The 57,671-nt window shown below is 37.0% G+C and carries 56 protein-coding genes and 2 pseudogenes (1 of these 58 running past the window's edge); 22 read left to right on the top strand and 36 right to left on the bottom strand.

What is annotated here, in order from left to right:
• Positions 1-191 carry the 5' portion of an MGMT family protein gene (locus tag D1094_RS13525; protein WP_118960648.1) on the bottom strand. Its footprint begins 160 nt before the window's first position, so 191 of the gene's 351 nt are visible here — the first part of the coding sequence; the start codon lies at positions 189-191; its stop codon lies off the left edge, out of view.
• Positions 192-223: 32 nt separating this feature from the next.
• Positions 224-1,126: a hypothetical protein gene (locus D1094_RS13520; RefSeq protein ID WP_118960647.1), complete on the bottom strand. Its 903-nt coding sequence runs from the start codon at positions 1,124-1,126 to the stop codon at positions 224-226.
• A gap of 190 nt (positions 1,127-1,316) precedes the next feature.
• Between D1094_RS13520 and D1094_RS13515 the strand changes: the two genes are divergently transcribed.
• Positions 1,317-1,769 carry a YaiI/YqxD family protein gene (locus D1094_RS13515; RefSeq protein ID WP_118960646.1) on the top strand — a complete coding sequence of 151 codons (453 nt, stop codon included), beginning with the start codon at positions 1,317-1,319 and terminating at the stop codon, positions 1,767-1,769.
• A gap of 90 nt (positions 1,770-1,859) precedes the next feature.
• Positions 1,860-2,804 (top strand): prolyl aminopeptidase, encoded by a 945-nt coding sequence (pip, locus tag D1094_RS13510; protein ID WP_118960645.1) that lies wholly within the window; start codon positions 1,860-1,862, stop codon positions 2,802-2,804.
• Between the two features lie 246 nt (positions 2,805-3,050).
• On the opposite strand, the gene D1094_RS13505 is transcribed toward pip, so the two are convergent.
• Together D1094_RS13505 and D1094_RS13500 are read right to left on the bottom strand one after the other, a co-directional pair.
• Positions 3,051-3,878: an ion transporter gene (locus D1094_RS13505; RefSeq protein WP_118960644.1), complete on the bottom strand. Its 828-nt coding sequence runs from the start codon at positions 3,876-3,878 to the stop codon at positions 3,051-3,053.
• Positions 3,878-4,579, bottom strand: a complete 702-nt coding sequence (locus D1094_RS13500; protein WP_259337963.1) for an MBL fold metallo-hydrolase — start codon at positions 4,577-4,579, stop codon at positions 3,878-3,880. Before D1094_RS13500 ends, D1094_RS13505 begins: the two co-directional genes overlap by 1 nt.
• A 167-nt stretch (positions 4,580-4,746) precedes the next feature.
• Between D1094_RS13500 and D1094_RS13495 the strand changes: the two genes are divergently transcribed.
• The 4 genes from D1094_RS13495 (at position 4,747) to D1094_RS13480 (ending at position 9,604) form a co-directional block, all read left to right on the top strand.
• On the top strand, positions 4,747-6,081 hold the full coding sequence (locus tag D1094_RS13495; RefSeq protein ID WP_118960642.1) for a sodium-dependent transporter: 1,335 nt from the start codon (positions 4,747-4,749) through the stop codon (positions 6,079-6,081).
• A 308-nt stretch (positions 6,082-6,389) separates the two neighbouring features.
• Positions 6,390-8,009, top strand: a complete 1,620-nt coding sequence (locus D1094_RS13490) for a methyl-accepting chemotaxis protein (protein ID WP_118960641.1) — start codon at positions 6,390-6,392, stop codon at positions 8,007-8,009.
• Between the two features lie 34 nt (positions 8,010-8,043).
• Positions 8,044-9,183, top strand: coding sequence for a porin (locus D1094_RS13485; RefSeq protein ID WP_118960640.1), 1,140 nt, complete (start codon positions 8,044-8,046; stop codon positions 9,181-9,183).
• 10 nt (positions 9,184-9,193) lie between these two features.
• Positions 9,194-9,604, top strand: a complete 411-nt coding sequence (locus D1094_RS13480) for a substrate-binding domain-containing protein (RefSeq protein WP_118960639.1) — start codon at positions 9,194-9,196, stop codon at positions 9,602-9,604.
• Positions 9,605-9,689: 85 nt separating this feature from the next.
• On the opposite strand, the gene D1094_RS13475 is transcribed toward D1094_RS13480, so the two are convergent.
• Complete coding sequence (locus tag D1094_RS13475) at positions 9,690-11,021, bottom strand: DNA recombination protein RmuC (protein WP_118960638.1); 1,332 nt, start codon at positions 11,019-11,021, stop codon at positions 9,690-9,692.
• A gap of 152 nt (positions 11,022-11,173) precedes the next feature.
• Positions 11,174-11,941 carry an IclR family transcriptional regulator C-terminal domain-containing protein gene (locus D1094_RS13470; protein ID WP_259337962.1) on the bottom strand — a complete coding sequence of 256 codons (768 nt, stop codon included), beginning with the start codon at positions 11,939-11,941 and terminating at the stop codon, positions 11,174-11,176.
• A 222-nt stretch (positions 11,942-12,163) separates the two neighbouring features.
• Here D1094_RS13470 and D1094_RS13465 point away from each other — a divergent pair, with 222 nt between their 5' ends.
• From D1094_RS13465 to pcaF, 4 genes are all read left to right on the top strand, one after another.
• A complete protein-coding gene (locus D1094_RS13465; protein WP_182440191.1) occupies positions 12,164-12,898 on the top strand; it encodes a 3-oxoacid CoA-transferase subunit A in 735 nt (244 codons plus the stop codon).
• A 2-nt stretch (positions 12,899-12,900) separates the two neighbouring features.
• The gene (locus D1094_RS13460) at positions 12,901-13,587 is read left to right on the top strand and encodes a 3-oxoacid CoA-transferase subunit B (protein ID WP_118960636.1); all 687 of its coding nucleotides are present in this window, start codon (positions 12,901-12,903) and stop codon (positions 13,585-13,587) included.
• A gap of 82 nt (positions 13,588-13,669) precedes the next feature.
• Complete coding sequence (locus D1094_RS13455) at positions 13,670-14,989, top strand: aspartate aminotransferase family protein (protein ID WP_182440190.1); 1,320 nt, start codon at positions 13,670-13,672, stop codon at positions 14,987-14,989.
• Between the two features lie 9 nt (positions 14,990-14,998).
• Positions 14,999-16,201 carry a 3-oxoadipyl-CoA thiolase gene (pcaF, locus tag D1094_RS13450; RefSeq protein ID WP_118960634.1) on the top strand — a complete coding sequence of 401 codons (1,203 nt, stop codon included), beginning with the start codon at positions 14,999-15,001 and terminating at the stop codon, positions 16,199-16,201.
• Positions 16,202-16,378: 177 nt separating this feature from the next.
• Here pcaF and D1094_RS13445 read toward each other — a convergent pair whose 3' ends face one another.
• Both D1094_RS13445 and D1094_RS13440 read right to left on the bottom strand, forming a co-directional pair.
• Complete coding sequence (locus D1094_RS13445) at positions 16,379-17,053, bottom strand: triacylglycerol lipase (protein ID WP_118960633.1); 675 nt, start codon at positions 17,051-17,053, stop codon at positions 16,379-16,381.
• A gap of 119 nt (positions 17,054-17,172) precedes the next feature.
• Positions 17,173-18,036, bottom strand: coding sequence for a LysR family transcriptional regulator (locus D1094_RS13440; RefSeq protein ID WP_118960632.1), 864 nt, complete (start codon positions 18,034-18,036; stop codon positions 17,173-17,175).
• Between the two features lie 270 nt (positions 18,037-18,306).
• Here D1094_RS13440 and D1094_RS13435 point away from each other — a divergent pair, with 270 nt between their 5' ends.
• A complete protein-coding gene (locus D1094_RS13435) occupies positions 18,307-18,810 on the top strand; it encodes a GFA family protein (RefSeq protein ID WP_118960631.1) in 504 nt (167 codons plus the stop codon).
• 41 nt (positions 18,811-18,851) lie between these two features.
• On the top strand, positions 18,852-19,289 hold the full coding sequence (locus D1094_RS13430) for a hypothetical protein (RefSeq protein ID WP_118960630.1): 438 nt from the start codon (positions 18,852-18,854) through the stop codon (positions 19,287-19,289).
• A gap of 110 nt (positions 19,290-19,399) precedes the next feature.
• Here the strand turns inward: D1094_RS13430 and D1094_RS13425 are convergent, their stop codons facing one another.
• The 3 genes from D1094_RS13425 to D1094_RS13415 all read right to left on the bottom strand — a co-directional run bounded on the left by D1094_RS13425 (position 19,400) and on the right by D1094_RS13415 (position 21,392).
• Entirely contained in the window at positions 19,400-19,789 is a 390-nt protein-coding gene (locus tag D1094_RS13425) for an STAS/SEC14 domain-containing protein (RefSeq protein ID WP_118960629.1), read from the bottom strand.
• 267 nt (positions 19,790-20,056) lie between these two features.
• Positions 20,057-21,058 (bottom strand): NAD(+) diphosphatase, encoded by a 1,002-nt coding sequence (gene nudC / locus D1094_RS13420; protein WP_182440189.1) that lies wholly within the window; start codon positions 21,056-21,058, stop codon positions 20,057-20,059.
• Complete coding sequence (locus tag D1094_RS13415) at positions 21,045-21,392, bottom strand: helix-turn-helix domain-containing protein (RefSeq protein ID WP_118960628.1); 348 nt, start codon at positions 21,390-21,392, stop codon at positions 21,045-21,047. The genes nudC and D1094_RS13415 overlap by 14 nt, the downstream gene beginning before the upstream one ends.
• A gap of 251 nt (positions 21,393-21,643) precedes the next feature.
• On the opposite strand from D1094_RS13415, the gene D1094_RS13410 reads away from it, so the two are divergent.
• The 3 genes from D1094_RS13410 to D1094_RS13400 all read left to right on the top strand — a co-directional run bounded on the left by D1094_RS13410 (position 21,644) and on the right by D1094_RS13400 (position 23,970).
• Positions 21,644-22,603 (top strand): MBL fold metallo-hydrolase, encoded by a 960-nt coding sequence (locus D1094_RS13410; RefSeq protein ID WP_118960627.1) that lies wholly within the window; start codon positions 21,644-21,646, stop codon positions 22,601-22,603.
• Between the two features lie 158 nt (positions 22,604-22,761).
• A complete protein-coding gene (locus D1094_RS13405; protein ID WP_118960626.1) occupies positions 22,762-23,253 on the top strand; it encodes a hypothetical protein in 492 nt (163 codons plus the stop codon).
• A 75-nt stretch (positions 23,254-23,328) separates the two neighbouring features.
• Positions 23,329-23,970: an HAD family hydrolase gene (locus D1094_RS13400; protein ID WP_118960625.1), complete on the top strand. Its 642-nt coding sequence runs from the start codon at positions 23,329-23,331 to the stop codon at positions 23,968-23,970.
• Positions 23,971-24,064: 94 nt separating this feature from the next.
• Here the strand turns inward: D1094_RS13400 and D1094_RS13395 are convergent, their stop codons facing one another.
• The 3 genes from D1094_RS13395 to D1094_RS13390 form a co-directional block, all read right to left on the bottom strand.
• On the bottom strand, positions 24,065-24,283 hold the full coding sequence (locus D1094_RS13395; protein ID WP_220452559.1) for a hypothetical protein: 219 nt from the start codon (positions 24,281-24,283) through the stop codon (positions 24,065-24,067).
• 174 nt (positions 24,284-24,457) lie between these two features.
• A complete protein-coding gene (locus D1094_RS18545; RefSeq protein WP_147361079.1) occupies positions 24,458-24,715 on the bottom strand; it encodes a hypothetical protein in 258 nt (85 codons plus the stop codon).
• A gap of 151 nt (positions 24,716-24,866) precedes the next feature.
• On the bottom strand, positions 24,867-26,534 hold the full coding sequence (locus D1094_RS13390) for a hypothetical protein (protein WP_118960624.1): 1,668 nt from the start codon (positions 26,532-26,534) through the stop codon (positions 24,867-24,869).
• Positions 26,535-26,809: 275 nt separating this feature from the next.
• Here D1094_RS13390 and D1094_RS13385 point away from each other — a divergent pair, with 275 nt between their 5' ends.
• Both D1094_RS13385 and D1094_RS13380 read left to right on the top strand, forming a co-directional pair.
• Complete coding sequence (locus tag D1094_RS13385) at positions 26,810-27,739, top strand: LysR family transcriptional regulator (RefSeq protein WP_118960623.1); 930 nt, start codon at positions 26,810-26,812, stop codon at positions 27,737-27,739.
• 126 nt (positions 27,740-27,865) lie between these two features.
• Entirely contained in the window at positions 27,866-28,240 is a 375-nt protein-coding gene (locus D1094_RS13380) for a hypothetical protein (protein WP_118960622.1), read from the top strand.
• A 399-nt stretch (positions 28,241-28,639) separates the two neighbouring features.
• On the opposite strand, the gene D1094_RS13375 is transcribed toward D1094_RS13380, so the two are convergent.
• Positions 28,640-30,163 carry a fumarate hydratase gene (locus D1094_RS13375; RefSeq protein WP_118960621.1) on the bottom strand — a complete coding sequence of 508 codons (1,524 nt, stop codon included), beginning with the start codon at positions 30,161-30,163 and terminating at the stop codon, positions 28,640-28,642.
• A 210-nt stretch (positions 30,164-30,373) separates the two neighbouring features.
• Between D1094_RS13375 and pabB the strand changes: the two genes are divergently transcribed.
• From pabB to D1094_RS13360, 3 genes are all read left to right on the top strand, one after another.
• Positions 30,374-31,759, top strand: a complete 1,386-nt coding sequence (gene pabB, locus D1094_RS13370) for an aminodeoxychorismate synthase component I (RefSeq protein WP_404851486.1) — start codon at positions 30,374-30,376, stop codon at positions 31,757-31,759.
• Between the two features lie 43 nt (positions 31,760-31,802).
• Positions 31,803-32,387 carry a CoA pyrophosphatase gene (locus D1094_RS13365; protein ID WP_118960620.1) on the top strand — a complete coding sequence of 195 codons (585 nt, stop codon included), beginning with the start codon at positions 31,803-31,805 and terminating at the stop codon, positions 32,385-32,387.
• A 310-nt stretch (positions 32,388-32,697) separates the two neighbouring features.
• Positions 32,698-34,074, top strand: coding sequence for an L-serine ammonia-lyase (locus D1094_RS13360; RefSeq protein ID WP_118960619.1), 1,377 nt, complete (start codon positions 32,698-32,700; stop codon positions 34,072-34,074).
• A 114-nt stretch (positions 34,075-34,188) separates the two neighbouring features.
• Here the strand turns inward: D1094_RS13360 and D1094_RS13355 are convergent, their stop codons facing one another.
• From D1094_RS13355 to D1094_RS18975, 4 genes and pseudogenes are all read right to left on the bottom strand, one after another.
• A complete protein-coding gene (locus D1094_RS13355) occupies positions 34,189-34,698 on the bottom strand; it encodes a hypothetical protein (protein ID WP_118960618.1) in 510 nt (169 codons plus the stop codon).
• Between the two features lie 153 nt (positions 34,699-34,851).
• On the bottom strand, positions 34,852-35,091 hold the full coding sequence (locus D1094_RS13350; protein WP_118960617.1) for a hypothetical protein: 240 nt from the start codon (positions 35,089-35,091) through the stop codon (positions 34,852-34,854).
• Complete coding sequence (locus tag D1094_RS13345) at positions 35,076-35,402, bottom strand: cobaltochelatase subunit CobN (RefSeq protein ID WP_118960616.1); 327 nt, start codon at positions 35,400-35,402, stop codon at positions 35,076-35,078. The genes D1094_RS13350 and D1094_RS13345 overlap by 16 nt, the downstream gene beginning before the upstream one ends.
• A pseudogene (locus D1094_RS18975) lies at positions 35,392-36,591 on the bottom strand (cobaltochelatase subunit CobN). The gene D1094_RS13345 and the pseudogene D1094_RS18975 overlap by 11 nt, the downstream one beginning before the upstream one ends.
• Before the next feature lie 25 nt (positions 36,592-36,616).
• On the opposite strand from D1094_RS18975, the gene D1094_RS13330 reads away from it, so the two are divergent.
• A complete protein-coding gene (locus tag D1094_RS13330; protein ID WP_182440187.1) occupies positions 36,617-37,075 on the top strand; it encodes a TonB-dependent receptor domain-containing protein in 459 nt (152 codons plus the stop codon).
• Between the two features lie 112 nt (positions 37,076-37,187).
• Here D1094_RS13330 and D1094_RS13325 read toward each other — a convergent pair whose 3' ends face one another.
• The 8 genes and pseudogenes from D1094_RS13325 to rppH form a co-directional block, all read right to left on the bottom strand.
• Positions 37,188-37,991 (bottom strand): hypothetical protein, encoded by an 804-nt coding sequence (locus D1094_RS13325; protein WP_118960612.1) that lies wholly within the window; start codon positions 37,989-37,991, stop codon positions 37,188-37,190.
• Between the two features lie 144 nt (positions 37,992-38,135).
• Positions 38,136-38,480 carry a CZB domain-containing protein gene (locus tag D1094_RS19095; protein WP_259337967.1) on the bottom strand — a complete coding sequence of 115 codons (345 nt, stop codon included), beginning with the start codon at positions 38,478-38,480 and terminating at the stop codon, positions 38,136-38,138.
• Positions 38,481-38,567: 87 nt separating this feature from the next.
• A pseudogene (locus D1094_RS19090) lies at positions 38,568-38,822 on the bottom strand (methyl-accepting chemotaxis protein); the annotation flags it as partial.
• A gap of 604 nt (positions 38,823-39,426) precedes the next feature.
• Positions 39,427-40,278, bottom strand: coding sequence for a thymidylate synthase (locus tag D1094_RS13315; RefSeq protein ID WP_118960610.1), 852 nt, complete (start codon positions 40,276-40,278; stop codon positions 39,427-39,429).
• Positions 40,279-41,124, bottom strand: coding sequence for a prolipoprotein diacylglyceryl transferase (gene lgt / locus D1094_RS13310; RefSeq protein WP_118960609.1), 846 nt, complete (start codon positions 41,122-41,124; stop codon positions 40,279-40,281).
• Between the two features lie 139 nt (positions 41,125-41,263).
• Positions 41,264-42,055, bottom strand: coding sequence for a sulfite exporter TauE/SafE family protein (locus tag D1094_RS13305; RefSeq protein WP_118960608.1), 792 nt, complete (start codon positions 42,053-42,055; stop codon positions 41,264-41,266).
• 35 nt (positions 42,056-42,090) lie between these two features.
• Positions 42,091-44,439 carry a phosphoenolpyruvate--protein phosphotransferase gene (gene ptsP, locus D1094_RS13300; RefSeq protein WP_118960607.1) on the bottom strand — a complete coding sequence of 783 codons (2,349 nt, stop codon included), beginning with the start codon at positions 44,437-44,439 and terminating at the stop codon, positions 42,091-42,093.
• A 117-nt stretch (positions 44,440-44,556) separates the two neighbouring features.
• Positions 44,557-45,084, bottom strand: a complete 528-nt coding sequence (gene rppH, locus D1094_RS13295; RefSeq protein WP_118960606.1) for an RNA pyrophosphohydrolase — start codon at positions 45,082-45,084, stop codon at positions 44,557-44,559.
• A gap of 146 nt (positions 45,085-45,230) precedes the next feature.
• Here rppH and mutH point away from each other — a divergent pair, with 146 nt between their 5' ends.
• Positions 45,231-45,899: a DNA mismatch repair endonuclease MutH gene (gene mutH / locus D1094_RS13290; RefSeq protein WP_118960605.1), complete on the top strand. Its 669-nt coding sequence runs from the start codon at positions 45,231-45,233 to the stop codon at positions 45,897-45,899.
• 28 nt (positions 45,900-45,927) lie between these two features.
• Here the strand turns inward: mutH and D1094_RS13285 are convergent, their stop codons facing one another.
• The 9 genes from D1094_RS13285 to D1094_RS13245 form a co-directional block, all read right to left on the bottom strand.
• A complete protein-coding gene (locus D1094_RS13285) occupies positions 45,928-46,836 on the bottom strand; it encodes a D-hexose-6-phosphate mutarotase (protein ID WP_118960604.1) in 909 nt (302 codons plus the stop codon).
• Between the two features lie 145 nt (positions 46,837-46,981).
• Positions 46,982-49,201, bottom strand: coding sequence for a patatin-like phospholipase family protein (locus D1094_RS13280; RefSeq protein WP_118960603.1), 2,220 nt, complete (start codon positions 49,199-49,201; stop codon positions 46,982-46,984).
• 101 nt (positions 49,202-49,302) lie between these two features.
• The gene (locus D1094_RS13275; RefSeq protein WP_118960602.1) at positions 49,303-50,601 is read right to left on the bottom strand and encodes an amidohydrolase family protein; all 1,299 of its coding nucleotides are present in this window, start codon (positions 50,599-50,601) and stop codon (positions 49,303-49,305) included.
• Between the two features lie 8 nt (positions 50,602-50,609).
• Entirely contained in the window at positions 50,610-52,025 is a 1,416-nt protein-coding gene (locus D1094_RS13270; protein WP_118960601.1) for an amidohydrolase, read from the bottom strand.
• Positions 52,026-52,195: 170 nt separating this feature from the next.
• On the bottom strand, positions 52,196-54,379 hold the full coding sequence (locus tag D1094_RS13265) for a bacteriohemerythrin (RefSeq protein WP_118960600.1): 2,184 nt from the start codon (positions 54,377-54,379) through the stop codon (positions 52,196-52,198).
• Positions 54,380-54,512: 133 nt separating this feature from the next.
• Positions 54,513-55,196 (bottom strand): protein-methionine-sulfoxide reductase heme-binding subunit MsrQ, encoded by a 684-nt coding sequence (gene msrQ, locus D1094_RS13260; RefSeq protein WP_118960599.1) that lies wholly within the window; start codon positions 55,194-55,196, stop codon positions 54,513-54,515.
• A gap of 25 nt (positions 55,197-55,221) precedes the next feature.
• The gene (msrP, locus tag D1094_RS13255) at positions 55,222-56,229 is read right to left on the bottom strand and encodes a protein-methionine-sulfoxide reductase catalytic subunit MsrP (RefSeq protein ID WP_118960598.1); all 1,008 of its coding nucleotides are present in this window, start codon (positions 56,227-56,229) and stop codon (positions 55,222-55,224) included.
• 153 nt (positions 56,230-56,382) lie between these two features.
• Positions 56,383-56,751 carry a glutaredoxin gene (locus D1094_RS13250; protein WP_118960734.1) on the bottom strand — a complete coding sequence of 123 codons (369 nt, stop codon included), beginning with the start codon at positions 56,749-56,751 and terminating at the stop codon, positions 56,383-56,385.
• 82 nt (positions 56,752-56,833) lie between these two features.
• Positions 56,834-57,385, bottom strand: a complete 552-nt coding sequence (locus D1094_RS13245; RefSeq protein ID WP_118960597.1) for a DUF2058 domain-containing protein — start codon at positions 57,383-57,385, stop codon at positions 56,834-56,836.
• Positions 57,386-57,671: the final 286 nt, after the last annotated feature.

Raw genomic sequence — 57,671 nt, 5'->3', positions numbered from 1 at the left:
GAATTAATAACTCGATACCAAGGCACAGTTTTACCTTGCCATCCTTCTTTAGGTACCATGCCTAACGCTTTACCAACTAACCTTGCTCTACCCGGTAGACCTGCTAAATCAGCCACTTGGCCATAATTAGCAACTTTACCTGTAGGTATGCATTGCACCGTTTGCCAGACTTGTTGGTAATTTTTATTCATTATCGTCACTGTTTTTATGTCCTTTAAAATATCTAATCGTTGTTTGGCGGAGCTACTTTAAAGACTTCTAGATAATATCGGTCAAAATTAATTAAATCACTTTGTAGTATGTAACGAGTATGTGCCTGATAAAATTTATTGTTTCGATATAACTTAGTTAAAGCGTTATTTACTTTCTTAATCACTTCATGGCCGATTAAACTATCGCTACAAGCGATATGACCAACAATATACTCTGGAATGTTTGCGATAGGTACGTTTGATAAGTTATGTTCCTTTGTATCTCCTGTTAACTCTCTTTTAATTTCAACAGGAAAATCAATCAAAAAATCTATACGACCTTTAATTAACATTTGAATCAACGCATAGTATCGGCCATCACCCGCTCTGGTTAATTTGTTGTGATTAGAGACTTGCTGTAACTGTTTATCAACAGCTTCGCCAAATGATCGACCTTTGGTTATGGCAATAACACTGTCTGGGTAGATATTGAAGAGTACACTTAATGAGCGAAGCTCACCTTGTTCATTAAAAATCCGCGTATCCTTTCCTTCTGCTAATAAACGCTTTTGATCTTTTAAATAATACAAGCGTAACCCTGGAAAAATATTAACAGGAAAGCTGAATACATTGTCTACTTGACGTTCTTCGGTTTTAATTCTATTGGAAATACATACATTTCCCATCCCTTTCATTAACTTACCTGCTCTTGGAATTTGTACCAGTTGGAAATCAATATTGTAATCAGATAACTCCTTTAACACTAAGTTTGTAGTATCTGTACCAATAGAAATATCTTTATCAAACATTTTTAAGTCAGTTAAATCTTTGCCATCGTCAGTCAACCAAATCAAGTCTTTCTTTTCAATACTGGCTTGACACAGAAAGCTGAAGATAATGATAAAAAACAATAAAGTATATTTAACAATACTCAAAAATAACCTCTTAGTATTTTTATTTTCAATGGATACCCTTAAGCATAGCTTTTATCGCTTTAATTTCCTACTTTATAACCTTAAAAGGCACATATTAAGGGCTTGTGAATTACTATCTAAGTAGTTACACATCAGATACTATATGTAATCGTTATTTTATTAACTAACGCATACAACAAGGTACATTATAATGAAAATATGGGTTGATGCTGATGCATGTCCTGTTGTGATTAAAGACATACTCTTTAAAGCAGCAGATAAACGCGCAATTTCTACAACATTTCTAGCTAATCACTCAATTAGGGTGCCACCATCACGTTTTATTAACTTTATGCAGGTCTCTAGTGGTTTTGATGTTGCTGATGATGAAATAGTCAAACGTGTTTCCCAAGGCGACTTGGTGATAACTAGTGATATTCCATTAGCGAGTGACGCTATCAGCAAAGGTGCACTCGCATTAAGCCCTAGAGGCGAGCTTTTTACCATAGAAAATATTAAATCCCGATTAAATATACGCGATTTTATGGATACCATGCGCGCTAGTGGTGTTCAAACGGGAGGGCCAGCAGCACTTAATCAACAAGACCGACAAAACTTTGCAAATCATTTAGATAAAATAATCACTAAGCACCAACAGTCCTGATATCGAATCATTTCTATTTTGCGAAGTATTTGACAAGCCTCAAACTCTCCAAGCATTATATATTCCCCAAATATACGGAATAATAACCTTATGAATGACTTTTATCCTGACATTGAACCTTACAATCATTTTTTATTGCCTGTAGATGACCAACACGAAATTTATATTGAAGAGTGTGGTAATCCAAATGGCCAAACCATCCTCTTTATCCATGGAGGTCCAGGCGGCGGTTGTTCCGCAAAAGACAGACGTTTTTTTAATCCTGAAAAATTTCGTATTATCTTGTTTGATCAGCGCGGGTGTGGTCGCTCGCTGCCACATGGTTGTTTAAAAAATAATACAACTACAGCTTTAGTTGAAGACATTGAAAAAATAAGAAACAAACTAGCGATTAATAGTTGGCATGTTTTTGGTGGTTCGTGGGGCTCAACTTTATCACTTGTCTATGCCCAAGCATACCCTGAGAAAGTGAAAAGCCTTACGCTAAGAGGGATTTATTTAGGTAGAGAGCAAGATACAAATTGGACTTTTGCCGGTGGTGGTGCAACTCGTATTTACCCTGACTATTGGCAAGAATATTTGAACTGTCTTCCAGAAGGTGCAGCACAAGGTACTGTGCAAGCAGCTTATAAAGTCATGATTGGTGAAGACAAAGCGCTTGCGATGAAAGTTGCAAAAGCATGGAGTATCTGGGAAATTCGATGCTGTACTTTAATTCCCGATCAAAAGTTTGTTGATGAAGCAACGGCTGATGAAAGAGCGTGGACACTAGCTCGTCATGAAGCGCACTTTATGTTTAATAAGTGCTTTTTATCTGAAAATCAAATATTGAATCATTGTGGCAAAATCAAAGACATACCTACAACGATCGTTCATGGACGTTATGATATTGTTTGCCCTTACGATAATGCCTGGCAACTACACCTTAAATTACCTAATTCAAGGTTAATTACGAGTGAAGGTGCGGGTCACTCTTCTTCTGAGCCAAATACTAGACACCACTTAATTAATGCAACTAATGCGTTAGTTGACTAAGGCATTAATTGACTAAAGCGTGATTAGTATGAACACAGTTTGGTTGTTCCAAATAAATACCAGTCCCGCTAGCGTTAAAGATAACCATGGCCATAGAACTGAGGTTCCCTCCCCCCTTTTGCTTTGCGTTAAAAACTGCTGATTTAGCGAGTAAACTAGGCAACTTTTTCTTGATTTAAAGGGGGATTAAAGGGGGGTTTTCTCATCGCTGAATTATTCAACAAAGATAAACACGCCCTAGAGCCGTTATTTACTTTTTTCTAACAGAAGCGCTTTAATTTGTGCAAGTTCAGCTTCAAGTTTATCAATTTGTGCTCTACTAGCGGGTTCTCCTCCTTCGCCCGTTTCACCATGTTGTTCAGCACGAAATTTTTCATGCTCTTGCCCCATTACTTCTAAGACGGTACCGACCATCATATTCAAAAAGACAAAAGCAGTTAAAAAGATAAAAGATAAGTAATAAATCCAACTAATAGGAAAAACAGCCATAGTCTCATACATTACATCAGTCCAATCTTCAAACGTTGCCACTCTGAAAAGCGTTAACATCGAAATAGAAACATCACCCCATAGCACTTCATTAATGGTATGAAATAACATACTGCCGATGGCTGCATAGATGTAAAAAATCACAAACATTAATAAAGCGATATACCCCATTCTTGGGATCGCTTTTAATAACGCATTAATGAGTAATCTTAATTCAGGTACCATCGACACTAAACGCAGTACTCTAAAGACACGTAATAATCTTGCTAACAGAACACCTGCACCACCAGCTGGAATTAGGCTACCTATAACAATAACGGTATCGAATATATTCCACCCATTTTTAAAGAACTGCTTTTTCTTTGGATAAGCTAGATAGCGAATCACGATTTCTATCACGAAAAATACTGTTACCCCTAAATCTAAAATACCTAAAATAACAATAGCATTATCAGAGAGGTTGTGAGTTTTAGCACCAATAAGTAAAGCCGATAGAATAATAACCGCAATAATAATCCCTTGAAAAACTTTGCTGTTATCAATTTTCTTAAGCCGTCGTTGTGCTTTAAATACCAAACTATTCATTAACGTTGACCTAATGCTGCATCGCTAACAAATGGGTTTGATTTGCGTTCTTGACCAAATGTACTCATTGGTCCGTGTCCTGGAATAAAACGAACACTATCTCCAAGAGGGAATAAATTATTACGAATAGAATTGATTAAAGTGGAATGGTCTCCTCGAGGGAAATCAGTTCGACCAATTGAACCAGAAAACAATACATCGCCTACTTGTGCCAATTGAGAAGGCCGATGGAAAAAAACGATATGACCAGGCGTATGTCCTGGGCAAAAGTAAACTTCCATAGTGATATGGCCAAAACTTACCGTATCACCTTGTTGTAAAAAGCGTGTCGGTTTAAACTTTTTAGCATAGGAAAAGGCACCACCAAATCGTTGTTTTTGATCTTCTAGCATATCAATCCAAAATTGATCTTCTTTATGTGGGCCTTCAATTTCGACATCATAAAAATTCGATAAATCATGTGTTGCGCCGGCATGATCAATATGTGCATGAGTAATTAAAACTTTTTCTAGCGTTAAGCTGTGCTTTGAAAGTGCCTTTTTAATTTTTTCAATGTCACCTCCAGGATCAACGACGGCTGCTTTTTTAGTTTCTGTGCACCAAAACAACGTACAGTTTTGCTCAAAAGGTGTTACAGGGATAATCTCAAACTGTAATGGGTTAGCTGTTTGCTCTAATGACATAGGATAACTACTTTTCATGGAATAATTTTAAGATTATATCAAAAGACATTTATCAAGATAAATGACATTTTGTCAGTAATTGTGTGTAAATTGCTTAAAATACCACCTGATGGGCTTAATTAACCTTTCACTTGTTCTATTAAATCGTTAAGCTTTGCCTAACTAATTCTCATAACACTTTATTTATGACTGCTTCTTCTCGTGATTCTTTTAAATCTCGCCTCGGATTCGTACTCGCTGCTGCAGGCGCAGCCATTGGTTTAGGCAATATATGGGGGTTCCCAACACAAGCTGCTAACAATGGCGGAGGTGCTTTCTTATTAGTTTACCTTATCGTTACCGTACTGCTTGCTTTACCGGCACTTTATGCTGAAATATATATAGGCAATCAAATCCAGCGAAACCCAGTTGAATCATTAAAACAAGCTTGTGGCGAAAGGTTTGCTAAAACGGGAAAAAATGCTGGTTTAATAGGGCTTGCTGGTGCCTTAATGATGCTTAGTTTTTATACCATTGTCGCTGGTTGGATGTTGGCACATTCACTTTCAGCCCTTGCTCAGTTAGTAAATGCTCATGAATTATCACAATGGCTAGCCTCATCAAGCACGTTACGTAACCTCATTTTCACCCCTATTTTTATTTTACTTACCGCAGGAATAATTCATCAAGGTGTACACGGCGGAATTGAGCGTTGGTCTACTCGTTTAATGCCTTTGTTACTGCTTATGCTCATTGCTTTAATTGTGTTCATTTTACAACAAGAAGGTGCTTTGGCTGGCGTTAGATCATATTTAGTACCTGATTTTAGTCAAGTGACAAACCCAAAATTAATTATTTCGGCCATGGGGCAAGCCTTCTTCTCACTAGCTATTGGTGTAGGTTCAATGATGGTTTATGGCTCTTACATGAAAAAAGATCAGCAGATTGGAAAGCTTGTTGTCTCCATTGCAGCATTAGATACATTAATTGCCTTTATCGCAGGTTTATTGATCATCCCTGCTCTTTTCGTTGCTCAACATGCGGGACAACAGGTTTTTGCTGACGGTAAACTTATCGGCGAAGGACAACTCATTTTTCAAATTCTTCCAGAGCTATTTTCTTCAATGGGCACTATAGGAGTTTTAGTGTCATTCGCTTTCTTTGCTTTACTGTCTATTGCTGCATTAACTTCAACTATTTCATCAACCGAAGTACCTGTCTCTTATTTTGTAGAAACGAAACACATCTCAAGAAAAAGGGCGACTTGGTTAATGTCAGGTGCGGTATTCATTGCAAGTTTGATATTAATTGCCTTCTTTGAAGTCCTCTTTGGTTTGGTTATTCAGTTACTTACAACGATATTACAACCATTAATGTCATTGTTTTACTTTATTGTTGTCGGTTGGTTATGGAAAAGAGGCAATAAATTAACTGACATGGCAAAGTTACAACAAAGTAATCACTTAAAATTACTTGGCTTTTATCTTCGCTTTATATGCCCTGTACTATTGCTTATTGTTTTCGTAAACATTGCTTTTTAAAAGCAGTTTTTAAACATCGCTCTTTAAATAAGCGACAAGGATAAAATTAGCCTGAAGCCTGAAGCCTGAAGCCTGAAGAAAGTATTCCCCCTTTTCTTCAGGTGCCTACCAAAAAACAGCTTTTTTGTCATTCAAAACACCTCTGCATAGAACATTTCTAGCAATTTAATTGTACTATCGTTTAATTTTAAATTAAAAATCTAATTAAAGTGACTTTTTTTGTTATCTATCAGTTACTTTTTAATTTTTTGTCTATACTCTACAAAGTAACTTTATCAATTAAAAAGAATAACGGGGTTATACACCTTATGGTTTCATTTAAGACATTACCTATTCGTTTCAAAATTTTACTCATTCCTATTGTAGGTACCATCGGGTTTGCTATCTACTTGATCACTAGTTTAGTTGCGATGTCACAAATAGTGACTCAACTCGATAAAGCCTATGCGGTTGAGTACAAGTACTTAAAAACATCTGAATTTGGGTTGCTATATTTAGATAAAATTAAAGAAACATTAAGTAGTGCCGTCACTATGGGTGAAGCAGAACTACTTGACAATTCAGACACTTATGCTGATGAATTTAGAAGTAAAATAAAAGCTTCATACGGAATAAACCAAAGTAATACACCTTTTCTTAAACAGTTATTAACCGATTTTGATGACTATTACCAACAAGCGCATTCGCTCTCTAAAGAAATGGTTGATGGCACTATGGATTTCAACACATTGGAAAGCAGAAGTACTTCCATGGTTGATAAGCTCAACAAATTACAAAGTACATTAACAACGTTTCAAAATGAGAAAAACAAATCCTTCAATGATGCTTTTGAATCTGTTAGTAGTCGTGTTGAGTCAACATCTTCTATCGGTATTGGCATAGGCATAATCACAATCATTATTCTTTTTAGCGCTTCATACCCTATTGCAAATTCAATTAATAATAGCTTACAAAGTATCATCTCTTCTTTAAAAAATATTGCCCAAGATAACGGGGATTTAACAGTTCGCTTGTCTACATCAAGTAAAGACGAAATTGGTGATTTAGTCTTCTGGTTCAATAGCTTTATTGAAAAATTACAAAGTGTCATTAAAAATGTAGTCGATACTGCGGTGCCTTTAGCGCAAACAGCAAATAACATTCAAAACCTATCTAATAAAACAATTAGCTCTTTCGAGCGACAAACAGAGAGTATTAATGCCTCTAAACATTCTGTAGAAGAAATGAGTCATAGTGTACAAGCTATAACCTCAAACGCTGCTGATGCTGTTTCGTCTGCTCGCAATGCAAACGATGAAGCAACTAATGGTAAAGGTGTTGTAGACAAAACAGTCTTGGAAATAAGACAGTTATCTGAAGTCATTCAAGAGTCTTCAGAAATCATCAATCAACTTAATGATGACACCAACAAAGTTAACGTAGTGTTAGAAGTTATTCGTGGTATTGCAGAACAAACGAACTTATTAGCATTAAATGCCGCCATAGAAGCTGCTCGCGCAGGAGAACAAGGTCGAGGCTTTGCTGTGGTCGCAGATGAAGTTCGTAACCTTGCTTCAAGAACCCAAGAGTCAACTCAGCAAATTAATCAAATGTTAGATCAACTACAAAGTGCAGCGAGTAAAGCAGTACACACAATGGAGAGTTCAATAACAGGTGTTGAAAATAGCGTAAAAAGTGCAAACCAAGCGGGTGATAGCTTGCTTGAGATCACTGGTGCTATAGGTGCTATATCAACAATGAACGATGAAATAGCTAACTCAACCCAACAACAAGCGGAGGTTTCCACATTAATGGTAAGACATGTTGATGATATACAGCAATCCGCTGAAGATGCGTCAAACGCTTCTTCAGAAATAGCACAAGTCAGTGATGAACTGACAAATCTAGCCTCTGAACTAGAGAAAATTGCGCTACAATTTAAAGTTTAACTAATTAATCACATTGAAACTTAGGTATTTAAACATGAAGAAAAAACTAATCTATACGTCTTTAATGGCAGCTTTGATTTCGTTACCATCTCAAGCTGAAATAACGTTTAATGGCTTTGCCTCTATTGTTGCAGGAACAACAACCTCAAGTAGCGATAGTTTATATGGTTATAACGATAATATTGATTTTAAAGAAGGCTCACTGTTTGCTTTACAAGCTAGCAGTGATCTAGGCGAAGGCCTAGGAGTAACAGTTCAAATTGCGTCAAAAGGCGCTGATGATTGGGAGCCTGAGTTTAAGTGGGCATTTCTCAGTTATGATGCTACTGATGAATTACGTATCCTTGCAGGTAGACAACGTGCGCCTTTTTATATGTATTCTGACTTTTTAGATGTTTCATACGCCTATCCTTGGATAACACCACCAACAGGTGTTTATGATTTGGCCTTTGATACTTATGATGGATTAAGTGCTATTTATACCACCTCATTCAATGAGGTGGATGCATCTTTCCATGCTATTTACGGAAGAACCACCGACAAAATAAATGCTTTTGGTAATGAAATCACACCTGATGTTGGTAATTTAACGGGCCTTTCTTCGACTTTTACTTATAATTGGCTAACGTTAAGAGCAAGTTATTTTATTGCTGATACTACATTACCATTTTCAGACTTAGAAGCATTAGCGCAGGGTTGGCAGCAAGCAGGGTTTGAAGATGTTGCCAACAATACGAGAATTAGTGAAGATTCATCATCGTTTCTTGAGTTAGGTTTTCAAGTAAATTATGACGCGATCATTATTGTAGGTGAATATACTAACCTTGAGATAGACAATTCTCCTTTGCCTGAAGAAGACTCTTATTATGTAATGGCAGGTTATCAATTTGATAATATTTTGGTTCATGTCACCTATGGCGTAGACGATAATGTGAGTGACATTTACACCTCCGATATTCCTTATGGTTTGCATCCAGATATTGATTATTTGAAAGGTACAACAGAAGGTTTCTTATACAGTCAAGAAACCGAAGAAGAGTATGTTACAGTTGGTTTAAGGTACGATTTTCATGATTCTGCCGCTTTCAAATTAGAATATACTGATTTTAGCAACAAAAATAATAGTAACAATGATGCTGGTTTAGTTCGTGCAGCACTAGTTACCGTTTTTTAAGGAGTATAAAATGAAATTTTTTTTAAAAACCGCTCCTTTACTTGCTGGTTTACTAAGTTTCTCTGTGTTTGCTGATGTTGCTGTAATCGTTAACCCAAGCAATAACAGTGAATTAAGTAAAAGTGATATTAGCAAAATATTTCTTGGCAAGAGTAAAACTTTTTCTAATGGCGAATCAGTGGTCGCTGTAAATTTAAAATCAAACAGCGCCACACGAGATAGCTTTCAAAAAGAAGTACTAGGCAAATCAAAATCTCAAGTAAAGGCCTATTGGTCAAAGTTAATATTTACAGGGAAAGGAAAGCCTTTAAAAGAGTTTAATAACGATAAAGAGGTTATCGCGTTTATTGCCTCGACCCCAAATGCAATTGGTTATGTAGACAGTAGCCAAGTAGATGGTTCAGTTAAAGTAGTCAATTAACGATACTAAACAGTCAAATATTTAAGAGGGAATATTGAAAAATATTCCCTCTTTTTATTCTTTATTTATATATTTGTCTATATATCTACTTGTCTAACAGCTCTAGCTCTTCATCCATCAACTCAACTTGCTCGATCTTTTCAAAACGTGTCGAAATTTTATCAGCTGAGGTATGAATTTGTTTTACGTCAGTCGCCGCTTGGTCAATATGTTTAGCTAAGTTGGCAAAACGTCCTTTAAAACGATCAAAGTCTTTAGATAAATGAGACAGATGTGCCTGAATTATATGTATCTGCTTACGTGTAGCTTCATCTTTTAATACTGAACGTGCGGTAGTCAGGATAGCCATTAACGTAGTAGGAGAAGCAAGCCATACTCGTCTTTTATTAGCAAACTCAACTAAATCGCTTTGATGACCATGAATCTCAGCAAAAATTGCTTCAGCAGGTATAAACATAATCGCCCCATCAGCAGTTTCTTTATCAATTAGATACTTATCACTAATGTCAGTTATATGCTTTTTAATATCTGTTTTAAACTGCCTCAAAGCAACTTTCCTTTCTAGCTCTGATAGCTCATTATCCATCATTTTTTGAAAACTCTCTAATGGAAACTTTGAGTCGATGACCACATTACCTGTTGGTTGTGGTAAAAATAACATGCAATCTGCAACCTTTCCGTTAGACAATGCATGTTGCAATTTAAAGCTTTGCTCAGGAAGCACATTACGTAAAAGGGAGTTTAATTGAACCTCACCAAATGCACCACGAGAGCGCTTATCAGCGAGTACTTCCTGAAGGCTTACTACGTTAGTTGATAGCTCTGTAATTTTTTTCTGAGCATCATCAATCAACGCAAGTCTTTGCAGTATATCGCTAAAAGTCTTTGTGGTTTTCTCAAACCCTTCAGCCAGTCGTTTTTCAACTTGACCACTAATGTCTTGTAAGCGTTTATCGGTTGCCTGCGTAAGATCATCAATGCGTTTCGACATTAGCTCACTTGATTGCGCTAAACTTTTTGCCAGCTCTTCTCTATTATCCTTTGCCGTGTTGTTTAAATGATTAATGATCTGATCAAGTGATTGTGTTTGATTTAGATTTAACTGATCTTTTTGCTCTGAAAATTGGCGCAATAATTTAATGCGTAAATCGGCCACTTTTTGCTCTACAACATTTATCAGTGTTAACTCTTGTTTTTGGTGCGATTGTAAGAAAATCGTTTCATTATGCTCTTTTAATTGCTGAATTTGCTTTGAAATTAAATCATCAAAGCATTGTGGCTGGCTCATCTGTTGACGAGCTAATTGTTCTTGTAGTTTCGATAATTTAACAAGAATCATTAATGCTAGTAGCAGAAATACAGATAAAGTGATGATTGTGATTGGGAATAAAGGGTGTTGTATAATAGATAAATCCATACTATGCCTATTTAGGTTTTGCGCTCTAAAACACTGTTTATTATTACAGTAATTGAACTATTAAACCATAGCTTTGTAATTTTCACCAAGGATTAATCTCATTAATATAAGTATTTAGCTATTAACACAGATAAAACTTACCAAAACTCGACTTATCCTAATTGCTCTATTTTCATCACACTTTGTTTAAGCGCAGGTAGTATTACTTCAAGAATTTGTTTCCTCGCCGTTTGCGACATATGTGTACTCACATTAAGTGCTGCTATCACTTCGCCAATATTATTATGTACAGGCACTGAAATAGAGGTTAACCCTAGCTCAAACTCTTGCTCTACCATTGAATAGCCCTGCTCTCTTACTTGCAAAATATCAGCTTTCAACGCAGCTTTGTCAATTAAGGTATATTGAGTGTGTTTTATTAAATCACATTGATTTAAATACTCATCGAGCGCGGTATCAGATAAAGAAGCAAGTAACATTCGACCCATTGAGGTCGATATAGCAGGTAATCTAGTGCCTACATTTAAGGTTATCGACATAATTCGTTTAGTCGTAGCCACACGTGCAACATACACGACATCGTTACCGTCAAGTACCGCTGCTGAACATGATTCATTTAACAATTCAACGAGTTGTTCCATAATCGGTTTAGCATTGTGCCAAACATCTAGCGTTGAAAGATAAGAAAAACCTAAATCAAGTACCTTTGCTGTTAGCGAAAACAACTTACCTTCTTGTTTTGCAAAACCCTCACTCACTAAAGTCAGTAAAAAACGTCGAGTGGCAGCGCGGGTATATCCGGTAACAGTTGCCACTTCAGATAAAGTCATTGCAGGCCTTTGCTGATTAAATGCTTGAATAACTTCAAGGCCTTTAACTAACGATTGTACTAATTCTGTTGGTTTTATTATCTCTTGCACTGATATTTTCTCTCTATTTTTCTATACATTGATATCAAAAAAAGCATCAAATAATTTTTTTATTTGATCGTCATCATCTTTTGCTTGTTATGTTTTTGACATGCAAATAATCGAGACTTACACTTGTGTTCGACATAGTAACAAGTGTTCGCATAGCGCACAACTTGTTTTCATTAACCAATAGATATTGAATGATCTTTATCTACACAATGAGTAGTGCAAATGATAGATAAAAACATCTCAAGCTGTGCAGAAGCAGTTGCAGATATTAAAGACGGCGATACCGTTATGATTGGCGGTTTTGGTGAAGCAGGCAGCCCTATTGAGCTCATTCATGCTTTAATCGATCAAGGTGCGAAAAACTTAACTGTTATTAATAATAATACTGGTAGTGGTCGCGTTGGCTTAGCCGCACTAATTGAAAATGAGCAAGTGGCAAAAATGATTTGTTCATACCCTCGCACTGCAAATTCGTTAGTTTTTCCTGAGCTATATCGCAATAATAAAATAGAATTAGAATTAGTTCCTCAAGGTACCTTAGCCGAGCGTATTAGAGCTGGAGGTGCTGGAGTTCCTGCCTTTTACACTAAAACGTCTGTTGGTACTCCCTTAGCTAAAGGGAAAGAAATCAGAAATTTTGAGGGTGAAGATTATGTAATGGAACGAGGTCTGAAAGCCGATTTTGCCTTGATTAAGGCTAAGCGCGCTGACCGATACGGCAACCTGATTTTCAATAAAACAGCGAGGAACTTTGCACCTATTATGGCCATGGCTGCAACAAATACCTTAGTACAAGTTAACCAAACTGTTTCCTTAGGTGAAATTGATCCTGAGCATGTGGTCACTCCTGGCATATTTGTAAATCGCATTATTGAAGTAACTAACCCTCAACAAGAATCTCAATTAGTTAAAAGTGGGGTTGTTTACCCTCCAATGCGCACCAAGGTAGGCGAATAAGTATGAATCAATTAGCAGATAACACAAACAAAACAAACGTTGAACAGCAATTGGGCTGGAACAGAGAACAGATGGCACAGCGTTGTGCTCAAGACATTGAAGATGGAAGCTATGTCAATTTAGGCATAGGCATTCCTGAAAAAGTAGCTCAATACGTTCCTGAGGGTAGAGAAGTAATATATCACACTGAAAATGGCTTACTCGGTATGGGGAATACTCCAAACGATGACGAACTAGATGTAGATTTGATTAATGCAGGAAAAAAACCCGTTACTGCCATTCCTGGTGCTTCCTATTTTCATCATGGCGATAGCTTTGCCATGATACGCGGCAATCACATAGATGTGTGCGTATTAGGAGCAATGCAAGTATCAGCACAAGGTGATTTAGCAAATTGGTCTACTGGTGCAGTTGATGCAATTCCTGCTGTAGGTGGGGCAATGGACTTAGTTGCAGGAGTTAAAACTATTTACATTATTACGCAACATACCACTAAAAGTGGTGACGCTAAAATATTACCAGAATGCACATTTCCTTTAACAGGCAAAGGAGTAGTCAGCAGAATTTATAGTAATTTAGCCGTTATTGATATAACAGCTAAAGGCTTACTACTAACAGAGTTGGCGCCTGGCGTAACTTTTGATTACGTACAAAGCAGAACAGCTGTTGAGCTAATAAATACACTTTAACGTTAGAGCCAATACAGTGTACTTATAGCGATTCAATTCACTAACAACAAAACAACAATCTAAATCGATTTGAGAAATAATCATGAGTAAAAGCGAACAATTATTTGAACAAGCATCAAAAGTACTCCCTGGCGGTGTCAGTCGAAATACTATTTTTAGAAAACCTCACCCATTTTACGCCGAAAAAGGTGAAGGTTGCTACGTCACAGATGTTGAAGGGATAAGCCGTATAGACTTTGCCAACAATATGGCCTCACTTATTCATGGACACGCCTACCCTGCTATTGTTGAAGCTGTTTCAACTCAACTTAAAAAAGGGAGTTGCTTCACCATGGCGACTGAAAATGAAGTGCAGTATGCGCAATTACTTTGCGATCGTGTACCAAGCTTTGACAAAATCCGCTTTGTAAACTCTGGAACTGAAGCGGTAATGGCGATGCTAAAAGCGTCTCGCGCCTATACAGGCAAGGCTAAAATAGCGAAAGTTGAAGGGGCTTATCACGGCGCTTATGATTATGCAGAAGTGAGTCAAACTGCCAGCCCAAAAAACTGGGGAGATATCAATAAGCCAAGCAGCATACCAGTAGCTGTGGGTACTCCCGAAAAAGCCTTAGACGATGTTGTTGTTATCCCCTTTAACGATGTCGAGCGAGCTATTAATATTTTGAACCAACATAAAGACGATATCGCATGCATCTTAGTCGATTTACTTCCTCATAGAGTTGGCTTGATCCCCGCCAGCAATGACTTTATCAATGCATTATATCAATGGACACGCGACAACCAATCTTTACTGGTTTTTGATGAAGTTATCACCTTTAGAACTAACTTTGCTGGTGCTCAACAAAATTATGAAGTGAAACCAGATTTAACCGCCATGGGTAAAGTCATTGGTGGTGGTTTTCCTGCGGGAGCATTAGCAGGTAGTAATGAAGTGATGAAGGTACTCGATCCAACTCAAGCAAAGGTATTATTACCACACTCAGGCACATTTTCAGCAAACCCAATAACCATGACTGCCGGTTATGCTGCAATGAAAGACTTTGACCAAGCAGCAGTCAACAAACTAAATGAATTAGCGAGCTATGCCAAGGCTTCAATTAATCAGGTAATATCAGAAGTAGGAATACCCGCTTGTGTTACTGGCGCTGGTAGCATGTTCAGAATTCACTTAAAACCTTCGCCGCCAAAAAATTATCGTGAAGCCTATGTTGATAAACAAGAAAGTTTATTAATTAATAAGCTACTTGATCATTTATATGATAACGGCATTATGATGATTAATACTTGCTCTGCCACGTTATCAACTGCGATGAGCAAAAAAGAAATAGATACCTTGGTTGCTGCACTTAAAGAGGGGTTTGAACAATTAAAGCCGCAAATGAACATGCCCAAATATTAGGAAAATAAAATGAAAGATGTATATCTCTGTGATGGAATTAGGACGCCAATTGGTCGCTACGGTGGTGCTCTTGCCTCTGTTAGAGCTGATGATTTAGCGGCTATTCCGCTTAAAGCACTAAAAGATAGAAACCCAAGCCTTAACCTTGATGAAATCGATGACGTTATTTTAGGCTGTGCAAATCAAGCAGGTGAAGACAATCGCAATATTGCTCGTATGTCATTATTACTTGCAGGTTACCCAATGGGCGTTGCAGGTACAACAATTAATCGCTTATGCGGCTCAGGTATGAATGCAATCGCTATGGCCGCTAACAATATAAAAGCGGGTGAAGGTGAAATTATTATTGCAGGTGGTGTTGAAGCCATGACCCGTGCACCTTATGTGATGGGGAAGGCAGACAATGCATTTGGCAGAAGCCAAGAAATGTTTGATACCACTATGGGCTGGAGATTCGTAAACAAAAAGCTTGATAAAAGCTTTGGCACAGAGACCATGCCAGAAACGGCAGAAAACGTGGCTGAAAAATTCAATATCAGCCGTGAAGATCAAGATAAATTTGCTTTTTGGAGCCAAACTAAAGCCAAAGCAGCTCAAGAAGATGGTCGTTTTGCAGAAGAAATTGTTCCCGTAATCATCCCACAAAGACGCAAAGAAGATATAATTTTTGATAAAGATGAGCATTTACGCCTTACCTCATTAGATAAGTTAGCAACACTTAAAAACTTGTTTAGAGAACCAGGTACTGTTACAGCAGGTAATGCATCAGGCATTAATGATGGCGCAGCAGCTGTTATTGTTGCTTCAAAAGAAGCGGCATTAGCGAATGGATTAACACCAAGAGCTAAGGTTGTCGGCACAGCCGTTATTGGTATAGAACCTCGATTTATGGGGATTGGTCCAGCGCCTGCTAGTGAAAAACTACTCACTCGATTAGGGCTTTCAATAGATGATATGGATATTATTGAATTTAATGAAGCTTTTGCAGCTCAAGCACTAGCAAGTGCTCGTGAACTAGGCATTAAAGATAATGATGAGCGCTTAAACCCTCAAGGTGGTGCTATTGCTTTGGGTCACCCTCTAGGCATGAGTGGTACTCGTATTGTACTTTCAGCGATGAAACAACTAGAGCGCTCTGATAAGCGTTATGCTCTATGTGCTATGTGCATTGGTGTGGGTCAAGGAATTGCCATGGTTATTGAAAAAGCCTAACCTGTAATAACCTTAACTAATAACCTTAACTAGCTCAGACCTGATCTTATCGATTTAAAAAAAGAGAAAGTGTTTATTCGCTTTCTCTTTTTTAATTCTATTTTCTTGTTCTTGCTCTTGTTTTTTCATGCATCATATCGCTCAACTAACAACCATTTATTGTGCTTAATTGCCTGCTTACATTTCACGTTCAAATTGACCTTGCTTTAAGTAGCATAAAACTTGCTCTATGACCCTATCATTTCTCATCATAAACGGATGAGTAACAGGCATAGTAATATGATCAGACATGCCCTCTATTTTTGTATTTTCAACAGAAACCTTACCGTCATCAGGAGTGGGTAACATAGTCGATAAAAAAGGGTTAACACTGCGAGTACCAGCAATAATACCTACATCAAAGTTAACCGCTCCTAAGCTTTTAGGTAAACTGATATCATTGGTACCAAGTTGTACGCCTGCGGGTCCATTTATTAACTTAAACACAGGCATATCTTTTAAGGAGTCTACCACCTGGCTGCCTTGATTTGGCGGCCCTAACATCACTACACGACCTAAGTTACTCAAAGTATGTTGGCTTAAGTACTGCCTCACTAAGATTCCACCCATTGAGTGAGTAACAAAGTGAATGGTATGATGATTTGGACACTGTGCTAATGCTTGGCTAATTGCATCTTGTGCTAACTTTTCTACGCTAAACTTTGTTGAAGGGTAATTATAATTAACCGTATGATAGCCCTCTTGCTGAAGTACTGATTCTAGTTTTCTTAATGATAATTCACTTCGGGCTAAACCATGAAGAAGTATTACCGACTCACTTTTATCATGTTGAGTTTCAAATAATTCTGACATTCAAATACCTAATAGAGATCTATTATTTTTAAGCAGTTAACAGTTCAATTCACATAACATAATATTAACAAATTCTATCTCGATACATTAATCTATTTTTTTAAAACATTAAAAATTATTTACCCTTCAAACTTGTCACGAATCTTATCTAATGCGTTTACTAAATGCTGTTTGAAGGCTATAACACGAGCATTATGTTTTAGTTCAGGGTGAATAAGCACCCATAAACCTAAATCAAATGTTGTTTCAGGTTCAACATATCGTGTTAACAAAGGCTCTGAGTCACCTATAAAGCAAGGCAAATAAGTCACACCTAAACCTGATTTCACCGCTGATAATATGGTTAGTGCATCATCACTACTAAATAAATGCACCTTTTCCTTGCAAGATTGCTTAGTCCAAGCGTCATGAAAATGACAACATTTAGCACCGATCCAATCAAGATTGTCGCGTGTTTTACTCTGATTTTGTAAATAATCAATACTGCCATAAATAGTTGATGCTACGGTAGCTACACGTTTACCTATTAACATTTCGGGCGGGGTATTGGTTAAGCGAATAGCGATATCAGCTTCCCTATTCGTTAAACTCACTGGCTCGCTTGTTGAAGCTACATGTAAGTCAATATGGGGATGTGTTTTGCAGAAGCTTGAAAATATTGGCATCAAAATAGCTGATGACATACTGCTAATTGTGGTTATACGTAAAGGACCAACAAGAGAATCTTCTTTACCCACAAGCATGCCATCAACGCCAGTAATTTCGCTTTCCATCCGTTTAGCAGCTTGTTCTATTTTTGCACCTTGAATAGTTAACTCATAGACATTATTAGTTCGCTTTAGCAAACTAACACCAAGACGATGCTCTAATGCCTTAATTCGTCTTGACACTGTCGAGTGTTGAACATTAAATTGCTTAGCAGCGCCACTTATTGTCCCACAACGAGATACAGCGAGAAAAAACTTTAAATCATCCCAATTCATAGCTTCCTTCCTACTGTGCATCTATGCACACTCAGTGTCGTTTTTTCAGTAATTGTTAATGTCAAACTTTCAACCTAAGCTCTATCTGTTGATAGCGCTAGTTGTCATCATAAATATGCGATATCTAACAAGGTTCTAAAAACGAATACAACCTGAGTATAGTCGTGAATATCAACGCTATGCTTAAAAGAGTGATAAAAATAGACATATTAAGGGTAAACACATGGGAAATAATTGCTCTCTACTGCCATTTCAAAAGGACACTTATTCATGACCGACAATGTTGAAGTTTGTGATGGAGGCTGTGCTTGTGGGTATGTAAGGTACATTATAAATGCTGCTCCTTTTATTACGCATTGCTGTCATTGTTCATACTGTCAAAGGCAGACAGGTAGTGCCTTTGCATTGAATGCTCTATTTGATGCTAAATGCATCACAATAAAAACAGGCGACATTGAAGAAATTATAACACCTTCACCAAGTGGTAAGGGGCAAGTTATTGCACGTTGCCCTCAATGCAAAGTTGCATTATGGAGCAGCTATTTTATGGGTGGAATAAAGTCACTCATTCGCTTTATTCGGGTAGGCACCTTAGATGAACCCGCTCAGTTTCCACCTGATGTACATATTTATACTCAATCAAAACAGCCTTGGGTAAAGCTACCAAGCAATAGCGTAGTTTTTGAAAAGTTTTATGACTTTAAAGCAGTATGGTCAAAAGAAAATGAAGTCATTAGACAGTCACTATTAGCAAAAGCCCTTGATGATAAATAACCCGAGGTTTTAACGTAATCATCAAAGCAAAAGGAGTCAACATGAAACAGGATAGCCTTGATGAAGTATTACAAAGTAATGATCTCGACGTTATGCACTTGAATGACGATCATAAAGATATTTTTAATTACATTAATCGTTTACAAAAAATTGCAGAGCAGCCGAATGACTTTGAATACGCAATTATTATCCTTGAAAGATTAACGTCATTTTTTGTAGAGCATGTCATTAAAGAAGAGTTATTATTACAAAAATACTTACCCGCACAACTAGTCAGAGATCATGCATTATTGCACCAAGATGAATTAGCACAACTAGATAACAGCTTAGCACTCTTAAAAAAACAACTTACCTCTGACACTATTCATACCGTTGTTGAAAGGCTTAAAAGAGAGTTTACCTATCATATTTGTCGCAGTGATCGAAAAATAATGCTTGAGTTAATTAAACACCAAAAGAGTAAAAAACATTATCATTAAACATAACAGCATGCGAAGGTCTCTTGCTTAGACTGGAAGTACAGCAATCGTGCGGTGCTACTTAAACAATTAAATAATATCTTTAATAGGTTATAAGCATTAAATGAAGGCTATTGTTGGTAAACACCAACTTCATCAAGCCATTCATAGGCTTGAGTTAAATTGTCAAAAAATCTCGCATCAACATTTGTAAGTACATCATGGCTGATTTCCATCAAATGTTTTTGAATCGATAAGCTACACACAACGGCTTCAAATTTCTGATTATTAGCATTACCCCACTCATTGAGTTCATCGATATGCTCCCACATTTCTGGCGTTGATAACTCCCACTGAGTAAAATCAACCAAGCATGCCCATGGACTATCACTAATACTGTTTACATGTTCTTTATACTCTTGACACATTCTTATCACTGTTTGAATGTTCCATGCTCCATAACATCTGATAATCAGTGTTTGCGCATTAATCTCCATACTAAAGGAGCCGTGTTCTAACATAAAAAACCTTAAAGTTACTGCATTTTAAACTTGGCATGACTAGCTACAAGCCTATTAGCAGACATTAAACCTTTGAATTAGCTGCGTCAACTAAGTAAATCATAAAAAATTAGGACGTGTTGTTCTAAAGAGTACTATTTTTGTTCTTATTAAATGAGGTTTAATTGAGGCGTAGCGATTAGAGTGTCGTTATTCTATATAAAGGAACTAAAACAAAAAGTAATTCACGTTTAAACGTATACGAAATATAACATCAATTGTTTTTATCTAATAAACACCTATCTCTTTGTTTAACCACGCAGTAATTAATTGTGATGATATTGAATCTTTACTGCTCATTTTATATTGAGTTGATAATTGTGAATTTAGGTGAGCATTATTAGAAGAACGCTTAGACTGCTCGCTATTTATTACGCTTTCATTAATATTGAAACGTTCAATTTGCTTACGAGAGAACCACTGTGCGCTTTCTAAACTATCTTGGCTAACGTCAATTTTTTCACTGTTGGCTACAGCTACAAAACCAAGCATGATTGATGCAGGAAATGGCCAAGGCTGTGAAGCGACATATTGAGGATTTTCTATTTCAATATTAGCTTCTTCTTTAACTTCACGAATAACCGCCTCTTCTAAACTTTCACCTGGGTCAACAAAGCCAGCTAACGTTGAATATACCCCTTCTGGCCAGCTAGCTTGCCTACCTAATAAACACCTTGGAATACCATCCTCAAACATTTTTTCAACCAGCATAATGACTGCGGGATCAGTACGAGGAAAAGTCATATTTCTACATTCCGTACACTTTCTAGCATGGCCTGCTTCAATGGAACGATTAGCGTTACCACATTGACCACAGTATTGATGACTTTTGTGCCAGTGCACTAATGCTTTAGCAAAAGCAAGTGTGGCAGCATCATCTAGTTTAAGGGAGCCTGTTACCACTCGTAAAACTTGCCAACGACCAATATCTTCAATTGCCTGCTGCGTTGAAAAACGTAACTTTTCAAAATCAACCGCAAAAACAGCGCCTCTTTTCCCTTTGCCTAAATAAATACATTGATGTACGCTTATTTCACATAGTAAGTCTTTAGGCATAAAATAAGGAGTAAGTGTTTCATCAAGATGAAACAAACTCATCCCCTCTTTAATAAGGCAGAAAACAGTATTCTCATGGTTAAATTCCTTTTTTAACCATGGCAAGCTTTTTCGTTGATTACTACATCTATCAAGTGGCATCAAACTATACGTTAAGCCATTAGTTAAGTTCATCAGTCTTTTCCTGTAATTCATTAGCCCACTGAATTGACCACTGCCCTAATGGCAAAATAATTTCAATGAGGCTTTGTCCTTGCACGGTTAATTGATAGCCACCCTCTGCAATGGAAATAATATTTAATGCTTTCAGCTCTTTAAGGCGCGTATTTAGTAAAGTGGGAGAAATTTTTTCACAACGATGTTGAAGCTCGCGAAATGTTGCGGGGCCTTCTCGTAAATGCCAAACAAGACCTAATGACCAAGTGCGGCCAATTAAATCTAGCAATGCCATAATTGGCTTGCCCGTTTTAGAGCCTCTAACTTGTTTACCTGGTAAAGGAATACTCATAATGGATGCGCCCTTTTAAACACATAAGTCATTCAACCCAATGCTACATTATTTGTAGCAAGCAGATCAATAGCCTCAACTAAAAACAAACAATGCTAGTAATTCAATTACAGCAGATAACGAAATTTGATTTGTGAAAGATACTGATTTAAAGCATAGTAAATAAACAGTAATTTTATGATTTTTAACCGTATAGTTAGTAGTAATTGGCTTGAATAAATAACGATTAACAAAACAACTAAGGATTAACCATGTTCACATTTAAAACGCTCGGGCTAGTAAGTATATTAGCACTAAGCTCTACCCACTTATTAGCACAAGAAAATAGTAAATTAAGTTTTTCAACGACTGAGGTTGCTCCTGGCTTACATATGCTAATAGGTGTAGGTGGTTTTACTGGTGGTAACCTTGGCCTTTCGGTGGGAGATGATGGCGTCATATTAATCGATGACTCTATGCCGCCTATGCTCGACATAATGAATACAGCTATTAAAAGCATTACTGACAAACCGGTTGATTTCCTCATAAACACACACGTACACGGTGATCATACCGGTAATAATGAAGCGTTAGCGAATTCAGGTGCGCATATTGTTGCTCATAAAAATTTACGTGAACATTTATTAACTAAAGGCGTTAAAGGCAAAGATGGTATGGAGCCAGCTCCAAAAGCAGCATTACCTGTGATTACTTTTTCCAATGAAATGAATTTTCATTTAAATAATGAAGATGCACATATCTTTCATGTTGCTCATGCTCACACCGATGGCGATGCTGTAATCCATTTTACTTCTTCAAATGTAATTCACACCGGTGATACATTGTTTAATGGTATGTTCCCATATATAGATATTAATAGTGGCGGTAGTATCAATGGCTATATCGCTGCACAACAAAAAATACTGTCATTAAGTAATGACAAAACTAAAATTATTCCTGGCCATGGACCACTAGCAACTAAGGCAGATGTTCAAGCATCTATTAGCATGCTTAAAGATGCCAAAAACATCATAGAAAAGTTAATATCAAAAGGGCAAACAGAAGAAGACATTGTGGCGTTGAACCCATTAAAAAAATACCATGACAAATGGAATTGGGGCTTCATTACAACAGAACGTATGACTCGACAAATGGTTAAGGGATTATCGATGACGAAAACGAATCAACAAACGACTAGTCATACTCATAATGAAGAAACTCACCGCCATTAAAACACTAGAGTGTGTTGACCTTTGTTGATATTTTCAGCAATGCGCTATTTTAATCAATAGCAAAGCAAAACGCAGTTTTGATTGTTCAGAATAATAGAACACTAATGCTGCTCGTGTTGAAAGTAACCGTGTAATTACCCCATAGTAAAAGGACTTTTATGGAAGCTGATATTAATGTTTATTTACCACTTAAAGAACTATGGCCTTTAATTGTCATCGTTCTTATCTTGATGACATTAATGCTAGTTAAAAAAGTGCGTGATAAACCTTTTGCATTGGCCAGCCTTCTAGGCGCTATTTTCATTGTTTGCTTTATTGTTTATGGCTCGTATAAAAATAGCATTACTCTAAAAAATAATGAATTAACAGTATATGCAGGCGGCTTCTCTAAATCATTTAATACAGAACATGCCTGCTTAAGAGTAGCAAGTTATACATCAACATCAGGTTATCCTCTCTCATTAAGAACAGCGGGTACATCAATGGCTGGTTATCGAGCAGGATATTTTAAAAACAAATATAATACAGAGGTCTTTGTGTTGATCACAGGACAAATGACCTCAGCGAGTCAGTATCAATTTGAACAAGGATTGTTATTAATTGAAGATTCTCCTGCGGTATTACGTTTAATGAAAAAGGTTTGCGAATAAAGTAGACATCAAAGTTAACATATGAACTAGCTTTTAAAGGCTTAAGCACAAGAAACATAGGTACAGGAAGCATTAATGAAACTGAACAACCATTCAAAAACACCTATTATTAACGCGCAAAACTTATTAAAACCTTTAAAAGGGATTATTTTTGATCTTGATAACACCTTAGTGTCATCTTCGCTAGATTTCAGAAAAATTAGACAAGCCGTTAACTGCCCTGTCGATGAAGACGTATTAAGCTTTATCAACGAAATGCCAGAAAATAAAAGACAGCAAGCTATGCAAACATTAGTTAATTTTGAAATGGCTGATGCGAAAACCTCCTTTGCTTTACCTAGCTGTTACGAATTAATTACCTATATCAAACAGCAAGAATTACCTTGTGCCATTGTCACCAGAAATTGCAGTCAGGCTGCTTCATTCAAAATAACTCATAACAAAATAGATATTTCAGAAGTGATTACACGAGAGCAGTTTAGCGCAAAACCAGATCCAGAGGCTTTACTCTACCTAGCAAAATTATGGCAAATACCTACCAACAACTTACTGTATGTTGGTGATTATCTCTATGACATACAAGCAGCAAAAAATGCACAGATGGCATCTTGCCTAGTAACATTTGATAGAGAACTTCCTTATAGTAACCAGGCAGACATCGCTGTAACGGACTTATTCGAGCTGCTATCATTTTTAAAGCATATTCAAAGCACTTAACTAACAACATTTAAAGCTATTATAACTAAACACTAATGCAACTAAGCACTAACACTGCTGAACAGTCACTAGGGTTTTGATATTTTCTACAACTTTAACCACGTTTTGCTAATTCGTTCTGATATAAAGCTTTTGCCCCTTGCAGTGTCATTAAGTAAGCACCTAAAACCGTAGGACACGAATGCCCAGCGGCTTTAACACTATCAAGATAACTAAACTCGACAATGCCTTGCTCGAAAGCACCTAAAAACGCAGCTAAATCGTCTTGCAATTGTATTGTTGGTATTTGATGGTAAAAATCTGGGTATTTCATTAGATGCCCTTTAATTAAGGAGAGAATTCAAGGAGAAAATATAATGAAAAAATACGATAAAAACAGAAAAAAATAAAACAGCCCGTAGACTGTTTTATTGCGTGGTATCAAATAAGTTTTTGATAGTTTACTTGACGAACACAATGTGAAGTAGAGTGAAGTGAATAGTAATGGTTATTCGCCACCTACAGAAGAGTCTCCACTTGAAATACTCCAAGAATCCATAGATGAAGAATGAGAAGTATTTGAAGAAGCACTGTCCGCTACATATCTCTCAGAGTGAGATGAGTTTTTTAATTTTATTAACGCTAAGATTAAAAATACGGCAAAGATTATCGGACAAAGCAATGCTTCAATAAATGAAGACGAATCAAGATTAGTAAAAATGAATGATATTGCCAGACCGGTTAGCGTAAATATCCACGACAACATATCAAAACTCCCTTGTTAATTTATTATTATTATTTTTTGCATACAATACATGAGATATGCGCTTGCTTCAACTTAACCATAATCCATACATATAAAGCCAACATAAATGTTGGCTTTATATGTGAAAGATTTTTCAAAAAAACATTATAAGTTAAGACGTCAATCGCTTACTTAATGCTTCAGCTAAATCGTGCTCAATCGTTTCTAATTCATCCTCAAAAAAGAATTTGTCCGTATCAAATGGTTTAAGTAATTTTACGTCATTCGTTATTTCGTCATACTTCGCTAAAAAGACTTTATCAAGCCATTTCATATTACGACCTTCCGTAAACATTAAGGCAAATGCTCGCTCTCCACCAACTTCACACTCCCCCATAATGGATATTTTACCAGCTGATGTTGTCATTGATAAATGTCGAGACGGACGATTAATAGAAGGCAGTTCTCGATATATTTTATCAAAGATTTTACTAACATCACTTAAGGGTGCAGTAAAATAATGATGCTCTCCCGTGGGGCGAGCACAATACATAGAATGAAAACTGATTAACATAGTTGCTAGTATATTTGATAAATCGATCCAGTTTTGTGCACTTCGATCAATATCTATAGAACCATCTTTGTGCTCAAACAAACTAATATGATTCATCATCGGGCTTTGGCTGCGAATTACAACGCCGTGGCGTTGCAGACGACGAATGGCTGCTATTGTTGTTGGGTTTAGTAATTCGCGAGGTGTTGAAAAATGCGCCATCCACGCTAACTGAATACCATTTTCATGTAATTTATCAAAAACGGCTAACATTTTGTCGTACTTATGGCTCAAAATCATCTCTGGCTGGAAAGTTAACGCACGTGTCGCTAGCCTTACCGTCTTAATATGTAATAACTCACGATCTTCCATTAGTGGGGTTACATATTGATCAAAACGACTTGCTGGCATGTAACCACCGTCACCACCTGTAATCAGCATATCGGTGACTTCTTTATGTACTTTTAAATAACGGTGGATCTGATCTATTTCTTTTTGAATAAACATATCTTCATCACCACGAACTTGTGCATGACGAAAACAATACGTACAAAATGAAAAACAGTTTTGGGTTGTTTTATCGAAGATCAACTGGCATTGCGGGTATTTATGTTGGCTACCATCTAAAAATTCGATCTCACCTTGTTCATTTTCAAACCAAGGCTTATTCAGCTGTTGATTACCATCATGCGGGCTTGTTTTCTCTTGATAATCAGCAACAATTTTCTTTTTCTCTTCAATAGTTGAGCCTAAATATTCATCGACCGTTGCTTTGTTAATCATATTAGGTTGAGGCATCACCAGTTGAAATACTGAATCTTCATAAAAGTTTGTCCAGTCAATACTGTTTAAGCTGTGTTTAGTTGCTAAAAATCGATAAACCTCAACAAAAAGCTCACGTTCTTCTATATCACCAATATCAATATTGTTCGCTTCAAGTATCTCTGTAACACGGCGAAAGCCTGACAGTCCTGTATATTGATCTTTTTCATTGAACATATGTGCTTCTTTATCCAACAATCCTGAATGTTGTGGATATGAAGCATGCAAACGACTTAACAGCCCTGTTGGCAACAAATTTTCGGCTTTAATTATTTCTCGTGTTTCCTCGCTATAATGATAAACGCCCATCATATCTTCAACATCATCAATACTTACATCGTTAATCACTTGTGCACGCTTATGTAATGCACCGCTAGATTCACAAGCGCTAGTATTTTCTAACGACTTAGGGTCAACCTGAGCAACATTTATTTGCTCTTTGGTAGTTGAGACTGAACTAGACATTCTGTTTTCTCCTGATATTTTATATGGTATTACAACAACTCATACTTAAGGCCTATTCTTTTTAATTAGCAAATAACGAATTAATTATCAAAACCATCAAACATAACGTCAAAAAACACTTAACGGGCTGTAATTATTGAGCAAGCTTAATTAGAATAAGGAGTTAATTTCACTAATACGCTATATTCTTCGTTAGTTTGATGATACATTCAAACGATATTACCTCATCAACTCATGATTTTTGGTAATAGCTAACTTGTCGGTTTGGTATAAAAATGAAGTCACCCCAATCAAAGAAATTACTCCCAAGCACCAGCATGCTTGCTGCATTTGATGCTGCAGCACGAACGGGTAGTTTTACCTTAGCAGCGAAAGAGCTTTCCTTAACTCAAGGCGCAATTAGCCGACAAGTTAATGCATTAGAAGCACAATTGAACGTGACGCTATTTCACCGTAATAAACAAAACATTCGATTAACTGAAATAGGAAAAAACTACGCTAAGGACATACATAGCGCTTTAAGTAATATTCGCTCCGCGACGCTTAATATCATGACTAACCCAACAGGAGGAGTATTGAATATAGCCATTCTTCCGATGTTTGGCTCCCGATGGTTAATGCCAAGACTAGCTGACTTTCTATCGAAAAACCCTCAAATAACGATTAATACCGTAAGTAAGCTTACTCAGTTTGATTTTTCTCTTGAGGATGTACACTGCGCTATTCATTTTGGTCAAGGCGATTGGTCTCAGGCAAATTCAACTTTTTTAATGGCAGAAGAATCGGTCGCTGTTTGCGCACCTGAATTTCTGATTAAAATAAAGCAAAAAGATTGCAGCCCTGAAAATAAACATAACTTTATCGCCAGCTTGGCTGAGCAACCTTTGCTGCATATTTCCACAAGGCCAGATGCTTGGCAGCAATGGTTTGCTAGTCATAATATTAATATTTCAGCCCAACAAGGCATGCATTTTGAGCAATTTTCTATCGCAACAAACGCGGCTATTGCAGGTTTAGGGATTGCTTTATTACCAAAGTTTTTGATCGAAAGTGAGCTTGAACGAGGAGAACTAGTAGAAGTTTGCTGTACACCATTAACTACTGACCACGCTTATTATTTAGTCACGCCCAATGATAAACTTGATTATACACCGGTAAAAAAATTCACCCAGTGGTTAAAAGATACCGCCAATATTAAAACATAGAAGTATTTTATAAGTTGCAATTGACTTACAAAATACAGGCAACATAATTAACTAAATTAGTTATAATTTCTGCTTCAATAGGTGTTGGCTGTTGCTTTCTTTTGTAGGCTTAAAACGATTTAAACTATGTATATATCTAAGTTACTTTTACTACCTTTATTGGTTACTTTTTGTGTAAGTGCTACTGACACATTACCTAAAAAACTAATTTTTGCAGTTCAACCTCACGATGCAAGACTTTTCGAACAAAATAAACTAAATCAAAATAAAGTAGTACAAATAGCTAAAGCGTTAGATGTACCATTAGAAATATATGAATGCCCTTGGACGCGTTGTATGCAAGCGATAAAATCAGGTAAAGCTGACATTATTGATGATTTATTTTATAGCGAGGAAGGAAGTCGCTACTTATCGTTTTTACAACCTAATATCAGAACTCAATCGGCTGGTTTTATGCCGATAATAATCAAACTCAAAAAGTTGCAAGTTGGGAAGATCTGAAAGGGTTACGTATAGGTATGTTAAGAGGATATGTACACTTTACTAAGTTTTAAGAAGCTTCAGACCTGAACAAATTTGATTTTCTAAGTATAGAGGTTATAGCTAGGTTAATTTTAAAGCAAAGATTAGATATTCTTATTGCACCTCCTATTTTTGATGAAGCAAGCTTTATTAAAGTAGATCCTTCCATGAAACTCACTAAACAACCATACTCTCATATTGAAAATATACCTTTATACCTTGGTTTATGAAACAAGTCTGCTTGGTTTGCACATCAGAACTATCTAGAAGAAGTGTTATTAACACTTCTTCTAGATAGTGCATCGTAGAGCTGAAACAAAAACAGTGGGCAGATGCCCACTGTTTTAAAACTCTAGCTTTAATAATTTAACTTGGCTTTTACCCCTTTAATTTACTATCAAGCTCTTCTATTTTTGCTTGCCAAATCGCAGGACCTGTGACATGAGCTGATTCACCCGTACTATCAACAGCCACGGTAACAGGCATATCTTCAACTTCAAATTCATAGATAGCTTCCATTCCCAATTCTGGGAAAGCAACAACTTTCGCTTTTTTAATTGCTTTAGAGACTAAATACGCAGCACCACCTACCGCCATTAAATACACAGAGTTGTGTTCTTTAATGTTTTCCACCGTCGCAGGACCACGCTCTGATTTACCAATAGAGCCTAATAAACCTGTTTTAGACAGCATCATATCTGAGAATTTATCCATTCGTGTTGCTGTTGTTGGGCCTGCTGGGCCTACTGCTTCATCACCAATAGCGTCAACGGGTCCTACGTAATAAATAAATTTATTTGTAAAATCTACAGGCAAATCTTCTCCATTAGCTAACATATCTTGTATGCGCTTATGGGCAGCATCTCTACCCGTAAGGATAGTCCCACTAAGCAGTACTGTCTCACCTGTTTTCCATTCACTAATATCAGTTTTTGTTAAACCATCAACATTAACTCGACGAACATTTTCACCGACTTCCCAGGTGATTTCTGGCCAATCTTCAAGTTTAGGTGGTGTTAAATCAGCTGGGCCTGAGCCATTTAAATGAAAATGCACATGACGTGTTGCTGCACAATTTGGGATCATTACAACAGGCTTAGAAGCTGCGTGAGTTGGCACTGCGTTAATCTTTACATCAACTACCGTCGTTAAGCCACCTAAACCTTGAGCACCAATACCTAGTTTATTTACACGCTCAAAGATTTCTAATCGAAGCTCTTCCTCGGCATTTTGTGGGCCTCTATCAATAAGTTCTTGTATATCAACAGGATCCATTAAGCTTTCTTTAGCTAGAACACCTGCTTTTTCAGCAGTACCACCAATACCTATACCTAACATACCAGGTGGACACCAACCTGCCCCCATGCTTGGTAAGGTTTTAACAACCCAATCAGCAATAGAATCGCTTGGGTTTAACATTGCCATTTTCGATTTATTCTCACTACCGCCGCCTTTAGCAGCAATCATCACTTCAACTTCATTGCCAGCAACTAAGTCAATATGAACAACCGATGGTGTATTATCTTTTGTATTTATACGCGCTCCAGCAGGGTCTGCAACAATCGAAGCACGTAATGGGTTATCTGGATTCAAATAGGCGCGACGCGTACCTTCATCTACCATTTGCTGAACGGTCATGTCAGTTTTGTCCCACTTAACATCCATACCAATTTTAACGAAACAAGTTACAATCCCGGTATCTTGACAGATAGGGCGTTTACCATGGGCAGACATACGCGAGTTAATAAGGATTTGAGCAATGGCATCTTTTGCCGCTGTGTTTTGCTCTTTATGATATGCCTTTTCTAACGCTTGAATGAAATCCAATGGGTGGTAATAAGAAATATATTGTAGTGCATCCGCTACACTATCGATTAGATCTTGCTGTTTAATGATGGCCATAGTGCTCTCTATTAGCTTTAATATTATTGAGTTGAAAGTTATAATAAACTAACACCATAATAACTTGCTATTGACCTTGCTGCCAGTGTAAACAGCTAATAGTCAACATTAAAACAGCGAATAACTTGAGTAACTATAACCTTGTCTTCTCAGTCTAAGTATTTTAGTCAATCGTTAATCTCTTCAAATAATTACCCGTTAACGTTAACCATTGAAGAAATATCCGTATTTAACGAATGCTCTCCTTGCACTCTATTTACGCCTTTATCAACTTTACCTTGGTCTATGTGGCTAGACTCAGGCAATAGTAATCATGTTGATAGTCGCTTTGACATTTTAGTATGGCAACCTGAAATGACACTGACAACACAGGGAACTAGCACCCTTATTACACGTATGAATGACGGATACAGTGAAACAAGCCAAGCCGATCCGCTACATTTAATAAAAGCCCTTCAAGCTAGTGTAATAACCCCTACTTCAGCCAGTATTAACCAAAGCCCCTTTTTAGGTGGCAGCGTAGGTTACTTCGCTTATGATTTAGGCCGACGTTTTGAAAAGCTACCCAACTTAGCTAATGATGATATTAACTTGCCACAAATGGCTGTTGGCATTTATAGCCAAGCTATTGTTTTTGATAATCAACAACAAAAATACTATTTAATTTGTCCTGAAACTAAACGTAAGCAACTAACAATAGACATCAGAGCATGGTATGAATCTGATGTGCCAAAAAACTCTTTTAGTTTAACCAGCGAATGGCAAGCTAATATGACACAGACAGATTACAAGAAAAAATTTCAACAAGTTCAAGATTATTTACTCAGTGGTGATTGTTATCAAATCAATTTAGCACAACGATTTACTGCTCAGTATCAAGGTGAAGAATTTATTGCCTATAAAGCATTACGGGCAGAAAACAAGGCTCCCTTTTCAGCCTTTATCCGCATACCTGAAGCTGCCATATTAAGTGTTTCTCCAGAACGTTTTTTGCAATTGCAACAAGATAGAGTGCAAACAAAACCCATTAAAGGAACAATGCCTAGAAGTAACAATGCTTCTGAAGACAAGCAAAATGCCAATACACTAGCTCATTCAGCTAAAGATCGAGCTGAAAACCTGATGATTGTTGACTTACTGCGTAATGATATGAGTAAAAACTGTATTGCTGGTTCAGTAAAAGTACCTAAGCTATTCAACATTGAAAGTTTTCCTGCGGTTCATCATTTGGTTAGTACCGTTGAGGGACGACTGCAAGCAAACAAAGACGGCTGTGATTTATTACGAGATGCTTTTCCTGGTGGTTCAATTACTGGTGCACCAAAAATTAGAGCAATGGAAATAATAGAAGAGCTTGAGCCACATAAGCGAAGTGTCTATTGCGGCTCTATCGGTTATATTTCTAGCTGTGGTACGATGGATACTAGCATTACCATACGTACCCTCATTGCCCAACAACAAAAACAAAACATTCATTGCTGGGCTGGCGGTGGATTAGTTGCTGACTCGACTGTAACGAGCGAATATCAAGAAACTTACGATAAAGTGAACAAGATATTACCCATATTAAGCCAGCTTAAAGATGAAGCTGAGTGATGGTAATGGTGATAGTTTTGCCGCGTAGTTTAAGGAATTTCACATGACAAAAGATGAATTTTTATTACGCTACAACCTACAGCAACCTGCTGATTCACAACATAATTACCTTCATGATAAACCGTTAAAGTCAGCTGCAGTCCTAATAGCCTTGGTTGAGCCACAGGCAACAAGTGACGATATTGGTTTACAAGTACTACTAACCAAAAGAGCCAGCCATTTAAAACACCACCCTTCACAAGTAAGTTTTCCTGGTGGTAAAGCAGAGCCAGAAGACTTATCACTTACCGTAACGGCATTAAGAGAAGCCGAAGAAGAGATAGGGCTATCACCCGATGCGGTAACTATTATTGGTCAGTTATCTCCGTATCAGACCATTAGTGGTTATCATGTCACGCCTATTATTGGCATAGTGGACACAACACAGCCCTACTGTATTGATGAAAATGAAGTCGCTGAAATATTTCATGTGCCATTACATCACTTTCTAACAACTGATCACCATCATATTGTAAAAGCTAGCAAGAATGGCAGAGAACACAATATTCATTTCCTTCCCTATAAGCATTACAATATCTGGGGTGCAACGGCCGTAATGCTTAAAGATCTCATTTCGCATATTAAGTAATTTCACTCATTAGTTTTAGCTTTCCCATAGCCTTTGGTTATATCTTAGCGGCTTTTATATATTATTTTGTTTTTCAAACAGAATTAATTCAGCTAGAATTACCGATTATAATTTCACACAAAGACATCTAAAGCAGTTTATATTCGGATATACCTAAATATGCCGTACTTGATAAGTAATCAAGGAAAAACTGTTGTTATGTTAAATTAACAAGCTGCAATCATAATTAAGAAAGCGACTACACTTTCATTTAAGATGATAACAGCTCATCAATTAAGATATCGCCTTGCGAAAAATATAGGTAAAAATAATGATCAGTGTATTTGATATGTTCTCAATTGGTATTGGCCCGTCTAGTTCCCATACCGTTGGCCCAATGAAAGCAGCGAAACTTTTTGTCGATGATTTAATTGAAAAAAAACTATTAAATAACGTTGATAGAGTAAAGTGTGAGTTATTCGGCTCTTTGGGTCAGACAGGTATTGGGCATGGTACGGGTAAAGCCGTTATTTTAGGTTTTTCTGGTCAAGCTCCAGAAACGATTCCGGTTGAGTCTATCGAACAAATTCTAGAAAATGTAATTGGCTCACAGAAAATAAGTCTTGATGGTTGTCATGAAGTCAGCTTCCCTAAAGATGACGCCATCATTTATCATCATAGAAAAACCTTGCCCGCGCATGCTAATGCCATGACATTATTTGCTTATCAAAATGATGAATTAATTTCTGAAAAAACCTATTACTCTATCGGTGGTGGTTTTATTGTTGAAGATTGTGATTTTGAAAAAGAAAAAGACAAAGCACTTTCATTGCACAACAACATCAAAAGACCACATGTTTTTTCAAGTGCTGAAGAGCTTTTGCAACAAGCAAAAGAGCATGGTTTAAGTATTTCTACCATAATGATGAACAATGAAAAGTGCTTAAATGATGAAGCCACAATTCGCACTAAATTAATCGAAATTTGGCATGCCATGAAAAGCAGTGTTGAACGTGGCATAACCACTGAGGGGATTTTACCTGGAGGTTTAAAAGTAAACCGTAGAGCGCCTGCACTTCATCGCGGCTTAATGGTTGAAAAATCAAGTGACCCGCTAACCGCAATGGATTGGGTAAATCTATTTGCTATGGCGGTTAATGAAGAAAATGCTGCTGGTAGCCGTGTTGTAACAGCTCCAACAAATGGTGCTGCTGGTATTATCCCTGCAGTGCTCTGTTACTACGATAAATTTGTAAAACCTGTCAGCGATGACGACTGTATTCGTTATCTATTAACTGCTGCTGCTATTGGTATTTTATATAAAACCAATGCTTCAATTTCTGGCGCTGAAGTGGGCTGTCAAGGTGAAGTCGGTGTTGCTTGTTCAATGGCAGCGGGTGCATTAGCAGAAATTTTAGGTGGTTCGCCATCACAGGTAGAAAATGCGGCTGAAATAGGCATGGAGCATAACTTAGGATTAACGTGCGACCCTGTAGGAGGCCTTGTTCAAGTACCTTGTATCGAACGAAATGCAATGGGCTCAGTCAAAGCAATTAACGCAGCTCGTTTAGCTCTTCGTGGTACTGGTACGCAAAAAGTCTCATTAGATAAAGTCATTAAAACCATGTGGGAAACGGGTAATGATATGAAAACTAAATATAAAGAAACATCTCGTGGTGGTTTAGCCGTTAATATTATTGAGTGTTAATACCTAACACATCAATAAATAAATCAATAAAAAGCCCGATGAATAATAGTATTCATCGGGCTTTTTGTATTTAAACGCTATGGGGTTTAAATCATAATAAAATGATAACAATCATTATGTTTTCTTTCTAACCGAACGTAAAGCAACAAGTGCAAGCGCCCATAATGCTATTGATGCTGGTGCTGGTACCTCAACGCGCTCTCTAACGTAAAACGTATCGCAAGGAGTAGAGCCTGTACAAATCAAACCATTCCCGTAAGACATAATATTGGCACCAGACATGATATAACCACCAGAAAGATCACCTTGGTTGACACCCACTTGGTTTTCATCATTCCAAAAAGCGGTAGATTCAATAGGAGATCCAGAATTTAAAAATAGGTTAACTAAATTTTCAAATAAATAATCAAGCTCTTGGGTAGTTGCATATCTCCAACCAACATGAAAAGTTGGCTGTTCAGGTGCGGCTGTACTACCGGTTCCCCACTTTGACGCCCAAGTCCAATCTAAGCCATTTGAAGTAATATAAGTATCTTCGGTTAGTTCAGTCATAAGACCAGCATTTGACCAAGCACTAAACATTAACATGACAGCAGTAATAGATACTAACAACAACTTTTTCATAATAGTTACCTTTTAAAATCACACAACAGATTAAATTTACTATGCACCTTGCACATTTCACACCAACACCTTAAGCAATTGATTTTAATATAATTATCAAAATCAACATTGAGGGACTGTAAATTTAACTGACACTTGTCTAATAATTCACTGTTATGCAGCTTGCTTCAACGTTGTTGCTAACTCTTGAGGCTCCATAACAACGTATTTTCTTTTTGCTAATAAATACTCATAGCAAGTCCCACAGAAGAAAATCAACGCTAGCCAATACAAAATACTGTAATCGGTTTCAATAGGCTCCGATTTAGCTTGTTCTTCCAATTTTTGCCCGGTAACTTGCTGTGTTTGTGCTAAAGGCGTTGTTACTTGCGGTTGTGCTAACGCTTGAGCCAATGCTTTCGATACGGCATTAAGCCAAAACCCGCCGCACTGCTATCCATATAGTCATTGAACTTCTCATTATCTGTGGCAACATCAAATTCACTGGCAATCTCAGTGTAAGTCTCTACCATTTTTTTAATCGTCGCTTCATGAGCTTGCCAATAACCTTTACGAACAGCCTCAAGCATACGCTCAATAATTTGCGTTAAACTTTCAGCGTTATGTTCTTCAAAAAACGCTCGCATGTCCATTTGATATTTATCTTCAACATACACATCAAAAAACTCTTGCCATTGATCGTCACGTATTACTTCAGGTGTCATCACTTCCCCCCCACATATTGTTCATCCGATCTAGGATAGCCGTTGCGCCAGCGTAACCCGAATCCTGCATCGCTTTTATCCAACGAGGATGAAAGTAACGACTGCGCATTTTTTGATTAACAAACTCATCAAGGGTTTGGCTTTTAAGTTGATCTTTCTTGCGTAAATTAGAAACATACATTTCAGGGGTAGCACCATCAAGGTGTCTAACAGCTAAACCGATACCACCAAAATATTGGAAAGGATCATCATTAGTCATTAGGGCATAAAGGTTAGTAGAACGAGAGAAAATTACCCCCTCTGTTCCCGATAACACCTTTGAATAAAGCCCTTCGCCCTCCCCCAGAGTGTTAGCAGCATTTTCACTCCAGCGACTTTCATCTGCACCGTATGCAAAGCCCATACGATCTAAATACAAATTAGCTAGTTTATCATCGGTTTCCTATGTATCAGAGGCTAACGAGCTACTTGCTAACCCTGTCCCGTAATTGCCTGTTTCATTGGAGAAAATACGAATTGATGAAAGATAATCAGCATCGGCTTCTGTTTTTCCCTTTTCCAATAACTTAGCTTTAAGTGCATTCGCATTACGATAGACAAAGTTATTGTCTTCTTTCACTTTAGCTACTTTATCAATGGCTTTGGCTAACCATAACATCACATTAGGAAAAGCATCGCGGTATAAGCCCGTTGCTGAAATAACAACGTCAATACGTGGGCGTTTTAGTTCAGCGTATGGAATAATTTCAGTATCAATAACATTACCTTGCTTATTCCATTTAGGCTTCAAACCTAATGCATGTAGAATTTGTGCTTCTAATGCTCCTTGGTGACGCATAGTTTCTAAAGACCACAGAGAAAAAGCTAATTTCTTAGGGTATTTACCATGCTTCTCAAGGCAAGCATCAATGGTTTGATTCATCAAAGTAACACCTGCATCATAAGCTTCTTTTGACGGAACTTTTGCAAGGTTAAAACCAATTAAATTTCTCCCTGTCGGTGCTGCATTGGGGTTACGAATAGGGTCATTACCATAACTAACCGGTATGTAATTTCCACCTAGTGCAAGCATCAAGTTTTTGGTTTCTGCAATCGCTTGAAAGTTATCCCAGTATTCTTTAGCTAACAATAAATCGACCGCTAATTGCTCATACTCCGCAGCTCTTTTTGTAAAATCGTCACCTAACATCTGTAACATGGTACTAAACAAATGTGTGTCTTGTGGTAGCTCACCAAAACATGAACGCCTAACGGTTGACTCATTTGCGCTAAGGCATTTAGATGATCACTTCTCTGTTTTTGCTAATGCGGCTTATCAAGACGGTGAAAATGATGATACTGGTGAATATCTCAATAGCATCACACTATTATCAGGTATTGCAGGCATTAGTTTTGAGCAAGCCTCACTCTCTACAGAGCTCATTGTCAACTGGACAGATCGCATGGACAAAATAAATGAAGGTAATCTTGAAATTGCAGGCTACGGTACAATAGATTTATTAGCTACCTACGTTTTTACCGACAACTTAACAGTAAACTTAGCGTTAACTAACCTAGCAGATAAAGAATATGTTCAATACTTAAATGGCTCAAACCACAAAGATGTATCAACTTTAAACGATGTCATTGATCCAGGAAGAAGCTTTTCTGCAACGGTACGTTATGCTTTTTAATCGCTAATGAGCCAGTAACATAATTTGTTCAATAACGAAAACATTAAAGCAAAACTGATAAATAACAAATCAGTTTTGCTTTGCAATGAGTTTAATAGGGGGATTTTATCAATCAACGTTCATAAGCGAGCTGTTCAGCATCACCACTGATAATCAAAGTTTTATAACCCGAAGAGTCACGTTTATCAAAAGTAGACTTTTGCTTTCTTTCAAACTCCTGCCTAACATTTACAAGTCTGTCGTCAACAACTTGATAGAAATATTTACGAGATTGATTAATTGACAGTTTGAAAAACAAATAAATACTGCCTTTGCCTTCAAAACTTAAATTTGCTTGTAAAGGTACACCTTGCTCATCAATGGTAATATTATATTTTCCTTTGAAGTCATCAACATACCCACGAACCTCTTTATTAGTGATAATTGCCTCTAGAGGTAAATCAAAATGCAGTATTCTTGCTTTACTCCCAGAAAACTGTATCTCTTCTTCATTAATAAACTCAGCTTTAATAAGCGAACGCTTTAAATTTGATGCCGCAGAAAGCATGCTACTTAATTCACTTGCTTCAATATCATTAATCGCATTTAATGTCGGGGTATTTACTTCTTCGTCTGTTTCTTTCTCATCTCTTTCAGATTCAAGCTTTAAAAGCGTATCATTTGAATAAGTCACTTGTAAGCCTGTTGGAGCGTCCACAAGAAACACTTGAGCAAAACCACTAGTCGTCTTAATTTCTTTCTTTCGACCACGCTTTTGACTATAAGCCGTTTCAAGTGTCGCTGTAATCGTAGAATTACCACTCAATTGACTTAAAGCACGGTTTAGATCAGTTAAGCCATCAGCATAACTAGTCAATGAGAAACAGCTAAGTGCTGACAAAACTAACAAGGGACAATATTTTTTAATTAACGACATTCTTCTTCCGTTTAAAATAAATCTGACTAATCGATACTGATGTTAGCATGGAGTATAAGGAGATTGGCAGTGATTAACAGTTAGCAAATGTGAATAAACCACTTAACTTCACAGTTAAGTGGTAACAACCAGTTTTTTATTGAGTTAAGAGTTAAACGCAATACCTTTAGTGATTTCATTTGATAATGAACTTAACAAGTCAATGACCTTAAAACTCGAATTTTCCATTTTAGTTAAGTTCTGAACCACACTTTCATTGTCACCTGCATTAAAAGCCTTTAAAGCGTCAAGACCATACCGGTGAACGTCTGCATGAGGACTGTCTATCTGTTTAAAAGCATTCATTGATGCGTATTTATCTGCACCTTCTCCGTGATAGTACCATTTACCTAAACGACACATGGTATGATCAGCAAAGTCTTCAATAACCTTATCAGTTAAGCCTAACATGACTTGATAAACTTCAAGCTTCCATACAACATGATCCATCTTAACTGTTTGAATAAAAGCATCAGCTGTAGAGTTAGTAATTACCCCATACATGTTTTGTGACATGTTAACTATTTTATTGGCCGTTTCCTCAATTGAAGAAGTACTGACACTAATTTCCTCACTTTTAGTACCAACATGGTGAATACCATCAATGACATCGGTCATTTGTTGATTCACTTGATCAATTAAGTTTGAAATTTCATTCGACGCTTCTGCAGAACGTTGGGCTAAGGTTCGCACTTCATCAGCAACGACTGCAAAACCACGTCCTTGCTCTCCTGCCCTTGCAGCTTCTATCGCAGCATTTAACGCCAGCAAATTGGTTTGATCTGAAATACCTTTAATAATATTAACAAAATCATTAATGCCTGCAGTAACCGTTTTCAATTGATCGACAGAAACAGACGCTTTTTGTGTATCTGACGCTATTTGAGAAGTCGATGTAATGTTTTTTTGCAACATGCCAATGATTTGATCAAAAAGTTCATGTGAAGATTGAAAATTATCTCTGTGATCTAGCAGTTGAGTTGATGAAGAAGCTAATGCTTCTCTAATATGACTAATCAAATCTGCTGATTGCATCCAAAGCTTGTTCAGTTCGCTTTGATTTTCATACTCTTCTTGTTTTGATATTAGTCTCTGATTATCAGAGTACGCATAGCTTTTTGATTGCTCAAGCTCTGTTTCTAGAGCGTGAGTTTTTGCTTTTAACTGAGCTATTTCATCTTCGAGTGCTTTAACGTCTGATTTTTGTTTGAAACTAAATATCATCTAAAGACCTTAATATTAATTGATTAAACTTTATAAAATATAAGCGATTTAAGCTAAAGGTCAATAAATATCTCACATTAGAACTACCTTTATAACTAATTGATGGTTAACAGTTTAGGTATTTTAGAGACAAAAAAGCCTCTTAAAAGAGGCTTAGTATTTTAAACTATTTTTATACTGCAAAAGGATATTTTATTGCCTCATGGCATTGATAACCTTCAACCTCAAAATCATCCATAGTTACCCATGTTTCTAGATCTTTTAATGTTTTAATATCTGGATTGATATTTAATTTAGGTAAAGGTAGTGGTTCACGCTTTAATTGCACATCTTTCATTAATGGTAATTGATCTTCATAAATATGAGCATTTACTATTTTATGATAAGCCATACCCGCTTTTTTACTTGTAATTTGTGCCATTAAAGCAAGAAAAGTAAACACTTGAATTTGATTGAAATTTAAACCAAGTGGCACGTCGCACGAACGTTGAAAACTAGTAAGGTATAACGTGTCATCAAGTAATGAGAAGTTGTGCGTATGCATACAAGGTCTTAAACAGCCCATATGAAACTCTCCCGGATTATAAAACGTCATAATCTCGGCACGATCATCAACGCCATTTGATAGGTTATTAACAATCTTCTGTAATTGATCGATAGTGCCACCATCAGGTTTTGCCCATGCTCGCCCCTGAATACCATAAACTCGCCCCATATCATCTTCACCTTTTCGGTGAGGGTTATTTAGCCAAGCTTCATTTAGGTTGGCATTTGCATCCCAAGTTTTAGTACCAAGTTTTCGAAAATCTGCCGCATTATCATAACCACGAATATAACCGATAAATTCAGCGATTGCTGATTTGAAATAACTTTTACGCGTGGTAATCATCGGGAATTTATTAGCACCGACGTTATACTCTAAATCAGCATTAATAACGGTTAAACAACGCTTACCTGTACGCTCATTTTCAATCCAAGTTCCTTGGTCAATAATTCGTTGACACAAATCCAAATAAGCACGCATTTATTTTGCTCCTTTAACCGCTTGTTGTTTTGATGACTTAGTTATTTGGCTTTTCTGTTGGCTAATATAACCAATATAGATAATGAATAACCCTGCTAAAATCATTGGGATACTGAGTATTTGCCCTTTAGAGATAAACGAGAAATATAAACCTAGGTGCGCATCTGGCTCTCTATAGAACTCAACAATACTCCTAAAGACACCATAACCTATTAAGAAAACACCTGAGGCTAAACCTAAACTTCTTGGCTTACGTGATATATAAAATAAAATAGCAAAAAGCACCACACCTTCTAAGAAAAACTCATATAATTGTGATGGATGTCTAGGTAGCTGCAATGAGTCAGTAGGAAAAACCATCGCCCATGGCACATCGGTTTGTCTGCCCCAAAGCTCTGCATTAATAAAGTTACCCAACCTACCCATTCCTAAACCAATTGGTACCAATGGCGCCACAAAATCACCTACGGCAAGAAATTGCTTATTGGTTTTACGGGCAAAGATAAATATTGCAGTAATAACACCCAACAAACCACCGTGGAATGACATGCCACCTTGCCAAATTTTTAATAAGTACGTTGGATCAGCTAAGAAATAATCAAACTGATAAAACAAAACATAGCCAACGCGCCCACCCAGCACTACCCCAAGAAATCCATAAAACAATAAATCACTAACTTGTTCTCTTGTCCATAAGCCATTGCTTTTATCTGCTGCTCTATTAGCAATAAATAACGCTGCGAGAAAGCCAATTAAATACATCGTGCCATACCATCGCAAAGCAACAGGGCCGATACTAAAAATTACGGGGTCAATAACTGGAAACTGTAAATACTGATCTGACATTTTCTATCCGTTTTCAAGGTTTGCTAAGGACAATACCTTAGCAAATAGAATTGCACACGCTCTTTTTTAATAAAAAAGTAACGAGATGATACATGTGTTTGATTATACGCATTTATAGAGATAAATCGTGATATTTTTATCATGTCATCATATTGATAGCCACTAAAATAAGAAAAACAGCAAAACCTTTTTTCAAGGTTTTCACGGGTAACTTACTTGCGTATTTCACTCCAACAGGCGCAAAGAATGATGAGCTAATAACAATACCTATCAAAGCGGGTAAGTACACATACCCCGCACTCCACTTAGGCAATAAAGGTTGTGAAAAACCAATAAAGACATAACCTAGGGAACCAAATAATGCGACAAGTACACCACATATTGTAGCAATACCTATAGCATGCCTGATTGACATACCATAATAAGTTAGCACTGGTACTAAAATAGCCCCACCAGCCATGCCCATTAAGCTAGCGACAATCCCCGTTATCCAACTAATAACTTGTAAAGTTAAGGTCGAAGGTAATGTTTTCTCCTTAGGTTTTGCAATTGATATAAGCATATAACTTGCTAACAAAATAACGACAACCGCAAAAAAGAGCTTTAACGCTTGTGTAGACATAAAGTCAGCAATAAAGGCCCCCATTAATGCTCCTAATGAGACCATAACCATTAGTGGTTTTGCTAAATGCCAAGGAATATTGCTATTTCTATGATGCGCATAAGCTGCGCTAGATGAAGTAACTACAATGGCTGCTAATGATGTACCAAGTGCCATTGGCATAACTATACTGTATTCAACACCAAGCAGAGGTAACAAATAGGCTAAGGCTGGCACTACAAGCAAGCCACCACCAATCCCTAATAAGCCAGCTAAAAAGCCAACTAAACTACCTAGTGCAATACAAGTAAAAAAAACGGTAAAAATCATATAAAGCTATTTGGCATATAGAATAAAAAATAAGGCTAATACCCTGCGCGGATAAAACCACCTAAACCTAAGGTTTCTAGTTGCTCATTCAAGTAATCATGTACCTTATTTGTGGTGGGTAATGTTAACGTATGAGAAAGAATTTCTTGCGCTTGCTCAAAACTTACATGCCTGATTACCCACTTTATCCGCGGAACATTATGAGAGTTCATACTTAACTTATCAAACCCCATCGCTAATAATAAGATTGCGCCAGCGGGCGTTGAAGCTAATTCACCACACAAACTTATTGGTACTAATAACTGTGCCGATTCTTGAGAAATTGCATAAAGCGCTCTTAATACTGCAGGGTGAAAAGAATCATATAAATTGGCCACTTGGCTGTTATTTCTATCTACAGCCAATAAATACTGCGTTAAATCATTACTTCCTACCGAAAAGAAATCTACACGTTTTGCTAATTCTGGTAACTGGAATATTACCGAAGGTATTTCAAGCATAATGCCAACTCTTGGCTTCATTAACTGCTGTGAAATCACTTCAGCTTTTCGCTCGATCTGACTTCCTCGTTCACTATCATCAGGCGTTTTAGTCAGCTCTTCAATCAGTTGTGCTTTAATTTCCGCTTTCAATTCAAAGTAAGCTTGATTTATCAGCCTGATAGCCTCATCAACTTCTTCAATATTTGAGATCATAGGTAACATTATTTCTAAGTTACCAATCCCTTGATTCGCTCTAAGCATCGCTCGAATTTGCACAAGAAAAATTTCAGGGTGATCTAAAGTGATGCGAATGCCTCGCCAGCCAAGAAAAGGGTTTTCTTCGACAATGGGAAAGTAAGGTAGCGACTTGTCGCCGCCAACATCTAACGTACGCATTGTGACTGCATGTTTTGGAAACGCACTTAACACACGTTTATAAAGCAGTGTCTGCTCTTGCTCAGATGGAAAGCAACTTCTATTCATAAACGGGATTTCTGTACGATATAAACCAATACTTAACGCACCTAAATTACCTGAATGCTCGAAACCTTCAGACAAACCAGCATTTAACAAAATTTCAATCGCTCTACCGTCTTTTGTAATGCAAGGTAGGTGTGCAACTTCCATTACTTTTTCTGTTAACTCTTGCTCTTGGCTAATTAAATATTGATATTCTTGTACAAGTGTTTCATCAGGGTTAATAAATAATTCGCCACTATAACCATCAACAATAGCCTGTTGTAGATCTAACTGTATAAACGCGACTGCATTAACGCCCATAATGGCGGGTAAACCCAATGACCGTGCAAGTATTGCCGCATGTGAGTTATTAGACCCTGATAATGAAATAATCCCCTTTAAACCTTTATGCTGGTATTCTGCCAACATCGATGCCGTTACATCTTTAGCAAGTAAGATAAACTCATTAGGTAAAGCTTTAGTTTGCTGTTCTTCTTTACGTAAATTAAATAAAAGTCGGTTACCTAAATCTTGAACATCACTTGCTCGTTCTTGTAAATAAGTATCTTCAATCGCTTTAAACTGAGCAACATAGTGCTCTATAACCATTTTTAATGCGCTGTCTGCTCGCCAACCTAGGTTAATTTTATCTGTGATTTCTTGCCCTATACCAGCCTGAGCAAGCATTTGTTTATAAACATCAAAAATAGCAAGGCTTTCATCTTTAACAATACTGGTCAGTTTATTGCTGAGCTGCTCAAAGTCAGTACGTGTTTTTTCAATTGCTTGGGCAATTCTTTTATGCTGACCAGCAATATTTGTAACCTTTTTTAAACTAACCGATGAGAGATCTGCTTGCGGTTGGCATACAACAATTTGACTCATCGCAATGCCCGCTGAGCCTGCAATACCTTGTAATTGCTTATTTTGATGTACTTGTGCTTGCGGGTTAAAAATTAAATTTTTAGTTTCAGCACTAGCCAATGCCCCTGCTAATTGAGCAGATAAAGTCACTAAAAAAGCTTCTTCGTTTTCAGAGAAATATCTGGCTTGTGTTTGTTGTATTGTTAATATGCCTAGTACTTTTCGCTGATGAATTATCGGAGTACCTAAAAAGGCTTTTAAATCATCTTCTTGTACTTCGGGTGCGTGAATATAATCTTTGTGCGCTTGGGCATTGGCAATATTTAATGGTTCTTCACGCTGACCTACAAGACCAACAAGTCCTTCAGAAAAACCAATACACGTTTTACCTAAAGAGTTTATTGCTAAACCGTCAGAAGCCATTAATACGAAATGTTGATAATGATAATCAGCAAGGTATATTGAGCAACACTCAGTATTCATCGCTGATTTAACCTGAGTGACCATACGCTCTAACGCTGATTGCAATTCAGTTTCTTGACTAAAATCTAATACAATTCGACGAAGCGTAGCTAACATTTTTTTCCTTAATAAGATCAGTATTGCAGAGAAAAAAATAGCCTACCGTTAGTTCCCATTGGGCTAATTGTAGGCTATTTAGCATTATGTTATATCATAGTAATAACTAGACACAGACTAAGCACGACGTTTCCTTCTGTCATTTCGTCTATCATGCCGTCTATCTTGCGAAAATGACAAAGCAGCATGTGCAAACTCTTTCATCACTTTACGATAAACGTCTTTTTTGAAAGAGACCACTTGTCGTACTGGATACCAATAACTTACCCAGCGCCAATCATCAAATTCAGGGTGATTACTGTGCAGTAAGTTAACAGCCGACTCAGGTGCAGTAAGCTTTAATAAAAACCACTTCTGCTTTTGCCCAATACAAACGGGCTTTGAATCATGTCTAATAAAACGTTTTGGTAATTTATATTTCAGCCAATGCTTGGTTGAAGCAACTATTTTTACATGTTCGGGTTTGAGGCCAACTTCTTCATGTAACTCACGATACATAGTTTGTTCAGCCGTTTCACCTTCATCAACGCCCCCTTGAGGGTATTGCCATGAATGTTGTCCATACCTTCTTGCCCAAAATACTTGTCCCCTGTCATTAATTATTACTATGCCGACATTGGCGCGATAGCCTTCGGCATCGATCACAGGAACTCCTGGCAAATTTAAAAAATTACTTACCTAGATTCAACCATAATAACGTCATATGAGCAAATGATAACTTTGATTTTTTTAGCATTTAACAACATAATACTCGCCCTGTGCGTTAAATTATCTGGCTATAACATTGCTTTATGAATATCCCAAAAACTGAACAAGAGCTATTAGAAAGAGCACAAAATCTTGCTGGGTTAACCTTAGGTGAAATCGCAAATGATGCGGGCATTGAAGTTCCTGTTAACTTAACACGAAATAAAGGCTGGATTGGCTTACTATTAGAACATGTTTTAGGCGCTAGTGCAGGTTCTAGACCCGAACCTGATTTTCCAAATTTAGGTATAGAGTTAAAGTCTTTACCCATTAATGAAGAAGCTAAACCCTTAGAAACAACTTTCGTTAGTGTTGCCCCGCTTACGGGTCTAGTAGGTATTAATTGGCATAATTGTTATGTGAAGAAAAAGCTGGCTAAAGTTTTGTGGGTTCCCGTTATCAGCCCCAAAGAGTTACCGATTACTCAACGAATTGTTGGCACTCCATTTCTCTGGTCACCTAGTCAAGAAGAAGAAGCATTACTTGCCCAAGACTGGCAAGAGCTAACCGACATGATAGTGTTAGGAGAAGTAGAAAATATTCATGGAAAGCATGGTCAGGTGATGCAATTAAGGCCCAAGGCAGCAAATAGCAAAGCCAAAACTCAAGCTTATGATCGCCATGGTAAACCCTTTATGACATTACCAAGAGGTTTTTATTTAAAAATCAACTTTACACATATGCTGCTTCATAAGTATTTACGTATCAACTGATTTGTAACTTTTTAGCAAAATTTAATTTTTACTTTTGCTCATCAGAAAATGGTTTCACCATAATCTTCTGTCTTAACTCAGCACTTTTGCCAGCGGGTAAAATCTGCCACTTAGTATCAGCGGCTTCTACACAGACAAAACGTTGTTCCCCCTTAGGATGAATATCAGCCATAGTCCTAGCAACGTCTTGTCCTGGGTTCCATAAAACCCATTGATGACCATTACTTTCAATAGCGAGTGTTCTTTGCCACTTAGAATCAATAAGGCTTACTGCTTTGGTGTACTCATAAACGCGATCAATAGGACCTACACAATGTGCAATAGGCTGTTTTGATTTGTTTTTACCTGACAGCTTATCAAAATAATCGGCTTGCTCTAACGCATTAATCGATGTGTATAAAGGCGAGCTAACATTAAAGTAACTATGCAATGCACCTGTATATTCAGCATCCTCATTTGAAAGGTTCTGCATGTTTAATACTTGCTCAAAATGTTGACCAAAGCATAAAGTTTGTTTTAATTTAAAAGCATTTGGCCATAAATAATGCTGGTTTTCTGAGGCAAAAACCAAGTGAAGGATAACCTGCTCTTGTGTGACATTTATATCTTCTAGTTGCCAATCTGCTTGCCTAGCAAAACCATGGTTTCCTGCTGGTTGGCTATCCACCTCTTGAAAAGGTTGTTTATCATTTGCGCCAAACCAAGGCCAACATAAGGGAATACCGCCACGTATTGCTTTACCCTTACTAAAATGAGAGGTCTCACTTAACCAAAACACCTCTCGTTGTCCGTTTGGTACAAAAGATAACACTTGCCCACCGTATAAACTAATACTTGCTTGGCACTGCTTATGGTTAATACTAATTATTTCAACATCTTCAGTTCGTTGAAACTTAGTTATAGTTGCCCACTGATTTTTAAAGATAATTTCTGACATGTAGACCTTATAGTTGTTGTGTGAGCTTCACGTAATTAACGATCAATTATCATGATTTATATCATGTAACTCAAAGTAGCTATCATATCTAGTAGTGATGATGTAAGAAATGATAAAATATTTCATTGGCTCTAATTAATCTTAATTACCAATTTTTGCCAAACGAAAGGAAAAAACTATACTCACCTTGTAAAGCAACACCAACACCAATAACCGCAGGGCCAAAGCTTGTATCGGTACCTAAATAGACACTGCCTGATTGAATTAAATCACTAGATCTTACGGTTTCATCAATTTGCCAAGCATTACCAATTTCTACGCTGCCGCCCAAATACATAGGTAAACCAAAAGCACCGGGTATATCTCTACCTAAATCATATTGATAGACCAAAGCGCCAAATGCTTTATGTGCTCCTATTAACGCATCTTCCTGAAACCCTGATAAGTTTAAAAATCCGCCTAATTCACTGACATGAATGGTAAAATCAGAGTTTTCTTTACTATCTACGGTAGCTAGCGAAACAATACCGACAAAGGTGTGACCTCTAAACCCTAATGCACCTCGCCAATCAAGTGTAACGGCCATAGCGTCATCATTAGTATATTGTGTAAATGTTTTAGCGTATTCATCATGACTCCATAAAACCTTTAACGATAATTTATTTCCATCTGTTGGAAAGTTGAAACTATCTAATGAGTCATAGTCTGCACTGACATAAGCACCATAAGAGTCGTAATCATATGAGCCAACACTGAGCATATCGACCGATAAGTCCCCTTTTTCTGCAATCGCGCCAAGTTCAAATATGCCATCAAAAATAAAGTTTTTTCCCAGCGCTAATCTCGCTTGAGAATATTTATTAGTGATTTCATTTCTCGTTTTCGTTTTTTCCCACTTATCATGGCTATACTCTAGTCTAGCTCGTGCAAAATATTCATGATATTTACCTATGGGCTGATATAGCTCTGTTGCCAATTTAGTTTCCCAGCCGAGTCTAACCTCATTCAACCATTGACCACCATTATCAGTAATATCTGTCAATTTATAGGCAATATTTAATTCTGATATAGTGCGATGATTAAAATCTGTTTTTAAACTGAAGCCAAAATCTAAATAATTAGGTCCCCATGATTTAGCTTTTGTTTGCAAGGTAAGAATCTTTCCTTGTTGAACGTCTTCAATTTCAACCTTAACACTTTCAAAATTATCTAAGGCATAAACACGATCAATCGCTAGATCAAGGCGCTCTTTCGTTAAGATAGAGCCTATTTGAATCGCAAAATGTTGAGCAATAATGTCGGTATCAACATTGGAATCATTATCAAATTTAATGTCAACAACTTGATGTTCACTTTTATCTAACCATTCTTTAGACCTACTGAGTTTTTGATGTTGATAACGTGAATATTCAACATCATTCACAGACAAGGTTTTTATTTGCTCTACTTGAGCTAGTGCTTGCTTTTCGCCCAACTTCAGGGCTTGTGGCAATATAGACCAATCGGTTGTACTTAAATTATCGATTGCAGGTCTAATTAAAATATCTTTTTCTGTTAAGAGTTCTTTTTGTTTTAGCGTTGTATTGTTTGTAAGAATTGTTGATAACTGATTCAGAACAGCTACAGTACTTGTTAATTCTTCATCAGCAACAAGTGGCGAACCGATATCTACTGCGATAACAATCTCTGCCCCCATCTTCTTTATAACATCAATAGGCATATTATTGGTAATGCCACCATCAACCAATGTTCTTCCATCAATTTCAACAGCCGAAACAATACCGGGCACAGCAGCAGAAGCTTTCATAGCTTGATGAATACTCCCTTTTGACAGTACAACGGCTTCTGCTGTCGCTATATCAGAAGCAACAGCTCTATAAGGAATAGCTAAATTATCAAACGTTGCAAACGTAGGAACAATATCTGTTGATAACCTCAACACTTGATAAGCACTTTGCCCTAACAGCAAGCCATGAGGTACTTTAATTTCTCCATCAGAAAAACCCAGACGAATCCCTAAGTTGTATCTATCCCTTAACTGCTTATCTCGATAAGATAAGTTTTCTCTTGGAATGAAGTCTGAATAGCCAGCATCCCAAGGTAATCCCAGCATAATATTTTCAATGTCTTCAACTGAATAACCTAAAGCATACATACCGGCAACATAAGCGCCAATGCTGGTGCCTACGATAAAATCGATAGGGACTTTTTCTTGCTCAAGTATTTTTAAAACGCCAATATGCGCAGATCCTTTCGCGCCACCACCACTAAGCACAAGCCCTATTTTAGGTCTTTCGCTAGCATTAGAAAATGTTGTCAGTGTAGAACAAAATGATACGAGGATTATTAAGGAAAGTATGCGCATTATTTTTTAAAACTTATTCAATAATACGCATATAGTAAGGACAGGATATTGATAATACAAGTATTATCAATATCCGTATTAGATGATTAGAACCTAGCGAGTTACTTAGTGTAAGCTCTAGGCATATCCGATTGCGTCGTATAACGATCTCGTAAAGCATCTTGACGTGATTGCGTCGAAACTTTTTGACCATTTATCCACATTGCATCAACTTTTGTACTGATTTCAAAAGGATCATTGCTCCATAACACCAAATCAGCTTTTTTACCTACTGAGATACGACCAGAGTTAAGTTTAAAAGTATCTGCTACATTAGCGGTTACTGCAGCTAAAGCACTTGTTTGACTTAGCCCGTTGGCAATAGCCACACCTGCATCATAACGCAATTGGTTAATATTATGACTCTCACCACTTGGCGTTAAAATAACATTTACACCTGCTTTTTCTAACTCCGCAATCATAGTTAATGAACCGTGTAACGAATCAAAACTATTAGGCAAGTTATCTATAGCACTGGTCATTACCGGTACGTTAGCAGCAACAATGTCTTCTTTGACTAAGATTGCATCGCGGGCACCAACAAGTACTAGGTTAAGTTGATACTGTTTCTTCAGTTTAAGTAAAGCTAAAATATCCGTTGCTCTGTCAGCATACGCTAGCAATAATTTCTCACCTTTTAATAAAGCATGAACAGGTAATTCTTTACGCTTAGGCTCTTTGTTTTTACTTTTATCTTTCGCTTTTTCAGACTTTTCAATTGCCTTTTTAGCATCAGCCAGCGTATTTGTAAGTTTTTGCAATGCCATTGCTCGTGAGCCTTTACGTTTTGAACCAAGCTCAACTATAACGGCATCATTTGCGCGAATAACACTGTTAAACTCACCTGACAAATCCACAATAAAAGTCTGACCTTTAAAGATTCCTTCGCCACCATGAGGAGTGACTACATTGCTGGTAATGCCACCTTTACGAGTATAAGGAATTAATGTTGATTTAGGGTTAAACGCTAAGCTTGCATCAAAGGTAATATCAGCCTTTTTATCAGAAGCATCACGACTTTGCGATACAGCGCCGACTTCAACTAGACCCAGAATGTTATTTGATGCTATGAAACCTGGCGTTAAAATGCGGCCTGCGGCATCAACGGTACTGTCAGGAGTAATCGATTCAGGTGTTTCACCGCTAGCATAAACCGCAGATATTTTACCCTCTTCAATAAAAACAGACGCGTTACTTAGAATGCCTTGGCTTGACACAGTGTGTACTTCAGCATTGGTAATAAGTAACGATTCAGCTTGAGCAACAGAGGCTAATGCCGTTGTTGCGATTAAACCAGCAACAGAAATACATTTACTCATCGACACCAAGCTTTTTGAAATTAATACGTTATTCTTTTTCATGATAATTCCTATTTATTGCCTTGTGCTTGGCCAAGTAAAAAGTCACTCTTAGCCTGATATTTTTCATCAAATCTATCGTAAACTTTCGCGCCATCAATGAAGACTTGTTCCGCTTTTGCATAAATACTAAATGGATTGGTATTCCAAACAACAACATCAGCTTTTTTACCTGAGGCTAAACTACCCACCTTATCGCTGATACCAAGTGACTTAGCAGCGTTATGTGTGATCCATTTAATTGCATCTTCTTCCTTTAATTCAAAACCATTTTCATTAGCTCGATAAAGTACTTTCGCCGCTTCGTGGTTTAAACGTTGAATGGTTGTAGCTGAGTCTGAGTGCACAACAGCACATGAATTTTTTACTGCATCAACAATAGCAACATTTTCTTCAACCATATCGTAAGCTTCCATTTTGAAGCCCCACCAATCTGGCCACATTGCAACACAATTACCATTCTCAGCAAGTAAGTCAGCAATTTTATATGCTTCTACGCCATGATGAAAAGTACCAGCGTGATAATTAAATTCTTTACTCAAGTCAATCATTACCGCCATTTCTTCAGCTTTGTAACAGTGATTGTGTATTAAAATTTCACCATCGAGTACCCCCATCAGTGTGTCTAGCTCTAAATCTCTTTTAGGGGCTTCTGGGTTTTTCCCTGCATTATAATCACTTTCATATTTTTCCCATGCGCGCTTGTATTCCGTCGCAGCAATCCAAGCACTGCGATAACCAGCAACATTACCCATTCGCGTAGAAGGTAATACTTTTCGGCTACCATAAACACGTTTAGGGTTTTCACCACAAGCCATCTTTAAGCCATAAGGTGCCTCGGCAAACTTCATCCCTTGCATTGTATGGCTTGGTACATTACGTAACGTCACACCTCTACCACCAAATAAATTCGCTGAACCGGGTAAAATTTGTAAGCTAGTAACACCACCAGCACGAGCCGTTTGAAAACCAGGATCTTGTGGCCAAATACTATGCTCTGCCCATACTTCTGATGTATTAGGTGCGGTCATTTCGTTACCGTCTGAGTGCGAATCAACTTGCGGACTAGGATAGACACCTAAATGTGAATGAACGTCAATAATACCAGGAGTAATCCATTTACCTTGCATATCTATAACCGTAACATCTTGTGCTGATAAATCCGTGCCCACTTGTTGAACTTTACCGTCAACTAATAAGATATCTGAATTGTCTAAACGCTCACCAGTGCCTGTTAATATTGTTGCATTTGTTAACAAGGTATTCTGCTTAGGCAATACTTGATAACTACTTGGGTAAGGGTTTTTGTTAATCGTTACTTTAGCGTCTTGTTTTTCTTCTGATAAGCAAGCGGATAAAGCAACAGAAAGCACACTAATAGACAAAACTTTGATTGCCATTTTTTGCTCGGTTCTATTTGCTAGCATATGGATTCCTGTAGCGTTTTATTGTAATAATTAAAATTATCATAGGATAAATTAGCTTATTACGATTTGTTTAGAACAACAACTTAATGACGATAAAACGTTGAAACTTTGCGATTAGGTGCACAAAGCACTTTTTACAGAGAGGGAATTAGGTATTAATTAGGCCATGTTTAGGCAATAACGACTTTGTTTCGTCCAGAGTTTTTTGCTTGATAGAGCGCATTATCTGCATGGGCAATAAAAGTCTCAGCATGACTAAAAACTTCGGGATCCCATTGACTTACACCTATACTGACGGTAATTGAGATCACATTTTTTGCAGCCTGAATAGATAACTCTTCAATATTTGATCTTAAACGTTCGGCAAAATGCTTCGCATTTTCTATGTTCGTGTCGGGCATGACGATCACAAATTCTTCACCACCAACCCTTGCAACAACATCAGAACTTCGAACTGCTTTTTTACAAGCCTGATAGAAAACCTTTAAGGCATAATCGCCCATCTGATGACCGTAAGTATCGTTAATCGCTTTGAAATGATCTATATCCAAAAGCATTATAGATAATGGTCGTTCGCCTTGATTAGCACTTAAAACTTCTTTATTCAATAAATTATTAAAATGGTGCCTATTTACTGCACCCGTTAGTGCATCTGTCATTGCTAAGTGTTCAAAATGATCTTGCTGAGATTTTCTGTACTGAATTTCTTTTTGCTGATCATCGACCCTAGCTTTATATATCTCTGCTTGTAATAACCTTCGTCTTAGCTTTTCAAAGGCTAATTGCATAGCGCCAATTTCATCGTTATTTGGGTTAGTATGAAACTGAATATTCGTTTGTCCTGCAGACATATCATCTAGTGCGTAAGTTAACTTACGAACTGGGCTTATAATGCTGTAATTCAAAACCAAAGCAAATAAAACAGAAATCAATAAAAATATCGTCAACAAAAAAGCGAACCAAAAGAATTTATTTTCAATCTCTTGCGATACCACTTCAATTTTCGAGCTAAAATCATCAATAAGGTTATCCGAAATAACCTTCATAAGATCAATTTCTTGTGACAACAAGTCAAACCAAACATCACTTCTTTCATCAATTTGATGATTTGACCTTATATGGGTATAAACTTGCTCAATAGTATCTATCACTAACTTTTCCTGACAAAAATCAGCGCATTCAATTAACTGTTTTTCATTGGCAGACTTTTTAAAACTTCGTATGCTTGATAACTGTTTACCTTGTAAGGTAATGATTTCTTTATTGTCTAATAACTTAGGGGATTCTTTAGCTATTTCTCCCATGCCTATTGCTCTTATTTGCCCCATGTATTCTTTAAATAATAAAATAGCATTGATTGCATCAATATCGTTGCTTAATTCACTACCAATATCCAAATGAGTTAAGTTTTCAGAAATGGATAGTAATTGCTCTATTAATTGAGCATACGCTTGGTTGCTTTCACTTTCAGACAGATTACCTTTATCAAGGGACAGTCTAATACTAATCAGTTTTATAAAAGATTTTTTTACATTGTTTGAATAAAGGAGAATATTATCTTTAACGGTGTCATCAAGGTGTAAATTAAGCAGCAGTAGAAAGTTTTTAATTTTCTCATCAGAAATGGCACGACGCTCAATTAAGCTATTAGCATAGTATTTAAAGTTAGAGCTACTAAAGCCACTTGATAGCCCTCTTTCGACCTGAAGAGAATGACTGATACCATTGACTTGCTTCACAACACTATGTAAACCAATAAGTAAAGAGACATTGTTATATCGCTGAAAACTGTGATTTAGCAACATAAAACATAACGCAAATGACATAATCAAAGGTGACAGTGTCGTGATAAACACTCGACGACTTAAGCTAATATTTTGCGCTAGCTTTATTGAAAGAAAGCGTAATAAAGGGTGTTTGCTACGTTTTGTCTTTTTATATGTATCAATGTTTTGTGCGTTCTTTATTGCAGCTACATAATCCTGATCTTCATGCAAAATATGTTTTAATAACCATTGTTGTAAATACTCAGTGATCTCTGAACGCACTTCTGATGAACGATTGGCAAGCCAGTGCTCTTTTAAAGCAGAAATTTTTTTTATAAAACTTTGGTGGCTTTCTTTATGACTAGCTAAATCTTTAAAATTATATTGAGCTAACAATGCTTCTTCACGAGAAAAATGTTCAACAATATATTGCTCTAACTCGGTAAAAGTTTCGTTAATGACGCTATCAAGCTGATGGCTATTCTGATTGGCAATTAGACGAGAGAGAATGGCAATTATTTTTTTATGATCGTTGTCAATAGCCTCAATGCCGACGCTCATCCCTTCGTTCCATACTAGTTCGGCCATTTTATTTCTATCTTGTATCGCGAATAATTTCTTAAGACATAAATACTTTGAACACTCGATGGGTAATCAAAGTACTAACAGTTTGATAAATAGTATCCAATGATTAAAAAGGGTACAACGTTTTCACCACTATTTACTGGCTAAATCGCGATGAGATCAAGTTTTTCAATTTTTTATAGCGTAACAGTAAAATAAGCAAGGTTAACCCTGCATAAAATAGCGGTGAAGTAAGCTCTGATTTAACTGACCAGTAAAAGTGAACACTTACCAATAGCACAATAAAATAACTACAGTTATGAAGAGATTGCCATTGCTTACCCATTTTCTTTTTTAATTGGTTATGTGAAGTGATTGCGAGCATAGTCAGTATCATAAAAGCCAACATACCAACAGTAATATAAGGCCGCTTAATGACTTCTGAAATAAATAAAGCCCCATCAAACTGCAAATCAAATGCGAGAAAGTTACTTAAATGAAGTAGCGCATAAAAGAAACTATACAAACCAAGTAAACGTCTAACCTTCATTAAAAAATGTAAACCAAATTTTTTCGCCAAAGGAGAAACGCACAAAGTAATTAATAATAAGTTAAATGCGCCAATACCGGTAAAGTGAATTAATTGTTCTACAGGATCCCCTAATAGGTGCCCGGTAAATGCTTGCATATAGATTATGACAAGCGGTGTGATTGATATACAATGAATTAATAACTTAACAATAAGAATTGTACCTTTACCTTTACCTTTACCTTTACCTATAAAAGCATCATTCACTTTGCGCTTTGAAGACACCTTTTCACTCTTTATTGCTGTTTTCATCTCATCAAACTATCTTAATATTGTATTAATAGTATTTATGTAAATCCATGCCTTTGTATAAATGAGCAACTTGCTCACCATAACCATTAAATGGCAATGTGTTTATACGCGATGCGGCAAACAAACCATTGCCAGTGATACGCCTCTCTGTTGCTTGACTCCATCTTGGATGATCATGCATAGGATTTACATTCGCATAAAAACCATACTCTTGCGGTGCTAATTGATTCCATGTTGTTTGCGGTGGTGAAGAAACTAACTTGATTGAAACAATTGATTTAATACTTTTAAAACCGTATTTCCAAGGAACAACTAACCGAATGGGAGCACCATTTTGCGGTGGCAGCGTTTTTCCATAAAGGCCAACACTAAGTAGTGTCAACGAATTCATAGCCTCATCTATTCTCAAGCCTTCTGTATACGGATACTGAATACCTCCACCTAGCCTTCTATTGGCTTGTCCTGGCATTTGTTCAGGATCATGCAGGGTTTCAAAGACGACATATTTTGCCTTTGAATTAGGTGAAGCTTGTTTTAGTAAATTCGCAAGTGAAAAACCCTGCCATGGAATAACCATTGACCATGCTTCTACGCAGCGAAGTCTGTATATTCGCTCTTCAAGTTCAAAGCGTTTGAATAAATCATCATAGTCTAAGGTAAAAGGCTTATCACACTCGCCACTAACCTTAAGTTGCCAAGGATTCACCTTAAATTGCTGCGACAGCTCAAATGGTTGGTGCTTCTGACTGCCAAACTCATAAAAGTTATTATGGGTTGTCACTTTTTCTTCACTGGTTAATAGTTGTCCTGAAATATTTTCCGCTGCTTTATAAGTTAAATCAGAGGTGACAAAATTTGGCTTTTTATCACCAGAAAACCAGTTAGCATGACCATATGGGCTAAGGCCTGAAACAAGCGCTCCAGCACCTAAATACCCCATTTTAGTTAAAAGTTCTCGACGCTGACGATATATATTCTCATCTGTCACATCACTTTCTGATAAAGCCGATTTGAAGAAGTTTTTAAATAACATAGCCTGCCTTATAATAATTAAAACACGCCCTAAGGTGTGCTGACCTTTTAAGTAAAAATTTTGTACAAATTAAAAATCATGTAATAAAAGTATTAGACACAAAAAAGGGCTGATAAATTTCAGCCCTTTAACTATTTTTATGTTTCAGTTGCTTTAAGCGGCTTTAGCTAGCTTTTCAAGGTGAGCAACAACATCATTAGATTCATACAACCATTGAACATCACCATTCTCTTGTTCAATACGTAAACATGGTACAGTTCGCTTACCACCTTGGTTAATTAACTCTTCACGCAGTTCATTGCTAGCATTAATATTGCGAAGTTCAATTTGCAAACCTTCGCGTTTCATTGCTCTGCGCACTTTGACACAAAAAGGACACGCTGGTAATTGATACAAGCTAAGGTTTTTCGTTTGTATATTTAATTTTTCTTGTGCTTCTTTAGATCGTTTTGGCGATCTTGGCGAAAAAATAAAGTTTAACAAAAGAATGAGTCGACCAATTGGCCAACGGATCACTGACATCAACATAAAAGCCTCTTTTGTTCAGTAAAAAATTTACAGAATTCTAACATAAAGTTGGCTAGTACCACTAGCCTATATAAAACTACCACATAAGATCATCAGGTATTTGATACTCTGCATATGGGTCATCGTCAGTTGCATCTTCTTCTAGCACTTTGTCGTTTTGCACTAATACAATTGACTTATCTAATTCAGCAACTTTTGCCGCAGTTTCTGAAGTCACAATATAAGTCACCTCATCAAAACCACATAAAGCAAGACGGCCATTTACCAATGCTTTATAAGTTAAATCATTTACTGCTATTTTTTTTATTTTATTATTAAAGGTATAATTGTATTCATTATCACCCAACACATTGTTTATTTGATGATGTTGCAAAATCTGCTGAATCCTAAGCCCTTGCTCTTTTGCCGCAAGCTGCAATTTTTTCTCTTCGTTTAACGCATTATCTTTTGCTTTTTTTTCAGATTTTGCCTGCTGTAAATCTTGCTTAACTTTTTCTTGCAAAGTAGCTTCTTGCTCGACACCGCTGCGTTTTTGTTTATTTTTCTTTCGCTTTTCTGTGTTTGCCTGACGCGCTTTTTGTTTAGTCGTTAAACCTGCTTTTAATAATTGTTCTTGAAGAGAAGCCATGAGAGACGATTACACCTTACTCGTTAAAAATAGAAAAGTATTTTACCTTAATTTATTAAAGAGTCTAAACGCTTTTCTCCAAATAGTACTTGAGTAATTCATAATTATGAGGCTGTCATGCCAAGTGAAGAAAAAAATAAAATATAGCGCAAGACTACCCCAATCATTTTGCTTGTTCAGCTCGCTTATGAAACGCAAATCTGACTAATTAACCTGAGATGCGGATAAGAAATTGAACTAAATGCCCTTGCGGTGATCAGATCTTTCGACGAAAAAAGAAAGAGCA

Source organism: Colwellia sp. RSH04 (genome assembly GCF_003545765.1).
GTDB lineage: Bacteria > Pseudomonadota > Gammaproteobacteria > Enterobacterales > Alteromonadaceae > Colwellia.
The sequence above is the reverse complement of the archived record's forward strand: the minus strand, read 5'-3'. Positions and strand labels throughout refer to the sequence as shown.

Excerpts from the sequence above, each read along its gene's own strand:
- D1094_RS13515 (WP_118960646.1), top strand. The coding sequence starts at position 1,317 with ATGAAAATATGGGTTGATGCTGATGCATGTCCTGTTGTGATTAAAGAC.
- pip (WP_118960645.1), top strand. The coding sequence starts at position 1,860 with ATGAATGACTTTTATCCTGACATTGAACCTTACAATCATTTTTTATTG.
- D1094_RS13505 (WP_118960644.1), bottom strand. The coding sequence starts at position 3,878 with ATGAATAGTTTGGTATTTAAAGCACAACGACGGCTTAAGAAAATTGAT.
- D1094_RS13500 (WP_259337963.1), bottom strand. The coding sequence starts at position 4,579 with ATGAAAAGTAGTTATCCTATGTCATTAGAGCAAACAGCTAACCCATTA.
- D1094_RS13495 (WP_118960642.1), top strand. The coding sequence starts at position 4,747 with ATGACTGCTTCTTCTCGTGATTCTTTTAAATCTCGCCTCGGATTCGTA.
- D1094_RS13490 (WP_118960641.1), top strand. The coding sequence starts at position 6,390 with ATGGTTTCATTTAAGACATTACCTATTCGTTTCAAAATTTTACTCATT.
- D1094_RS13485 (WP_118960640.1), top strand. The coding sequence starts at position 8,044 with ATGAAGAAAAAACTAATCTATACGTCTTTAATGGCAGCTTTGATTTCG.
- D1094_RS13480 (WP_118960639.1), top strand. The coding sequence starts at position 9,194 with ATGAAATTTTTTTTAAAAACCGCTCCTTTACTTGCTGGTTTACTAAGT.
- D1094_RS13475 (WP_118960638.1), bottom strand. The coding sequence starts at position 11,021 with ATGGATTTATCTATTATACAACACCCTTTATTCCCAATCACAATCATC.
- D1094_RS13465 (WP_182440191.1), top strand. The coding sequence starts at position 12,164 with ATGATAGATAAAAACATCTCAAGCTGTGCAGAAGCAGTTGCAGATATT.
- D1094_RS13460 (WP_118960636.1), top strand. The coding sequence starts at position 12,901 with ATGAATCAATTAGCAGATAACACAAACAAAACAAACGTTGAACAGCAA.
- D1094_RS13455 (WP_182440190.1), top strand. The coding sequence starts at position 13,670 with ATGAGTAAAAGCGAACAATTATTTGAACAAGCATCAAAAGTACTCCCT.
- pcaF (WP_118960634.1), top strand. The coding sequence starts at position 14,999 with ATGAAAGATGTATATCTCTGTGATGGAATTAGGACGCCAATTGGTCGC.
- D1094_RS13445 (WP_118960633.1), bottom strand. The coding sequence starts at position 17,053 with ATGTCAGAATTATTTGAAACTCAACATGATAAAAGTGAGTCGGTAATA.
- D1094_RS13440 (WP_118960632.1), bottom strand. The coding sequence starts at position 18,036 with ATGAATTGGGATGATTTAAAGTTTTTTCTCGCTGTATCTCGTTGTGGG.
- D1094_RS13435 (WP_118960631.1), top strand. The coding sequence starts at position 18,307 with ATGACCGACAATGTTGAAGTTTGTGATGGAGGCTGTGCTTGTGGGTAT.
- D1094_RS13430 (WP_118960630.1), top strand. The coding sequence starts at position 18,852 with ATGAAACAGGATAGCCTTGATGAAGTATTACAAAGTAATGATCTCGAC.
- D1094_RS13425 (WP_118960629.1), bottom strand. The coding sequence starts at position 19,789 with ATGTTAGAACACGGCTCCTTTAGTATGGAGATTAATGCGCAAACACTG.
- nudC (WP_182440189.1), bottom strand. The coding sequence starts at position 21,058 with ATGAACTTAACTAATGGCTTAACGTATAGTTTGATGCCACTTGATAGA.
- D1094_RS13415 (WP_118960628.1), bottom strand. The coding sequence starts at position 21,392 with ATGAGTATTCCTTTACCAGGTAAACAAGTTAGAGGCTCTAAAACGGGC.
- D1094_RS13410 (WP_118960627.1), top strand. The coding sequence starts at position 21,644 with ATGTTCACATTTAAAACGCTCGGGCTAGTAAGTATATTAGCACTAAGC.
- D1094_RS13405 (WP_118960626.1), top strand. The coding sequence starts at position 22,762 with ATGGAAGCTGATATTAATGTTTATTTACCACTTAAAGAACTATGGCCT.
- D1094_RS13400 (WP_118960625.1), top strand. The coding sequence starts at position 23,329 with ATGAAACTGAACAACCATTCAAAAACACCTATTATTAACGCGCAAAAC.
- D1094_RS13395 (WP_220452559.1), bottom strand. The coding sequence starts at position 24,283 with ATGAAATACCCAGATTTTTACCATCAAATACCAACAATACAATTGCAA.
- D1094_RS18545 (WP_147361079.1), bottom strand. The coding sequence starts at position 24,715 with ATGTTGTCGTGGATATTTACGCTAACCGGTCTGGCAATATCATTCATT.
- D1094_RS13390 (WP_118960624.1), bottom strand. The coding sequence starts at position 26,534 with ATGTCTAGTTCAGTCTCAACTACCAAAGAGCAAATAAATGTTGCTCAG.
- D1094_RS13385 (WP_118960623.1), top strand. The coding sequence starts at position 26,810 with ATGAAGTCACCCCAATCAAAGAAATTACTCCCAAGCACCAGCATGCTT.
- D1094_RS13380 (WP_118960622.1), top strand. The coding sequence starts at position 27,866 with ATGTATATATCTAAGTTACTTTTACTACCTTTATTGGTTACTTTTTGT.
- D1094_RS13375 (WP_118960621.1), bottom strand. The coding sequence starts at position 30,163 with ATGGCCATCATTAAACAGCAAGATCTAATCGATAGTGTAGCGGATGCA.
- D1094_RS13365 (WP_118960620.1), top strand. The coding sequence starts at position 31,803 with ATGACAAAAGATGAATTTTTATTACGCTACAACCTACAGCAACCTGCT.
- D1094_RS13360 (WP_118960619.1), top strand. The coding sequence starts at position 32,698 with ATGATCAGTGTATTTGATATGTTCTCAATTGGTATTGGCCCGTCTAGT.
- D1094_RS13355 (WP_118960618.1), bottom strand. The coding sequence starts at position 34,698 with ATGAAAAAGTTGTTGTTAGTATCTATTACTGCTGTCATGTTAATGTTT.
- D1094_RS13345 (WP_118960616.1), bottom strand. The coding sequence starts at position 35,402 with ATGACACCTGAAGTAATACGTGACGATCAATGGCAAGAGTTTTTTGAT.
- D1094_RS13325 (WP_118960612.1), bottom strand. The coding sequence starts at position 37,991 with ATGTCGTTAATTAAAAAATATTGTCCCTTGTTAGTTTTGTCAGCACTT.
- D1094_RS19095 (WP_259337967.1), bottom strand. The coding sequence starts at position 38,480 with ATGGATCATGTTGTATGGAAGCTTGAAGTTTATCAAGTCATGTTAGGC.
- D1094_RS13315 (WP_118960610.1), bottom strand. The coding sequence starts at position 40,278 with ATGCGTGCTTATTTGGATTTGTGTCAACGAATTATTGACCAAGGAACT.
- lgt (WP_118960609.1), bottom strand. The coding sequence starts at position 41,124 with ATGTCAGATCAGTATTTACAGTTTCCAGTTATTGACCCCGTAATTTTT.
- D1094_RS13305 (WP_118960608.1), bottom strand. The coding sequence starts at position 42,055 with ATGATTTTTACCGTTTTTTTTACTTGTATTGCACTAGGTAGTTTAGTT.
- ptsP (WP_118960607.1), bottom strand. The coding sequence starts at position 44,439 with ATGTTAGCTACGCTTCGTCGAATTGTATTAGATTTTAGTCAAGAAACT.
- mutH (WP_118960605.1), top strand. The coding sequence starts at position 45,231 with ATGAATATCCCAAAAACTGAACAAGAGCTATTAGAAAGAGCACAAAAT.
- D1094_RS13285 (WP_118960604.1), bottom strand. The coding sequence starts at position 46,836 with ATGTCAGAAATTATCTTTAAAAATCAGTGGGCAACTATAACTAAGTTT.
- D1094_RS13280 (WP_118960603.1), bottom strand. The coding sequence starts at position 49,201 with ATGCGCATACTTTCCTTAATAATCCTCGTATCATTTTGTTCTACACTG.
- D1094_RS13275 (WP_118960602.1), bottom strand. The coding sequence starts at position 50,601 with ATGAAAAAGAATAACGTATTAATTTCAAAAAGCTTGGTGTCGATGAGT.
- D1094_RS13270 (WP_118960601.1), bottom strand. The coding sequence starts at position 52,025 with ATGCTAGCAAATAGAACCGAGCAAAAAATGGCAATCAAAGTTTTGTCT.
- D1094_RS13265 (WP_118960600.1), bottom strand. The coding sequence starts at position 54,379 with ATGGCCGAACTAGTATGGAACGAAGGGATGAGCGTCGGCATTGAGGCT.
- msrQ (WP_118960599.1), bottom strand. The coding sequence starts at position 55,196 with ATGAAAACAGCAATAAAGAGTGAAAAGGTGTCTTCAAAGCGCAAAGTG.
- msrP (WP_118960598.1), bottom strand. The coding sequence starts at position 56,229 with ATGTTATTTAAAAACTTCTTCAAATCGGCTTTATCAGAAAGTGATGTG.
- D1094_RS13250 (WP_118960734.1), bottom strand. The coding sequence starts at position 56,751 with ATGTCAGTGATCCGTTGGCCAATTGGTCGACTCATTCTTTTGTTAAAC.
- D1094_RS13245 (WP_118960597.1), bottom strand. The coding sequence starts at position 57,385 with ATGGCTTCTCTTCAAGAACAATTATTAAAAGCAGGTTTAACGACTAAA.